This window comes from Solwaraspora sp. WMMA2101, assembly GCF_049179175.1.
In the GTDB taxonomy this organism is placed as follows: Bacteria; Actinomycetota; Actinomycetes; order Mycobacteriales; family Micromonosporaceae; genus Micromonospora_E.
In genome coordinates, this window is record NZ_JBMHMA010000006.1 from 461374 (window position 1) to 519044 (window position 57671).

Below are 57671 nucleotides of genomic sequence, written 5' to 3' on the forward strand. Positions count from 1 at the left end.
CGCCTTACCGCCGGGGCCGGCGCACAGGTCCAGCCACCGGGTGTCCTGGCCGGGCACGTCGGCGGCGGTCAACGCCGCTGCCACCAGCTGCGAGCCCTCGTCCTGTACGTGCGCCCGCCCCTGCCTGATCGCCGACAGGTCACCGGGCGCGCCGCCGGACAGGTAGACGGCGTACGGCGAGAAGGCCCCCGGCGCGCCAGCGACCTCGTCGGCCAGCGCGGCCGCCTCGGCCCGCCCCGGCCGGGCACACAGGTGCACCGGCGGTCGCTCGTTGTCCTCGATCAACAGCCGGGTCGTCTCCGCCAGGTCGTCGCCGAGCGCCTCGGCGAACGCCCGCACGATCCACTCCGGATGGTGGAAGGTGACCGCCAGGTGGCCGATCGGGTCGGTCTGCTCGTCGGGTGCCAGCTCCGTCAGCCAGGTGTCCAGGTCACGGCTGGAGATCTCCCGCAGTACGGCGTTGGCGAACCCGACCGCGCCCGTCGCCACGTTGTGCACCAGGTCCACCGTCGACGACACGGCGGCGTGCGCTGGCACCCGGGTGTGCAGCAGCTGGTACGCGCCGAGGCGCAGTGCGTCGCGGGCCGGCGGGTCGATCCGGTCCACGCCCCGGCCGGCCGCTCGGGCGATGATCAGATCCAGGGTGCCGACCATCCGCAGGGTGCCGTAGGTCAGCTCGGTGGCGAACGCCGCATCCCGGCCGTGGAGCTGCCGGTCCCGCAGGATCGTCGGCAGCACCAGGTTGGCGTACGCGTCGTCGCGGTGCACCGCCGCGACCGCCTCGTACGCCGCGTCCCGGGCCGGGTCGACGTGTCGGCGGCCGCGCCGCGCCCGGTCGGTGCCCACGCTCATTGGAAGAACTCGCCGGTGCTGATCCGGGCACCCCGGGCCCAGTCCGACGCCGACATGGCCTTCTTGCCAGCCGCCCGCACCTCACCCAGCGCGACCGGTACCGTCGCGGTGCCGGCCAGCAGGCGGTTGCGTTCGGCCAGCAACTCCCCCGGTTTCAGGGGCGGGCCGTCGGGCACCGGCCGGACCGGTCCGAGCTTGACCCGCTCGTCCCGCAACGTCGTCCAGGCACCGGGTGCCGGCGTGCAGGCCCGGACCCGGCGGTCCACCGCGAACGCCGGGTCGGTCCAGCGCAGCCGGGCGTCCTCCACCGACAGCTTCGGGGCGAGCGACACCCCGTCGGTCGGCTGCGTGTGCGCCCGCGCGGTCCCGGCGGCGATCCCGTCCAGCACCGCCACCAGCAGCTGGGCGCCGCTGTGCGCCAGCCGGTGCAGCAGGTCACCGGCGGTGTCGGTCGATCCGACCTGGTCGGTCACGGTGCCGAACACCGGCCCGGTGTCCAGGCCTTCCTCCAGCTGGAACACGCTCGCGCCGGTCACCTCGTCGCCGTGCAGCACCGCGTGCTGCACCGGCGCCGCCCCCCGCCAGGCGGGCAGCAGCGAGAAGTGCAGGTTGATCCAGCCGTACGCCGGGATCGCCAGCGCCACCGGCGGCACCAGCGCACCGTAGGCCACCACCGGCACGCAGTCCGGTGCCAACGCGGTCAGCCGGTCCAGGAACTCCGGCTCGCGGGGCCGTTGAGGTGTCAGCACCTCGATGCCCCGCTCGTCGGCCCAGGCACCGACCGGCGAGCGGACCAGCCGGCGGCCCCGGCCGGCCGGCGCGTCCGGCCGGGTCACCACGGCGACCAGGTCGTGTCCGCTGGCGGCGATGGCGTCCAACGCCGGTACGGCGACCTCGGGGGTGCCAGCGAAGACCAGCCGCATCCCGGTCACCTGCCCAGACCGAACGGGCTGGTGGCACCGCCGGGGCGGAACAGGCCGCCCGACGAACGGTGCGGGCTGACCTTGACGGTCGGCGGGGCGGCCTCGTCGTACCAGTCCGACTGGCGGATCGCCCGCATCGCCTCCTTACGGGTCGCCGGGTCGAGCCGGTCGAGGAACAGCACCCCGTCGAGGTGGTCGGTCTCGTGTTGTACGCAACGGGCCATCAGGCCGCTGCCGACGATCTGCACCGGGTCGCCGTACTCGTTGAAGCCCTTCGCCACGACGTTCTGTCGACGCTTGGTGTCGAAGTAGAGCCCCGGGATGGACAGGCAGCCTTCCGGGCCGTCCTGTTCCTCCTCGTCGGGAAAGTCCAGCACCGGATTCACCAGGTGGCCCAGCAGGTCGTCGACGTGGAACGTGAAGACCCGCAGCCCGACACCGAGCTGTGGCGCGGCGAGGCCGGCGCCGTTCTGATCGGTCATGCTGTCGGTCAGATCGGCGACGAGCCCGCGCAGCTCGGCGTCGAAGTCGACCACGGGCTCGGCCGCAGTGCGCAGCACCGGGTCGCCGAAGAGTCGGATGGGCTGGACGGTCACGCGGTCAGGCTCCTTGTCGTGGGCAGACGGTGTCCCCAGTCTACGGGCGTGCGCCGGTCATGGTGACGGGCGCGACGGTCGTCCATATGAAGCCGCGACGACGCTATTGACGAGATGGTGATGCAACCGTAGTACTCCGTCCCTGTTAGCGTTAACATTCCGGTTCCGCTCCAGGCTGGAGCCCGCTGCCAGCGCGCCCACCCCCGCACCGCGACCCCACCGCACCGCGACCCCACCGCACCGCGACCCACCGCACCGCGACCACAACCCCCTACCGACCCCGACCGGACGGACGCCCGCCCGCCATTGGCCCGGCGATCAGGAGGCAGCCCATGTACCTACCAACCGCACGACCCGGGCTGACCGGCAGCGCGCTGCTGGTCGGAGCACTCGTCGCCACCGCGGCCGTAGCCACCGGACCGAGCCTGGCCGACCCGCCACGACCGGAGCCGGAGTACACGATCACGGTCGATCCGGCCGCTGCCGGGGTGCCGATCAGCGACACCATGTACGGCGTCTTCTTCGAGGACATCAACTACGCCGCCGACGGCGGCCTCTACGCCGAACTGGTCCGTAACCGGTCCTTCGAGTTCCTACCAGTGGACAACCAGTCCTTCACCGGACTGACCGGCTGGGCCCCGGGCACCGAAGCCGGCGGGTCCGGCACCGCGACCCCGGTCGACGACGACGGCCGGCTCAACGATCGGAACCGCACCTACCTGCGGCTCGACCTGGACAACATCGCCGGCGGACGCTACGGGGTGACCAACTCCGGCTACAACAGCGGAATCGCCGTCGAGGCCGGCAAACGCTACGACTTCTCGGTCTGGGCCCGCACCGACTCCACCGGCAACCAGCTGACCGTCCGGCTGCTCGACGTCGACGGCCGCCGACTCGCCGAACCGCAGCGGTTGCGCGTCCACGGCGACGATTGGACCAGGTACACCGCCACGTTCACCGCCCACCGTACCTCCGACGTCGGCCGGCTCGCGGTGCTCGCCGGCGGCACCGGCACCGTGCGGCTGGACATGGTGTCGCTGTTTCCTCAGGAGACCTTCCGGGGCCGACCCAACGGTCTGCGCAAGGACCTGGCCCAGAAGATCGAGGCGCTGCGGCCGGGCTTCGTCCGCTTCCCCGGCGGCTGCCTGGTCAACACCGGCAGCATGGACGGCTACGACGCCGGGTCCGGCTGGGAGCGGGCCCGCTCGTACCAGTGGAAGGACACCGTCGGACCGGTGGAGACCCGGGCGACCAACGCCAACTTCTGGGGCTACAACCAGTCGTACGGACTGGGCTACTACGAGTACTTCCAGTTCGCCGAGGACATCGGCGCGATGCCGCTGCCGGTGGTACCGGCCCTGGTCACCGGCTGCGGCCAGAACCAGCCCACTGTCGACGAGCCCCTGCTGCAGCGGCACATCTCCGACACGCTGGATCTGATCGAGTTCGCCACCGGCCCGGCCGACTCCACTTGGGGCGGGCTGCGCGCCGACATGGGCCACCCGGAACCGTTCAACCTGACCCACGTCGCGGTCGGCAACGAGGAGAACCTGCCCGAGGCGTTCTTCGCCAACTTCCAGCGGTTCCGGGCCGCGATCGAGGCGCGGTACCCGCAGATCACGGTGATCAGCAACTCCGGACCGGACGACCAGGGTGCCACCTTCGACCGGCTGTGGCAGCTCAACCGGGCCGCCGGGGTGGAGATGGTCGACGAGCACTACTACAACAGCCCGGCCTGGTTCCTACAGAACAACGACCGCTACGACAGCTACGACCGCGCCGGGCCGAAGGTGTTCCTCGGCGAGTACGCCTCCCAGGACAACAAGCTCTACAACTCGCTGGCCGAGGCGGCCTTCATGACCGGGCTGGAGCGCAACGCCGACATCGTCGAGATGGCCTCGTACGCCCCGCTGCTGGCCAACATCGACCACGTCCGGTGGCGGCCGGACCTGATCTGGTTCGACAACGACGAATCCTGGGGCACGACCAGCTACCAGGTGCAGAAGCTGTTCATGACCAACGTCGGCGACCGTACGGTGCCCAGTGGGGCCACCGGGCCGGCCCTCGGCACCCAGCCGATCACCGGCCGGATCGGCCTGTCCACCTGGGCCACCTCGGCGACCTACGACGACGTGAAGGTCACCGCCCCGGACGGCACGGTGTTGTTCAGCGACGACTTCGCCACCGGGGCGGACCAGTGGACACCGGTCGCGAACCGGGGCAGCTGGTCGGTGGTCGACGAGGCGTACACCCAGAGCGACACGGCCGCCCAGGACACCATGGTCGCCGCCGCCGAGATCACCGCCGCCGACTACGACCTGTCGCTGACCGCCACGAAGAACGCCGGCGCGGAGGGCTTCCTGATCGGGTTCGGTGTCAAGGACGCCGGCAACTTCTACTGGTGGAACCTGGGTGGTTGGAACAACACCCAGGGCGCGGTGGAGAAGGCCACGAACGGGGCCAAGGAGACGCTGATCGCCAAGCCGAACCAGATCACCACCGGCACCACGTACGACATCACCGTCAAGGTACGGGGTGACAAGGTCACCCTGCTGCTGGACGGCGAGGTGTGGGGCGAATTCGTCGACGACCGGGTCACCCGCCCGTTCGCCCAGGTCGTCACCCGCGACGAGGCCACCGGCGACCTCCTGGTCAAGGTGGTCAACGCGCAGGACAAGGCGGCCGTGACCATGATCGACCTGGGCGACCTGCCGGTCCGGTCGACCGCTCAGATGACCGTGATCAGCGGCGACCCCGCTGAGCAGAACACCCGCTCGGCCGAACCGATCCAGCCGGTCACCACCCCGCTCACCGGCGTCGCGTCCCGCTTCACGCACACCTTCGAGCCGTACTCCGTGACCTTCATCCGCATCCGCACGAAGTGAGTGAGGTGGCTTCCTTGACGTACGACGTGAACCGACGCGCCCTGCTGCGCGGCGGCCTCGGTGTCGCCGCCGCCGGCCTGGTCGGTGGGTTGACCACCGGTATCGGGCGGCCGGACGCGGCCGCCGCCGCACCGACCGCCGGCAACACCACCGGCCCGGTCGGCGCACCCACCGACGCTCAGGTGTACGGCGTCCCGACGGTCGACCCGCTCGTCCACCAGCGGGCCGACCCGTTCGTCACCTACCCGGTCGCCGGCATGTACTACTTCACCGGCTCAGTGCCGGAGTACGACCGGATCGTGGTCCGCGGCGCGCCCACCATCGCCGGGCTGGCCACCGCCGCCGAGACGGTGATCTGGCGACGGCCGGCCAGCGGCCGGATGGGCGGCCACATCTGGGCGCCGGAGCTGCACCGCATCGACGGCAAGTGGTACGTCTACTTCGCCGCCGGCGACTCCGACAACGTGTTCCGGATCCGGATGTACGTGCTGGAGTCCCCGCTGGACGACCCCCGGGACCCGGCCGGCTGGCAGTTGCGGGGTCAGATCGTCACCGAGTGGGACAGTTTCGCCCTGGACGCCACCACGTTCCACCATCACGGGCATCAGTACCTGGTCTGGGCCCAGGGTGAGCCGGAGATCGCGGTCAACTCCAGCCTGTACATCGCCGAGCTGGCCGACCCGTGGACGCTGAAGACCAAGCCGGTGCGCATCGCCACCCCGACCCGCCCGTGGGAGGTGCAGGGCTACGCGGTCAACGAAGGCGCGGCGGTGATCGTCCGCAACGGACGGGTGTTCATGACCTTCTCGGCCAGCGCCACCGACTCCCGCTACTGCATGGGCCTGCTCACCGCCGACGCCGGCGCCGACCTGCTCGACCACCGCTCCTGGACGAAGACGCCCGACCCGGTCTTCGTCACCAACGAACAGACCGGCCGGTACGGCCCGGGACACAACTCGTTCACCGTCGCCGAGGACGGTAAGACGACGGTGCTGGTCTACCACGCCCGGGACTACCGGGACATCGTCGGCGACCCGCTGTACGACCCGAACCGGCACGCCCGGGTGCAGAAGCTCTACTGGGACGCCGACGGCAATCCGCTGTTCGGGATCCCGGTCGGCGAGGGCGGGCCGATCGTGCGGCTCTCGCCCGCCGACACCAGCCGTGCCGCCTTCGTGCGTCACGTCGGTGCGACCGTGCTGGTCGACACCGACGCCCAGCGGCTGGCCGACACCCAGTTCCGCATCGGTGCCGGGCTGGCCGGGGCGGACACGGTGTCGATCCAGTCGGTCGACCGGCCGGGACACTACCTGCGGGCGGTCAACGGCACCGTACGCCTCGACCCGGCCGCCGACGACGACGAGTTCGCCGCACAGGCGAGCTTCCACCGGATTCCCCGGGTGAACGGACGCATCTCGCTGCGCCTCGCCGGGGTCCCGTCGGCTTTCGTCCGCCACGAGAACGGGCAGCTGACCATCGGTCCCGCCGCCGGGGCACAGTCTGCCTTCCGGCTCAGCTGACCGGACCCGGGCCAGAGCAGGTCGAGCGGGGCCCGGGCTAGAGCAGGTCGAGCGGGTCGATCTGGATGCGTACCGGCTGACCGGTCCGGCGGGCGGTGCGGGTGCCGGCCGCCGTTCGCAGGTGTCGGGCCAGCTCGGCCGCCTGCGACCGGCGGACCCGGATCAGCATCCGTTCCTGGCCGTCGGCCGCCGGCACCGGACCGAGCAGTTCGGCACCGTCCGGCATCCGCAACGCGGCCAGCAGCTCGTCGACCGCCTCGGCCGGTCCGGTCACGCTGGCCATCCGGGCCGCTGGCGGGAAACCCAGCTCGCGCCGGTCGGCGAGCTCGCGGGCCGCGAACCACCCGGGGTCCCAGCGCAGTAGCGCCTGCACCGGAGCGAGCCCGCCGTCGGCGATCACCACCACCTGGCCGCCGTCGGTCGCCGGCCGGGCCAGCGCGGCGGCGGACAGCCAGCGGCGCAGCGTCTCCTCTCCGGCGCGCAGGTCGGCCCGGGTCAGCAACGCCCAGGTGTCCAGCAGCAGAACGGCACCGTAGCCGCCGGCGGCCACCGGCTCGGCCCCGGGGGTGGCGACCACCACCGCCGGGTCGGCCGGCACCAAGGTCAGCACCTCGTCACGGCCGGAGGTCCGCACCGTGGTGCCGGGGAACGCCCGACCCAGCTCCTCGGCGGTACGCCGGGCACCGGTGACCGCGGCCCGGAGTCGCCGCCCCTGGCAGTGCGGACAGGCGTAGCCGGCGGCCGGCCGGCCACACCAGCGGCACTGTGCGGTGGCGGTCGCCGCCGGCAGGGCCAGCGGGCCGGCGCAATGCGGACAGCGGGCCGGGGTCCGGCAGTCCGCGCAGGACACGGCCGGCAGGTAGCCGCGCCGGGGCACCTGCACCAGCACCGGTGTCCCGGCCTGCAACGCCGTACGGGCGGCGGCAAAGGCCAGGCTGGGCAGTCGGGCGGTGGCGGCACCGGCGTCCCGGGCTAGTTGGGCGTCGTCGCCGGCCGGGGTGACCCGGGGGGCACGTCGCCGAACCGTCGCCCGGGCGGCGACGATCTCCCGGGCCCAGCCGGTCTCGACGAGCTGTTGTGCCTCGCCGGACCGGGCGAAGCCGCCGAGCAGTGCCGCGACCCCGCCCAGTTGTGCCCGGGTGAGCAGGACCTCCCGGGCGTGCGGGTACGGAGCGCGGGGTTCGGCGTGCACGTCGTCGCCGTCGTCCCAGATGGCGACCAGGCCCAGATCGGCGACCGGAGCGAACATCGCCGCCCGGGTGCCGACTACTACTTTCACCAGACCTCGGCTCGCCGCGAGGAACGCCCGGTAGCGGCGGGCCGGGCCGAGCGCCGCCGTGAGCACCACGTGCCGGCCGGCGCCGAGCGCCGAGCGCAGGGCCGTGTCCAGCCGGTCGACGTCGCGTCCGTCCGGTAGCACCGCGACCGCGCCCCGGCCGGCCCGTACGGCGGCGGCGATCACCTCGGCGTACCGGGCCGGCCAGTCCTCGCCGGGCAGCGGGGCCCAGACGGCGCGGGCCGGTCGGCCGTCGGCGACGGCCCGCAGGAACGCCGGCCCGGACGGGTACGCCGCCCATCCGTCAGCGTCGCTCGACGCCGCGCCGGTCGGCACCGCACCGGACGACGCCGCGTCGGGCTCAGGCTGTTCGCAGTCGGCGGCACCGGACTCCGGTGCGCGGGGTTCCTGCTCGACCCGGGCGTGTCGCGGCGGCACCGCCAACCGCAACACGTCGGCCAGGTGTCCGGCGTACCGGTCGGCGACGGTCCGGGCCAGTCCGGCGATCTCCGCGCTGAGCACCCGCTCCGGCGAGATCAGTTTGTCGAGGAAGACGAGCTTGCCGTCGTGGCCTGAGGTGGCGGCCCGTTCCAGCACCCACCCGGCCACCAGTTGGCCAGCGAAGCGGACCCGGACCCGGGTACCCGGCTGAACGCCGTCGTCGAGTTCAGCCGGGACCAGGTAGTCGAACGGCCGGTCGAGGTGCGCAAGTGGCACGTCCACACAGATCCGCGCGACCGGCAGCCGGTCTGCCGGCTGCCGGTCGGTGCGCGCGCGGGTGGTCACCGCCTCATCCTGCCTGCCCGGCCGGGCAGGCGGCGGGCGGCCCGCCAACCGACGACGCCGCTGGGATCAGGCGCCAGCGGCGGACTTCAGATCCGCTGCCCGGTCCGTGCTCTCCCACGAGAACTCCGGCAACTCCCGACCGAAATGCCCGTACGCCGCCGTCGGTCGGTAGATCGGCCGCAGCAGGTCGAGATCCCGGATGATGGCCGCCGGCCGCAGATCGAACACCTCACCGATCGCCCGCTCGATCCGCTCCACCGGCACCGTCTCCGTACCGAACGTCTCCACGAACAGGCTCACCGGATGCGCCTTGCCGATCGCGTACGCCACCTGCGCCTCGCACCGCTCCGCCAACCCCGCCGCGACCACGTTCTTCGCCACCCACCGCATCGCGTACGCCGCCGAACGGTCCACCTTCGACGGGTCCTTGCCCGAGAACGCCCCACCACCGTGCCGGGCGTACCCACCGTACGTGTCCACAATGATCTTCCGACCGGTCAGACCCGCGTCGCCCATCGGACCACCGATCTCGAACCGACCCGTAGGGTTCACCAACAACCGGTAACCCTCCGTGTCCAGCCCGAGTCCCTCCAGCTCCGGCCCGATCACGTGCTCGCGTACGTCCGGCGTCAACAGCGACTCCAGCGAGATGTCCGCCGCGTGCTGGCTCGACACCACCACCGTGTCCAACCGCACCGGACGCCACCCGTCGTACTCCACGGTCACCTGCGTCTTGCCGTCCGGCCGCAGGTACGGCACCGTCCCGTCCTTGCGGACCGCCGACAACCGTCGCGCCAACCGGTGCGCCAACGCGATCGGCAACGGCATCAGCTCGGGCGTCTCCGCACACGCGAACCCGAACATCATGCCCTGGTCGCCCGCGCCCTGCGCGTCCAACGCGTCATCGGCCGACTCACCGACCCGCAACTCGATCGCCGTGTCCACCCCCTGCGCGATGTCCGGCGACTGCGCACCGATCGACACACTCACCCCGCACGACGCCCCGTCGAACCCCTTCTTCGACGAGTCGTACCCGATCCCCAGGATCGTCTCCCGCACGATCGCCGGAATATCGGCGTACGCCTGCGTGGTGACCTCCCCGGCCACATGCACCTGACCGGTGGTGATCAACGTCTCCACAGCGACCCGCGACCGCGGGTCCTGCGCCAGCAACGCATCAAGAATCCCGTCACTGATCTGGTCAGCGATCTTGTCCGGATGACCCTCCGTCACAGACTCGGAGGTGAAAAGGCGGCGTGACACGGTACTCCTTGATTCCGAAGTCATTGGTTCACGGCAGTCTAGTCACCAACGCCGGTGTCTGGCGCCTCGCTGAGCAACGTCACTGCGCCGAGGCCGGCGCCGCTGGCGGTGGACGGTCGGCCCCACCACCGGCGGGACGGGGCAGTCGGTCCCGGACGATGTCCCACACGTCGTCGGCGAGTCGGGCCTTGCTGCGCTCGTCGAGCACGGCGACCGTGCCGTCGGCATCGAGCACGGTCGCGGCGTTGGCGTCGGCACCGAAGACCCGGTCGACGCCGACCTGGTTGGCCACGATCAGGTCGGCGCGTTTGCGCACCAGTTTCGCCCGGGCGTTCGCCATCAGGTCACCCGTTTCGGCGGCGAACGCGACCAGCAGCTGCCCCGGCCGTTTCGCCGCGCCCAGTTCAGCGGCGATGTCCGGATTGGTGACGAGTTCGATTACCGGCGGACGACCGGAATCGCCCTTCTTAATCTTTTCGGGCGTGTAGGTGGCCGGCCGGAAGTCCGCCGGTGCGGCGGCCATCACCACGACGTCGGCGTACCGCGCGGCGGCGAGCGTCGCGACCCGCAGCTCCTCGGTGCTGCCCACCCGGATCAGCTCCACCCCGGCGGGATCAGGCAGCGTCACGTTCGCGGCGATCAACGTGACCTGGGCGCCCCGGGCGGCGGCGGTACGGGCGAACGCGTACCCCTGCTTGCCGGACGACCGGTTGCCGATGAACCGGACCGGGTCGAGTGGTTCGCGCGTCCCGCCGGCGGTCACCACCACCCGCCGCCCGGCCAGGTCGGCCGGCTGGGTGCCGGGGCGCTCCAGTACCTCGCGCAGGAGCTCGAAGATCTGCGCCGGTGCCGGCAGCCGGCCCTTGCCCGAGTCGGCCCCGGTGAGCCGGCCGACGGCCGGCTCGATGACCCGGACCCCCCGGGCCCGCAGCACCGCCACGTTGTGGACGGTCGCCGGGTGCTCCCACATCTCGGTGTGCATCGCCGGAGCGAGCACCACCGGGCAGCGGGCGGTCAGCAGAGTGCTGGTGAGCAGGTCGTCGGCGAGCCCGTGCGCGGCGCGGGCGATCAGGTCCGCAGTCGCCGGGGCGACCACGACCAGATCCGCCTGCTGCCCGAGGCGTACATGCGGCACCTCGTGGACGTCGCTCCAGACGTCGTCGGCGACCGGCTGCCCGGACAACGCCGACCAGGTCGGCGCACCGACGAAGCGCAACGCGGCCACGGTCGGCACCACCCGCACCTGGTGGCCCGACTCGGTCAGCAGGCGGAGCAGTTCGCAGGCCTTGTATGCGGCGATCCCGCCGCCGACGCCGAGAACGACCCGGGCCGGCCCACGGCCCGTTGGGGCGCCGTCAGGGCCCGCTGGGGCGCCGCTCAGGGCTGGTCGGTGGGCTCGGCGACGAGCAGGCCGGAGTTGATCTCCCGCATGGCGATGGAGAGCGGCTTCTCCTGCGGGGTGGTCTCGACCAGCGGGCCGACGTACTCCAGCAGGCCCTCGCCGAGCTGGCTGTAGTAGGCGTTGACCTGACGGGCACGCTTGGCGGCGAAGATCACCAGGGCGTACTTCGAGGAGGTCTTCTCCAGCAGCTCGTCGATGGGCGGGTTGGTGATGCCTTCCGGGCTGGCGATGGATCCCACGGATGCAACCTCTGTGTCGTCGAGTCAGGTGTGTCGCCGGGTCAGACCGTGCGCTGGATCAGACCGTACGCTCAGTCGGACCGTACGGGTGAGTCAGGCCGTGTGCTGTGGATGTACCGGCGTCAATAACGATGAACCGAGCAATCCTACCAGCTCGGCGGCGGCCCGCCCGACCTGGTCGTTGACCACGGTCACGTCGAACTCCTGCTCGGCGGCGAGTTCCTCGTCGGCATGCGCAAGCCGGCGACGGATCGTCTCCTCGTCGTCCGTGCCCCGCCCGACGAGCCGCCGTTTGAGCTCCTCGACACTGGGCGGAGCGAGGAACACCAACTGGGCCTCGGGCATCGCCTTACGGACCTGCCGGGCACCCTGCAGGTCGATCTTGAGCAGGACCGGCTCACCGGCGTGCAGCCGCTGCTCCACGGCGCTGCGCGGCGTGCCGTACAGGTTTCCGGCGAACTCGGCCCATTCGAGCAGCTGCCCGCTGGCGGCCATCCGCTCGAACTCGGGCCGGTCGACGAAGTAGTAGTGAACGCCGTCAACCTCGTAGTCCCGCATCGGGCGGGTGGTCACCGAGACGGACAGCCAGATCCAGGGCGAGCGCGCCCGGATCAGCTCGATCACGCTGTCCTTGCCGACCCCGGAGGGGCCGGAGAGGACCGTGAGCCGAGCTGCCGGGCGCGCGTCGTCATACATGGTCACTGCTTGTTTCTACACCCTGCCGCGAGTCAGTTCGCGGCGAACTCCCCGAGCAGGGCCTTGCGCTGCTGGTCGCCGAGGCCACGGAGGCGACGGCTGTCGGCGATCTTGAGCTTCTCCATGATCTGGGTCGCCCGGATCTTGCCGATGCCCGGCATCGCCTGCAGCACGGCGGAAACCTTCAGCTTGCCGACAACGTCGTCGGACTCCGCCCGGTCGAGCACGGCGGCGAGGGTGGTCTTGCCCTGCTTGAGCTGCTCCTTCAACTCAGCACGGGCCTTACGGATCTCCGCGGCCTTCTCCAGCGCGGCTGCACGCTGTTCGGGGGTCAGTGACGGGAGCGGCACCAGTTCTCCTCAGGTCCCTATCGCGACGGGCGGATCGCACCGCCGCATCTGTGAAACGTGGTGTGGCTGGGCCCCAAAGGGGCATGTGGTTCCCAGCGCCGGGAAAACTAGCGGTCAGCGACGTTTTCGGCAACGTGGGACCCCCTCGATCACTGCGTGGTGATGGATCGCTCACTCAGATCGCAGGGTCCAGGGCGGCCCGACACTTAGCAAGCGTATGTTCGGCCGAAGCCCGCAACGCCGCCACTTCCGGCCCGCTGCGCAGCACCTGTCGCGAGTACGAGGGCAGGACTGCGGAAAGCGCTTGCCCAAACACGGTGCGCAGGTCCTCGGGCCGACCACCCTGCTCACCGAGGCCCGGCGCGAGCAGCGGGCCATTGACGTTCGACAGTTCGTGACCGGTGTCGCCAACGGTCGCCCCGACCACCAGACCGAAACTGCCAATGGGCTGCGCACCCGCGTTGAGCTGCGAAATCTCATCGATCACCGTCTGCGCGACTGTGCGCCCATCGGACAGTCGTGCATGTTGCACCTGACGGCCTTCCGGATTCGAGGTCAACGCGAGCACGAAGACGCCACCGCCGTGTTCGGCAGCCGACTCGAACATCGGCGCCAACGCGCCGACCCCCAGAAACGGGCTGGCCGTGACCGCGTCGGCGGCCAACGGACTGGCCGGATCGAGATACGCCGAGGCATACGCGGCGGCCGTGGACCCGATGTCGCCCCGCTTCACATCGAGCAGGACGAGCACCCCGGCGTCGCGCAACTGTCGGATAGTTGACTCAAGCACGGCGATGCCGGCGGACCCGAAACGTTCGAAGAACGCCGACTGTGGCTTGGCCACCGCGACCACGTCACCGAGCGCGTCGACCACCGTCGCGGTGAACCGCGCGAGGCCGTCGACGTCGTCGGGCAGACCCCACTGGGCCAGTAGCTGCGGGTGCGGGTCGATGCCCACGCACAGCGGACCACGGACGGCCACCGCCCGGTGCAGCCGCTCGCCAAAGGTCTCCATCGGTTGCCTCCTTGTCCGGCGGTCCGGCACGCGGACCGGCGAAAGCCGGCCGGGGTCATCCTCGGCGCGGTACCGCTGCGGCCGCAGCCGCCATCGCACGGGCGATCCGCGCGACGTCGTCGTCGTCGGTCAGGTACGGCGGCATCGTGTAGATCAGGTCCCGGAAGGGCCGCAACCAGACTCCCTCGGCCACCGCCGCGTCGGTCGCCGCCGCCACGTCGACCGGACGGTCGAGCTGCACCACCCCGATGGCGCCGAGCACCCGTACGTCACGCACCCCGGGCAGCGCCGCGACCGGAGCCAGGCCCGCCCGCAGGCCGGCCTCGATCCGACGTACGGCGTGCTGCCAGTACGGCCCGGCCGCCGGCCCACCGGTGGCCGCCGGCGGACCGGTCACCGCGCCGCCGGGCCCGCAGGCCGCAGTGTCCGCAGCGACCGGAGCCCGCAGCAGGTCGATCGAGGCGTTGGCCACCGCGCAGGCCAACGGGTTGCCCATGAAGGTGGGTCCGTGCGCCAGCACCCCGTCGGCGGAGATACCGGCGGCCACCTCGGGCGTACACAGCGCGGCGGCCAGTGTCAGGTACCCACCGGTCAACGCCTTACCGACACAGAGCACGTCAGGGGTGACACCGGCATGCTCGGCGGCGAAGAACGCGCCGGTACGGCCGAAGCCGGTAGCGATCTCGTCGAAGATCAGCAGTACGTCGTGCGCCGTGGTCACCTCCCGCAGCGCCCGTAGATACCCCGGGTGGTGGAAGCGCATCCCGCCGGTGCCCTGCACCACCGGCTCGACGATCACCGCAGCGATCTCGTCGGCGTGCCGGGCGATCCCGTCGACCAGCTCGGCGAGATAGCCCTCGTCAGGGGCCGCGCCGAAGTCCGCCGGCGGGGCGGACACGAACACCTGAGCCGGCAGCACCCCCCGCCACAGGTGGTGCATCCCGCCCTCGGGGTCGCAGACGCTCATCGGATGGAAGGTGTCGCCGTGGTAGCCGCCCCGCCAGGTGGCCAGCCGTCGCTTACCGGGCCGCCCCCGGGCCAGCTGGTACTGCAGGCACATCTTGATCGCGACCTCGACGCTGACCGAGCCGGAGTCGCAGAGAAAGACGTGCTCCAGGCCGGACGGGGTGATCTGCGCCAGGGTGTGCGCGAGCCGGACCGCCGGCTCGTGGGTCAGGCCGCCGAACATCACGTGCGCCATCCGGCCCAGCTGGTCGGTGACGGCCGCGTCGAGCACCGGGTGCCGGTAGCCGTGCACGGCCGCCCACCACGACGACATCCCGTCGACCAGCTCCCGGCCGTCGGCCAGCCGCAACCGGACCCCGGCAGCGCTGTCCACCAGGTACGGTGCGACAGCCGGCGGCAGCGCGGCGTACGGGTGCCAGACGTGCCGGCGGTCGATGTCGAGCAGCTGCGCCGGCGGCCACCCACCGGCCACCGGCCGCTGTGCGCTCATCGCCCCCGTACCCGCCGCACGATCGCCCGGACCAGCGCCGGCCCCCGGTAGATGAACCCGGTGTAGAGCTGCACCAGGCTGGCCCCGGCGTCGAACATCCGGGCCGCGTCGTCCGGGTCGAGGACGCCGCCGACCCCGATGATCGGCAACGCGCCGTCGGTCTCCCGGTGGACGAAGGAGACCACCTCGCGGGCCCGGTCGGTCAGCGGACGGCCGGACAGCCCGCCGGCCTGCTGCGCCGCGCCGGTGTCAGCGGCGGCCAGGCCGGCGCGCGACAAGGTGGTGTTGGTGGCGACGACCCCCGCCGCTCCCCGGGCCAGGCAGACCTCCAGCAGTTCGGCGATGGCCGGCTCGGACAGGTCCGGTGCGATCTTGACCAGGATCGGACGCTCGCCCACCAGCATCGCCAGCAGTGTGTCGAGGTGTTCCCGGTCCTGCAGCTGCCGCAGCCCCGGGGTGTTCGGCGAGGAGACGTTGATCACAAAATACTGTCCGTAGCCGCTGAGCGCCTTGTACGACGCCAGATAGTCGTCCACCGCCTCCTCGATCGGGACGACCTTCGACTTGCCCAGCGAGATGCCCAGCGGCACCGGACGGTCGGCGTACGCCGGGTGGGCCCGGCCGAACCCGCGCCGCTGCTCCAGCCGGCCGAGGACGGCGAGCCGGTCGGCGAGCGCCTCGGCACCGGCGTTGTTGAAGCCCATCCGGTTGATCACCGCCTCACTGGCCGGCAACCGGAACAGCCGGGGACGGGGGTTGCCCGGCTGTGCCTGGGCGGTGACGGTGCCGACCTCGACGAAGCCGAAGCCGAGCGCCGGCCAGGCCGGCAGCGCCAGGCCGTCCTTGTCCATCCCGGCGGCCAGCCCGACCGGGTTGGGAAAGTCGACCCCGAAGACGGTACGCGGCGCGGCCACCGCGTACCGGGCGCGCAGTGCGGCCAGCGCCACCGGATGCCGCGACAGCGTGGCCAGCCGGTGCAGCGTCCACTCGTGGGCGGCCTCGGCGTCGCCGCCACCGAGACGGAACAACGCCGAACGGGCCAGCCGGTAGCCGCCCCCGCCGCTCACCGCCCCGCCTGCCCGGCGGCTGTCTCGGGCCGCAGCGCCGCGTGCAGCTGCTGCAACGGCCGGACCGACATGTCGCCGGCAATCAGCGCCTCGATGCCCATCACGGCGGCGGCCACGCCCGGCACGGTGGTGACACAGGGGGTGTCGGCACCGACCGCCGCGCTGCGGATCTCGTACCCGTCGGAGCGGGCACTGGCCCCGGAGCCCTGCGGCGTGTTGATCACCAGCGCGAACTCCCCGGCGGCGATCAACGACACCGCGTCGGGGCCGCCCGAACCGGGCTCCTCCCAGTGTTTGCGGGCCAACTCGCAGGAGATGCCGTGGCGGCGCAGCACCTCGGCGGTGCCGGCGGTGGCCACGATGTCGAACCCGAGGTCGGCCAGTCGCTTCACCGGGAAGATCATCGACCGTTTGTCGCGGTTGGCGACCGAGACGAAGATCTTGCCGCTGGTCGGCAACGACCCGTACGCCGCCGCCTGGGACTTGGCGAAGGCTTTGCCGTACGCCGGGTCGATGCCCATCACCTCGCCGGTGGACTTCATCTCCGGGCCGAGCAGCGAGTCGACGCCGTGCCCGGCGCGGGTGCGGAACCGCTTGAACGGCAGCACCGCCTCCTTGACCGCGATCGGCGCGTCCGGCGGCAGCGTACCGCCGTCGCCGGTGGCCGGCAGCAACCCTTCGGCCCGCAGTTGCGCCACGGTGGCCCCGAGCATGATCCGGGCCGCTGCCTTGGCCAGCGGCACCGCCGTCGCCTTGGAGACGAACGGTACGGTCCGCGAGGCGCGGGGGTTGGCCTCCAGCACGTACAGCACGTCGTCCTTGAGCGCGTACTGGACGTTGAGCAGACCGCGGACCCCGACGCCACGGGCGATCTGCTCGGTGTAGTGCCGGATGGTGGCCAGGTGCGGGGCGGCCAGGGTGATCGGCGGCAGCGCGCAGGACGAGTCGCCGGAGTGGATGCCGGCCTCCTCGATGTGTTCCATCACCCCGCCGAGGTAGACCTCGCCGGTGGCGTCGCAGAGCGCGTCCACGTCGATCTCGATGGCGTCGTCGAGGAACCGGTCGACAAGCACCGGGTGCTCCGGCGAGATGTCGGTGGCCCGGCCGATGTAGTCGCGCAGCGTCGCGTCGTCGTAGACGATCTCCATGCCGCGCCCGCCGAGTACGTACGACGGGCGGACCAGCACCGGGTAGCCGATCTCGTCGGCGATCGCCTTGGCCTGCTCGAACGACACGGCGGTGCCGTGCGCCGGGGCGCGCAGCCCGGCCCGGGCCAGCACCTGACCGAAGGCGCCACGCTCCTCGGCGAGGTGGATCGAGGCCGGCGGGGTGCCGACGATCGGCACGCCGGCGTCGGCGAGGCGCTGCGCCAGTCCGAGCGGGGTCTGGCCCCCCAGCTGGACGATCACGCCGACCACACCGGGGCCGCCGGAAGCCCTGCCGCTGGCGTCCTCAGCCTGCCAGACCTCCAGCACGTCCTCGAAGGTGAGTGGCTCGAAGTAGAGCCGGTCGGCGGTGTCGTAGTCGGTGGAGACCGTCTCCGGGTTGCAGTTGACCATGACGGTCTCGTAGTCGGCCAGCGCCATCACCGCGTGCACGCAGGAGTAGTCGAACTCGATGCCCTGCCCGATGCGGTTCGGCCCGGAGCCGAGGATCAGCACCTTCGGCCGGTCCGAGCCGGCGACCTCGGTCTCGGCGTCGTAGCTGGAGTAGTGGTACGGCGTACGGGCGGCGAACTCGGCGGCGCAGGTGTCTACGGTCTTGTAGACCGGGCGCAGCCCGAGCCGGTGCCGCAACGTGCGTACCCCGTCCTCGCCGGCCAGCTCCGGACGCAGCGCGGCCACCTGCCGGTCGGACAGCCCGGCCCGCTTGGCCCGGCGCAGCAGCGCGGCGTCGAGCACCGGCGCGGCCTCGATCTCGCCGCGCAGCGCGACCAGACCGGCGATCTCCTCGAGGAACCAGGGGTCGATGCCGCCGGAGGCGACGTGGACCTGATCGACGGTGGCACCCAGCCGCAGCGCCCGTTCGACGGTGTAGAGCCGGCCGTCGTGCGGGGTGGCCAGCTCGGCCAGGGTGGACTCGACGGTGGCGTCGGCCGGGTCGGGCGTCGTCCAGAAACCGGCGGCCTTCGTCTCCATCGAGCGCATCGCCTTGTTCAGCGCCTCGGTGAAGTTGCGGCCCAGGCTCATCGCCTCGCCGACCGACTTCATCGTGGTGGTCAGCTCCGGGTCGGCGCCGGGGAACTTCTCGAACGCGAACCGGGGGATCTTGACCACGACGTAGTCGAGGACCGGTTCGAACGCGGCCGGGGTCTGCTTGGTGATGTCGTTGGGGATATCGTCGAGGGTGTAGCCGATGGCCAGCTTCGCGGCGATCTTCGCGATCGGGAAGCCGGTCGCCTTGGAGGCCAGCGCCGACGACCGCGACACCCGGGGGTTCATCTCGATCACCACGAGCCGGCCGGTCTGCGGGTGTACGGCGAACTGGATGTTGCAGCCGCCGGTGTCGACGCCGACCTCGCGAAGTACGGCGATGCCCATGTCGCGCATCTGCTGGTACTCGCGGTCGGTGAGGGTCATCGCCGGGGCGACGGTGACGCTGTCGCCGGTGTGCACCCCCATCGGGTCGATGTTCTCGATGGAGCAGACCACGACCACGTTGTCGTTGCGGTCGCGCATCAGCTCCAGCTCGTACTCCTTCCAGCCGAGCACGCTCTCCTCGATGAGGACCTCGTGCACCGGCGAAGCCGCCAGTCCCGCGCCGGCGATACGCTCCAGGTCGTCCGGGGTGTGGGCCATGCCGGAGCCGAGCCCGCCCATGGTGAACGACGGCCGGATCACCACGGGCAGACCCAGCTCGGCGACGGTGTCGCGGACCTCGGCCATGCTGTGGCAGACCCGGCTGCGCGGGGTCTCGCCGCCGGCGGTCGCGACGATGTCCTTGAACAGCTGGCGGTCCTCGCCGCGGCGGATCGCGTCGATGTTCGCCCCGATCAGCTCCACGCCGTACTTGTCCAGCACGCCCGCTTCGTGCAGCGCGACCGCCGTGTTCAGCGCGGTCTGCCCACCCAGGGTGGGCAGCAGCGCGTCGGGGCGCTCGCGGGCGATGACCAGCTCGACGAACTCGGGCGTGATCGGCTCGACGTAGGTGGCGTCGGCGAACTCGGGGTCGGTCATGATGGTCGCCGGGTTGGAGTTGACCAGCGACACGCGCAGCCCTTCGGCGCGCAGCACCCGGCACGCCTGGGTGCCGGAGTAGTCGAACTCGCAGGCCTGGCCGATGATGATCGGCCCGGAGCCGATCACCATGACATGCTGCAGATCTGTCCGCTTAGGCATGCTTTCCCTCGATCAGCTCGACGAACCGGTCGAACAGGTAGTCCGCGTCGTGCGGGCCGGCCGCCGCTTCCGGGTGGTACTGGACGGTGAACGCCGGCACCTCGCGGGCCCGCAGCCCCTCGACCACGTCGTCGTTGAGGCACACGTGGCTCACCTCGACACCGCCGAAGTCGGTGTCGATCACCGTGTTCAGCGGGGCGTCCACGGCGAATCCGTGGTTGTGGCTGGTCACCTCGACCTTGCCGGTGGCCCGGTCCAGCACCGGCTGGTTGATGCCGCGGTGGCCGTAGCCGAGCTTGTAGGTGCCGAAGCCCAGCGCCCGGCCGAGGATCTGCGAGCCGAAACAGATGCCGAACAGCGGGATCCGGCGCCCCATCACCTGGCGGGCCAGCGCGACCGGATGGTCGGCGGTGGCCGGGTCACCCGGCCCGGGGGAGAAGAACACCGCGTCCGGGCCGGTCGCCAGGACCTGCTCCAGCGTCGAGGTCGCCGGCAGCACGTGGGTGGTCACCCCACGCTCGGCGAGCCGGCGCGGCACGTTGCGCTTGATGCCCAGGTCCAGCGCGGCGACCGTGTAGCGGTGCTCGCCCTGGGCGGTGACCGTGTACGGCTGGCCGGTCGTCACTTCGGCCGACAGGTCGGCGCCGACCATCTGCGGGCTCTGGCGGACCTTGGCGAGCAGTTCCTGCGGGTCGTCGGTCAGGCTGGACACGCCTACCCGCATCACCCCCCGGTCGCGCAGGTGGCGGGTCAGCGCCCGGGTGTCGACCCCGCAGATGCCGACCACGCCCTCGGCGGCGAGCCGCTGCTCCAGGTCGCCGGTGGCGCGCCAGTTGGACGGCCGGCGGGCCGGGTCGCGGACCACGTAGCCGGCCACCCAGATCCGGTCGGACTCGTCGTCGTCGGCGTTGACCCCGGTGTTGCCGATGTGCGGTGCGGTCTGCACCACCACCTGCCGGTGGTAGGACGGGTCGGTCAGCGTCTCCTGGTAGCCGGTCATCGCGGTGGTGAACACCGCCTCGCCGAAGGTCTCCCCGACCGCGCCGTAGCTCTCACCCGGGAAGACCCGGCCGTCCTCGAGCACCAGCAGCGCCGGTACCCGCCGCAGCGCGGCGGTGGCGTCGTCGTTCATCGCACGGCCTTTCCGTCGAGCACGGTCGCGTCGCCGTGCAGGAAGGTGGCGACCACCTGGCCGGGCAGCACCATCCGCGCGTACGGGGTGTTGCGGCTGCGGCTGGCCAGCTCCCCCGGGTCGACGGTCCGGCTGGCGGCCGGATCGACCAGGGTGAGGTTCGCCGGGGCGCCCGGCGCGGGGTCGTGCCCGTGCGCGGTCAGCCCGGCGATCCGGGCCGGGGCCCGGGACATCCGCTCGGCGATCAGCTCCCAGTCTGGTACACCGTCGGCGTCGTGCAGGGCGGTCGTGAGCAGCACCACGGACAGGGCGGTCTCCAACCCGAGCATGCCGGGTCGGGCGTACGCCCATTCGCACTCCTTGTCCTCGACGGCGTGCGGAGCGTGATCGGTGGCGACGATGTCGATGACGCCTTCGGCGAGCGCGGCCCGCAGCGCGGCGACGTCCTCGCCGGTGCGCAGCGGCGGGTTGACCTTGAACACCGGGTCGTAGCTGACCGGTGCCTCGTGGGTGAGCAGAAGGTGGTGCGGGGTGACCTCGGCGGTGATCCGCACGCCGCGCGCCTTGGCCTGCCGGACGATCTCCACGCTGCCGGCGGTGGACAGGTGGCAGACGTGCAGCCGGCTGCCGACGTGTTCGGCCAGCAGCGCGTCCCGGGCGATGATCGCCTCCTCGGCGACCGCCGGCCAGCCGGTCAGGCCGAGCCGGGTGGAGACCTCGCCCTCGTGCATCTGGGCGCCCTCGGTCAACCGGGGCTCCTCGGCGTGCTGGGCGATGACGCCGTCGAAGGCCTTGACGTACTCCAGGGCGCGGCGCATCAGCCGGGGATCGGCGACGCAGTGCCCGTCGTCGGAGAAGATCCGCACGGCGGCGGCGGAGTCGGCCATCGCGCCGAGTTCGGCGAGGCGTTCACCGGCCAGCCCGACGGTGACCGCGCCGATCGGCTGCACGTCGACCAGGCCGGCCTGCCGGCCGAGCCGCCAGACCTGCTCGACGACGCCGGCGGTGTCGGCGACCGGTGAGGTGTTCGCCATGGCGCAGACGGCGGTGTAGCCGCCGAGCGCGGCGGCCCGCGACCCGGTTTCGACCGTCTCGGCGTCCTCGCGGCCGGGCTCGCGCAGGTGGGTGTGCAGGTCGACCAGGCCGGGCAGGGCGACCAGGCCGTCGGCGTCGACCACCTGGGCGCCGGCGGCCGCCACGCCGGGGCCGACCTCGGCGACGACGCCGTCGCGCAGCAGCAGGTCGGTCCGCTCGCGGCCGAGGACGCGCACGCCCTTGATCAGGTACGCGCTCACAGCGAGATCCTTTCGTCGTACGCCTGAGGTCCGTGGTGCCCTCGGAGGTGCTGGTGCCTGCCGGGTGACCGGTGCGGTGACTGACGGTCGTGGCTCATGCGCCGCGACCACCCAGCAGCAGGTAGAGCACGGCCATCCGGACGCTTACCCCGTTGGCGACCTGTTCCACGATCGTCGACCGGGGCGAATCGGCCACGTCGGCGGATATCTCCATGCCCCGGTTCATCGGGCCGGGGTGCATCACGATGGCGTGGTCGGGCAGTCGGCGCAGCCGGGCGCCGTCGAGTCCGTAGCGGCGGGAGTACTCCCGGGCCGACGGGAAGTAGGAGTCGGCCATCCGTTCGTGCTGCACCCGCAGCATCATCACCACGTCGGCGGTGGGCAGCACGGTGTCCAGGTCGTAGCCGACGCCGACCCCGGAGGCGAGCGCGGTGGCGATGTCGACCGGGATCAGCGGCGGCGGCCCGACCAGGGTGACCTTGGCCCCGAGGGTGGTCAGCAGCAGCACGTTGGAGCGGGCGACCCGGCTGTGCAGCACGTCGCCGACGATCACCACGTGCAGGCCGGCGAGGCGACCCAGCCGGGCCCGGACGGTGTACGCGTCGAGCAGTGCCTGCGTGGGGTGCTCGTGAGTACCGTCACCGGCGTTGACGACCGAACCGTCGACCCAGTTGGCGAGCCGGTGCGGCGCCCCGGACGCCGGGTGGCGGATCACCACCGCGTCGGCCCCCATCGCCTGCAGGGTGAGCGCGGTGTCCTTGAGGCTCTCGCCCTTGGAGACGCTGGAGCCCTTGGCCGAGAAGTTGATCACGTCGGCCGAGAGCCGCTTGGCGGCGGCCTCGAACGAGATCCGGGTCCGGGTGGAGTCCTCGTAGAAGAGGTTGACCACGGTCCGTCCGCGCAGCGTCGGCAGTTTCTTGACCTCGCGGCCGGCCAGCGAGGCGAGTTCGACCGCGGTGTCCAGGATCCGGGTGGCGGTGGCGGCGTCCAGGTCGGCCCCGGACAGCAGGTGTCGGATCATCGGTGGCTCCCGTCCCGCGCCGGTGCCGGGTCCTGCGCCGTCGGACCCGGCGAGCTGAACAGCCGTACCTCGTCGGTGCCGTCGGTCTCGGCGAGCAGCACCTTGACGTTCTCGGTCAGCGCCGTCGGGATGTTCTTGCCGACGTAGTCGGCACGGATCGGCAGCTCGCGGTGCCCCCGGTCGACCAGGACCGCCAACTGGACCGAGCTGGGCCGGCCAAGGTCACTGATCGCGTCCAGGGCCGCGCGTACCGTCCGGCCCGAATAGAGGACGTCGTCGACCAGGATCACCCGTTGCCCGTCGATGCCGGCCGGCGGCAGATCGGTGGGGCCGACCGCCCGGGTCGCCTTGAGTCGCAGATCGTCCCGGTAAAGAGTGATATCCAGCACACCGACGGGGACGTCGACGCCCTCGAAGGTCCGGATCCGGTCGGCCAGGCGACGGGCGAGTGGAATGCCCCGGGTGGGAATTCCGAGCAGAACGGTGCGCTGCGCGCCGCTGGTCTTCTCCAGCACCTGATGGGCGATCCGGTCGACGGTTCGCGCAATGTCTGCGCTGGTCAGGATGCACTTTACGGACGGTGGCATCGTCGCCGGTGATTGGGTGGCCGATGGGTAGGCCACAGCGGACCTCCTTCCCCGCCTCACGGGACGGGTCGTTAAAGGACGTCGGGGGCACCGCCAGCCGGACCTCGGCTGGTCAGCGGTCACGCCGAACGTTACCAGCGTCCACCGACCGGCCGGATCAGGGGCGCTGAGTGTCGCATCAGTAAGACGAAATTCCGGGCAACTCGTTACGATCTTGCTCACTCATTACTATTCACCACTTGACCGCGCTTGCGAACCGCCGTACCGTCACGCTCCGTAGCGATCGCTGGGGAAAGCCCCGGGCAAAGCACTGGGAGAGTCCGTATGCCCTCTGAGTACGCCAAGTCGTTGGGCGCCCGCCTGCGCTCCATCCGTCAGCAGCAGGGGCTGTCCCTGCAGGGGGTGGAGGAGAAGTCGAACGGGCGTTGGAAGGCTGTCGTCGTCGGTTCCTACGAGCGTGGGGACCGGGCTGTCACCGTCTCCCGCCTGGCTGAACTGGCCGACTTCTACCGGGTTCCGGTGTCGGAACTGCTGCCCGACGGCAGCGGGGTACGCCACGAACCCACCAGCAAGATCGTCCTGGACCTGGAGCGGCTGTACGACGAGGTCGCTGACGACCTCGCCTACGTCGCCCGGTACGCCCGGGCGATCCAGCAGCAGCGTGGCGACTACAACGGTCGGGTGCTCTCCATCCGCGCCGACGACCTGCGCGCCCTGGCGATCGTGTACGACTCGTCGCCGTCCGGCCTGATCGAACGGCTGAACGAGCACGGCGTACTGGTCGCCGACCCCCGGGCGTTCTTCGCCTCCTGACGCCAGCCGGCGCACCAACCGGCGACGGGGTCCGATCCTGCGGGATCGGACCCCGTCGCCTACGGGACACAGGACGGCGGCGAGACACCAGCTCGCCAGTGTGGGCCCGGACAGCCGGAGACGGCCCGGCCGTCTAGTGCGGGGTGTACTCGGCGATCCGGTCCAGCAACCCGTTGAGGAACCGCGGCGAATCGTCGGTCGACATCTGCCGGGCCAGCTCCACCGCCTCGGTGATGGCCACCGGGTCGTCGATCTCGTCGACGTAGAGCAGCTCGAACACGGCGATGCGGGCCAGGTTGCGGTCAACCACCGGCATCCGTTCCAGCGTCCACCCCTCGGCATAGCTGCCGATCAGCTCGTCGATCCGGCTCCGGTGCCGGGAAACGCCCTCCACCAGACCGATCGCGTAGTCGAGGTGCTCCGGCCGCGGTGACAACCGGGCGACGTAACCGATCAGTACCTGCTCCGGCGGGATGTCCCGCAGGTCCGCCTCGTAGAGCACGTCGAGGGCCCGCTTACGCGCCTTGCGGCGCGCCGGCATCGAGGTCTTCGGACCCTCGGCCATCAGGCGCGGCCGAGGTAGCGGCCGTCGCGGGTGTCGACCTTGATCTTCTCACCGGTGGTGATGAACAGCGGCACCTGCACCGTCGCCCCGGTCTCCACCGTCGCCGGCTTGTTGCCCCCGGTCGACCGGTCCCCCTGCAGCCCCGGCTCGGTGTAGGTCACCTCGAGGATCACGCTGGTCGGCAGCTCGATGTAGAGCGGCACGCCCTCGTGGGTCGCCACGATCGCCTCGGCCTCGGGCAGCAGATAGTTCGCGGCCTCACCGACCGTGCCACCCACGACGGTGATCTGGTCGTAGGTCTCCAGATCCATGAAGACGTAGTCCTCGCCGTCGGCGTACAGGTACTGCATGGTCCGCTTGTCGACGGTCGCGGTGTCGACCTTGGTGCCCGCGTTGAAGGTCTTGTCGACGACCTTGCCGGAGAGCACGTTCTTCAAGGTGGTGCGCACGAAGGCGCCGCCCTTGCCGGGCTTGACGTGCTGGAATTCGACGACGGACCACAGCTCGCCGTCGAGGTTGAGAACCAGCCCGTTCTTCAGGTCGTTGGTGGTGGCCATTTCCTGCCTTGATCTTCAATTGGCGGACGGACCTGCCAAGTCTATCGGTCCGACGTCGTCGCCTCGGCCCGGCCTGCGGCGAGCTGGGCGATGTGCCGCAGCGCCAATCGGTAGCCGTCCACCCCGAGTCCGCAGATCACCCCGGTCGCCACCGCCGACACCACCGAGTGGTGCCGGAACTGCTCCCGGGCATGGATGTTGGAGATGTGCACCTCGATCAGCGGACCCCGCAGCATCGCGCAGGCGTCGCGGACCGCGTACGAATAGTGCGACCACGCACCCGGATTGAGCACCACCGCCGCCTCGGCGTCGGCCGCAGCGTGCAACCAGCCGAGCATCTCGTGCTCGGCGTCGGTCTGGCGCACCTCGACGTCGAGACCGACCTGCCGCCCGGTCTCGACGCACATCGTCACCAGGTCGGCGTAGCTGACCTCACCGTAGACGTCGACCTGACGGCTGCCCAGCCGGCCCAGGTTCGGCCCGTTCAACACGTACGCCTTCACGCGCCGGCCACCGACCGGTACGCCCGCGCCAACGCCTCGTCGTCCGGCCCGTCGAGGATCCCGGGGCGGGCCAGCCCGTCGAGGACCACCAGCCGCAGCCGGGCACCCCGCGCCTTCTTGTCCACCCGCATCGCGGCCAGCAGGTCCGGCCAGGCGTCGGCCCGGTACGTGGTCGGCAGCCCCAGCGCGGTGAGCACCGCCAGGTGCCGGTCGGCGACCTCGGCGTCGAGCCGGCCGACCTGCCGGGCCAGGGTCGCGGCGTACACCAGGCCGACCGACACGGCGTGCCCGTGCCGCCAGCGGTAGCCCTCGACCTTCTCGATCGCGTGCGCCAGCGTGTGTCCGTAGTTGAGGACCTCCCGCACCCCGGACTCCCGCAGGTCGCCGCCGACCACGTCGGCCTTGACCCGTACGGCGCGCTCGATCAGCTCCCGTACCGACGCGCTGGTGGCGTCGGTGGCGGCCGCCGGATCCCGCTCGATCAGGTCCAGGATCGCCGGGTCGGCGATGAACCCGCACTTGACCACCTCGGCCAACCCGGCCACCAGGTCGGTCAGCGGCAGGCTGGCCAGCAGGTTCAGGTCACAGATCACCCCGGCCGGCGGGTGGAAGGACCCGACCAGGTTCTTGCCGGCGGCCGTGTTGATCCCGGTCTTGCCGCCGACGGCGGCGTCGACCATGCCGAGCAGGCTGGTCGCGACCGGCACCCACCGGACCCCGCGCAGCCAACAGGCGGCGACGAAACCGGCCAGGTCGGTCACCGCGCCGCCGCCGACCCCGACCACCGCGTCGGTACGGGTGAAGCCGGCGTCGCCCAACATCGCCCAGGCCTGTGCCGCCACGTCGATCGACTTGCCGGCCTCGGCGTCGGGCACCTCGATCAGCAGTGGCTGCGCACCGGCGGCGGCACACGCAGCGGCGATCCGGTCGGCGTGCGCCTTCAGCGGCGGCGCGTGCAGCACCGCCACCCGGTGCGCGTCGGGCAGCAGCGTGGGCAGTGTGTCGAGCAGCCCCCGGCCGACCAGTACGTCGTACGGGCGGTCACCAGGCACCGGGATGCGGGTCGTGGCGTCCATCGGCGCCGAGCCTAGTCGCTGCCCGTCGTCGGTGGCCCGCAACAGCGTCGCGATCTCCTCGGCGACCTCCTGCGGGGTCCGGCCGTCGGTGGCCACCCGGTGGGTGGCTACCTGCTCGTACAGCGGCCGGCGCTGCTCCATCAGGTGTTTGAGGGTCGCCCGGGGGTTGAGCGCCAACAACGGGCGGCCGGCGCCGAGCCCGACCCGGCGGGCCGCGTCGGCCAGCTCGACGCTCAGGTAGACCACCGTATGGCCGGCCAGCAGCGCCCGGTTCGCCTCGGCCAGGACCGCACCGCCGCCCAGGGCCAGCACCCCGGCGCAGGTGCGCAGCGCGTCGCTTACGGCGGCCTGCTCCAACTCCCGGAAATGCGCCTCGCCGTCGTCGACGAAGATCTCCGGGATGGGTTTGCCGGCGGCGGCGACGATCTCCGTGTCGGTGTCGCGGAACTCGCAGCCCAGCAGCGCGGCCAACGCCTCACCGGTGCTGGTCTTGCCGGCCCCGGGCGCGCCGACCAGCACACACACCGGTGCCATCAGCGGATCACCAGATGGTCCAGGTAGCCGCCGAGGTTGCGGCGGATCTCGGCGACCGAGTCGCCGCCGAACTTCTCGGTCAGCGCCTCGGCGAGCACCAGCGCCACCATCGACTCGGCCACCACCGCCGCCGCCGGGACGGCACAGACGTCGGAACGCTGGTTGATCGCCGTCGCCGGCTCACCGGTGGTGACGTCCACTGTCGACAGCGCCCGGTTCAGCGACGAGATCGGCTTCATCGCCGCCCGTACCCGCAGTGGTTCACCGGTGCTGATCCCGCCCTCCAGGCCGCCGGCCCGGTCGGTCACCCGTCGGACCCCCGACGCGGTGGGGATGATCTCGTCGTGGGCGACCGAGCCACGTGAGCGGGCCTGCTGCCAGGCGTCACCGATCTCCACACCCTTGATCGCCTGGATCGACATCAGCGCGGTGGCGAGCCGGGCGTCCAGCTTGCGGTCCCACTGCACGTGGCTGCCCAGCCCCGGCGGTACGCCGTAGGCGAGCACCTCCACGATGCCGCCGAGGGTGTCGGCGTCGGACTTCGCCGCGTCGACCTCGGCGACCATGCGGGCGCTCGCCTCCGGGTCGAGGCAGCGCAGCGGGTCGGCGTCGACCCGTTCGGCGTCCTCCGGGCGTGGCTGCAGCCCCGGCTTGGCCGCGACCGACCCCAGCTCGACCACGTGCGAGACGATCTCGATGCCGAGTGCCTGGCGGCACAGCGCCCGGGCGACCGTACCGACCGCGACCCGGGCCGCGGTCTCCCGCGCGCTGGCCCGCTCCAGGATCGGCCGCGCGTCGGTGTGGCCGTACTTCTGCATCCCGGCCAGGTCGGCGTGCCCTGGCCGGGGCCGGGTCAGCGGGGCGTTGCGGGCCTGGCCGGCCAGCTCGTCCGGGTCGACCGGATCGGCCGCCATCACCGTGCGCCACTTCGGCCACTCCGAGTTGCCGACCCGGATCGCCACCGGGCTGCCCAGCGTCACCCCGTGCCGCAGACCGCCGATGATCTCGATCTCGTCCTGTTCGAAGGCCATCCGCGCACCCCGGCCGTAGCCGAGTCGGCGGCGGGCCAGCTCGCGGCCGATCTCGGCGCTGGTCACCTCGACGCCGGCGGGAACGCCTTCGAGGAGGGCCACCAGCGCGGGGCCATGGGATTCACCTGCAGTCAGCCAGCGCAACACGTCGGAAAGTGTGCCACGACCGGGCCGGCGGCCGGCACCGCGCGGCCCGGCCGTCCCGCCCTCCGGACACCACGGCGTGATGCGGCAGGCACCCGCCGCGGACACCACGAACGTGGCGCACCCATGAGACGGCGGCCGGCCCGACCTACCGTACGGTTGGTGGGATTCCGGGGGGTGGCCACCGTGCCGTACGACGTCCGCCGCCGACCGGCGGTGCTGCTCGTCCTGCTGGGCGCGGTCACCGCGGTCGGTCCGCTGTCGATCGACATGTACCTGCCGGCGTTTCCGGCGATCAGTGACGACCTCGGTGCGGCACCGGCCCGGGTGCAGCTGTCGCTGACCGCCTGTCTGATCGGCGTCGCCCTCGGCCAACTTGTCGGCGGTCCGCTCAGCGACCGGTGGGGCCGGCGTCGACCGGTGCTGGTGGGCACGGCCGGATACGTCGTGGTCAGCCTGGCCTGCGCGCTGGCGCCGACCGCCGAGGCGCTCGCCGGGCTGCGCCTGGCGCAGGGTTTCGCCGGTGGCATCGGGGTGGTGGTCGCCCGCGCCGTCGTGCGGGACCTCTACTCCGGTGCCGACGCGGTGCGGTTCTTCTCCCGGCTGTTGATCATCTTCGGGGTGGCGCCGATCGCCGCACCGGCGCTCGGCGCGGTGGTGCTGCGGTTCACCTCCTGGCGGGGCATCTTCGTCGCCCTGGCGGTGATCGCCGCGCTGCTCGCCGTCGTGCTCGCCCGGTGGCTGCCGGAAACCCTTCCGGTGCAGCGCCGCAACCCCGACGGGTTGGCCGGGACCGCCCGGGCGGTGCGGCTGCTGCTGACCGACCGGGCCTTCGTCGGCTACGCGCTGACCCAGGGCCTGGCCTTCGCCGGACTGTTCACCTACATCGCCGGGTCGCCGTACGTGCTGCAGGACGGGTTCGGGTTGTCCGCCGCCGCGTACAGCGTGGTGTTCGGGGTCAACGCGATCGGGTTGATCGGTCTCGGCCAGCTCAACGCCCGGCTGGTGGGCCGCCACGGGCCACGCCGGCTGTTCGTCGGCGCGCTGGTCGCCGGGCTGGCCGCCGCCGGGCTGCTGGTCGCCGGGGCCGGCACCGGCACGCTGGTGCTGGTGCTGGTGCCGCTGGCGGTGTATGTCGCCACCGTCGGGATGCTGATGCCCAACGGCACCGCGTTGGCGTTGGAGCACCACGCCCGGCACGCCGGGACCGCCGCCGCCCTGCTGGGTGCCACCGGCTCCGGGATCGGCGCGCTGGCCGCCCCGCTGGTCGGGCTGGCCGGCACCGGCGACGCGCTACCGATGGCGCTGATCATCTGCGGTGCGGCCGGGCTGTCACTGGTCGCCGTGCTGACGCTGACCGGGCGCGACCGTGGCTGACCGGGCGGCGTGCAGCGCCGCCCGCATCGCCGGCACCGGCGCGGCGACCCCGGTGAACTGTTCGAACTGGCCGATCGCCTGGGCGAGCAGCAGGTCGAGACCGGACACCACACGGCAGCCGGCGGCGGCCGCCGCCGTGGCAAGCGGGGTCGGCCAGGGGTCGTAGATGGCGTCGAAGCAGACCGTCGCAGGTGTCCAGCCCAGCAGGCCGGCGAGCGGGTCGGCGACGCCTTTGGGCACGGTCGACACCACCACGTCGACGGCCTCGGCCAGGGCGGCGTGGTCGTCCCAGCCGACACCGGTGACCGGGACCGCGAGGGCGTCGGCGACCGGGGCCAGATCGGCGATCGCGGCCGCGCGACGGGCCACCACCTGCACCTGACCGGCGCCGAGGGCGGCGGCGGCGGCCAGCGCGGCCCGCGCGGTACCGCCGGCACCGAGGACGGTGAACCGCGCCCCGGCACCGACTCCGGCCTCCCGCAGCACCGCGACCATCCCGCCGACGTCGGTGTTGTCGGCCGACCAGGTGCCGTCGGGTCGGCGTACCAGGGTGTTGGCCGCGCCGATCGCGGCCGCCACCGGCGTGGCCCGGTCGGCCACCGCGAGCGCCGCCTCCTTGAGCGGCATGGTGACCGACAGGCCGGCCCACTGCGGGCCCAGGCCGGCGATCAGGTCGGCCAGTTGCGACTCGGCGCACTCGATCGCGGTGTAGTGCCAGTCGGTCAGTCCGGCGGCCCGGTACCCGGCGTTGTGGATCACCGGGGAGAGCGAGTGGGCGATCGGCGTGCCGAGCACCGCGGCCCGGTGCCTGTCGACCGGACGGGCCCCGGTACGGGACCCGCCGGGCAGGTCAGAGGATGCCATTCCGTCGGGCGATCTCGATGTTCGCGTCATGTTCCTCGACGGTGGTGGCGAACGCCGAGCGGCCCTCCTTGTCGATGGCGACGAAGAAGACCCAGTCCTCGTCCGGCGGGTTGACCGACCCTTCGAGCGCGGCCCGGCCAGGGTTGTTGATCGGCGTGGGTGGCAGCCCGCTGTGGGCGTGGGTGCTGTACGGGTTGTTCGCGTCGTACAGCTCCTCCCGGGTCATGTCCTTGGACGCCTTGGTCGGCTTGCCGGTCAGCTCCCAGTAGTAGTTGACCGTCACGTCGAACTGCAGACAGCTGCAGGGGAAGGTCTCGCTGTAGACCCGGTTGTAGGCCACCCGGGCGACCTTGGCGAGGTCCTCGGCGATGCCCGCCTCGGCCTGGGCCAGCGACGCCACGATCAATGCCTCGTACGGGCTGATCCCGCCCCGCTCCGCCTGGACCTGTTCGGCGTACTCCATCTCGCCGGTGACGGTCAGGAACCGGTCGACCATCAGGGTGAGGATCTCCGGGGCGGTGACGTTCGGATCGAAGTCGTAGGTGTCGGGGAAGAGGAAGCCCTCCGCCGACGCGGTGACCTGCTCGCCGTCGGTCCGGGTGAGCCACCAGTCGGGCACGCCGAGGGCCAGGGGGTCCTGCGCGGCGGCGGCGAACTCCTCGGCCGGGATGTCGGTCGCTTCGGCCAGCGCCTGGTAGATCTGCTTGGCGGTGCGCCCCTCCGGGATGGTGACCCGGTTGGAAACCTTGTTCTCCAGGTCGAGCAGCAGACTCAGCGCGGTCGCCGCGCTCATCTCCAGACGCAGGTTGTAGAAGCCCGGTTGGATGTTCTGGCTGCGGGAGTTCGAGCGCGCCTCGTTGGTGAAGGCCTTGGTGCTCTTGATCACCCCGGCTTCGACCAGGGTGTTGCCGATGTCGGTGGCGGAGTCACCGGGACGGACCTGCACGACCACCTGGCCGGTGCCGCCGCCGTCGTAGTCGGGGGTGGCGAAGTAGTTCTGCAGCCGGTCGAAGCCGTACCAGACACCACCGCCGAGCACACCGAGCATCAGCAGGGTGACCAGCAGGGCCGCAGCGGTCTTGCCGCGCCCGCCGCCGCCCGAGGACTTGCGGCGCGCGCCACGACGGTGCCGGCCCTTGTCGGCCCGGTCCTCGAAAGCGAGGTCCAGTTCGTCGATCATCACATCCGCCTCCGCTGCGCGTCCAGCCAGCTCTGCAGGATCTCCACGGCGGCCGCCTGGTCGACCACCGCGCGCTGGCGCCGTCCTCGTACGCCCCGCTCCGACAGCCTACGGCTAGCGACCACCGTCGACATCCTTTCGTCGGTCATCAGGACCGGAATCGGCGAAATCGCCACGCTCAGTGAGCGGACGTACGCGCTGACGGCATCGGCCGCCGGGCCGTGACGACCGGCGAGGTTCACCGGCAGGCCGACGATAACCTCCCGTACCTCGTGTTCGCTGACCATCTGGACAATTCTGGCAATATCGGCTGGAACGGTAGTGTCTCCGGTACCGGCGGTCGACAGGTCGCGCTGCACCGTCAGCAACGGAGTGGCCAGGATGCCGTCCGGATCGCTGATCGCCAGCCCGACCCGGACCTGACCCACGTCCACCCCGAGCCGGCGCCCACGAACGAACCCGTACGGCGCCGACCCGCCCGTCTCCGCCCGGGTCACGGCGCCTCGGCGATCGCCTTCTCGACGGCGACCAGCAGACTCGCCGCCTCCGCCGCCGGCAGGCCACCGCCCTGGGCCAGGTCGGCGTTGCCGCCACCCCGGCCGTGCAGCGCGCCCTTGACCAGATCAGCGGCGGCCACACCACGCGCCTTGGCCGCCGCGTTCACCGCCACCACCAGCGACGCCTTGCCGTTGGAGCGGGCCACCACCGCGACCACCCCCGGCCGGGCCGGATCGATCTTGCCCCGGATCTCCTGAGCCAGCGTGCGCACGTCGTTGCCGCCCGCACCGTCGGGCGCCTCGGTGCCGACGTACGCCACCCCACGAAGGTCACGGGCCTGCGCCGCGAGCGCCGCCGCGCCGCCCAGCACCAGCTGCGCCCGCAGCTTCTCCAGCTCCTTCTCCGCGTCGCGCAGCTGGGTGACGGTCTGCTGCACCCGGTCGGCCACCTGCTCGGACGGCACCCGGTACAGCTCGGCGAGCCGGGCGACCAGCAGGTGCTCACGGGCCAGGAAGTTGAACGCGTCGATCCCGACCAGTGCCTCCACCCGGCGGACCCCGGACCCGATCGACGACTCGGACAGGATCTTGACCAGGCCCAGCTGACCGGAACGGGTGACGTGGGTGCCGCCGCACAGCTCCCGGGCGTAGTCGCCGACCTCGACCACCCGCACCTCGTCGCCGTACTTCTCACCGAACAGCGCCATCGCGCCGAGCCGCCGCGCCTCCTCCTGCGAGGTGATGAACGCGTTGACCTCCAGGTCACGCAGCAGCACCTCGTTGACCTGCTGCTCGATGTCGACAAGCACCGACGGCGGCACCGCGCCGGGGGTGTTGAAGTCGAACCGCAGCCGACCCGGCGCGTTCAGCGAACCCGCCTGAGTGGCCGACTCACCGAGGAAGTTGCGCATCGTCTGGTGCACCAGGTGGGTCGCGGTGTGCGACCGCGAGATCGCCCGGCGACGCGCGATGTCGATCTCGGCGTACCCGGTCTCCCCCGTGCGCACCTCGCCACGGACCACCCTCGCCTTGTGCACGACCAGCCCCGGAACCGGGGACTGGACGTCGAAGATCTCGACCTCGCCGGCACCCACGGTCAGCCGACCGGTGTCCGGCTGCTGACCACCGCCCTCGGCGTAGAACGGCGTACTGTCGAGCACCAACTCGATCACGTCGCCCTCGCCCGCGACCGGCAGCGACACACCGCCCGCGCCGAGCACCGCCCGCACCCGCGACTCCCGCGCGACCTCGGCGTACCCGGTGAAGTCCACCGCCCCACCGGCGTCGAGCACCCCCCGGTACGCCGACATGTCGACGTGCCCGGTCTTGCGCGCCTGCGCGTCCGCCTTGGCCCGCGCCCGCTGCTCGGACATCAACCGGCGGAACCCGTCGGAATCCACCGACAGCCCCTGCTCGGCGGCGATCTCCAAGGTCAGGTCGATCGGGAAACCGTAGGTGTCGTGCAGCTGGAACGCCTTGTCACCGGAGAGCTTCGCGCCGCCGGCCGTCTTCGTCTCGGAGATGGCCAGGTCCAGGATCGTCGTCCCGGAACGCAGCGTCGACAGGAACGCGTCCTCCTCGGCGTAGGCGTACGTCGAGATCCGCTCGAAGTCGGCCGCCAGCTCCGGATACGACGGCGCCATGCAGTCGCGGGCCACCGGAAGCAGCTCCGGCAACGCCCGGTCCTGCCAGCCGAGCAGCCGCACCGACCGGATCGCCCGCCGCATGATCCGGCGCAACACGTAGCCACGACCCTCGTTGCTCGGGGTCACCCCGTCGCCGATGAGCATCAGCGAGGTCCGCACGTGGTCGGCGATCACCCGCAGCCGTACGTCGTCGGGGTGCGACTCGCTCGCCGCCTGACCGGAGCCGGCACCGTACCGCTTGCCGGTCAGCTGGGCGGCCCGGTCCAGGATCGGGCGTACCTCGTCGATCTCGTAGAGGTTGTCCACCCCCTGCAGGATGGAGGCGATCCGCTCCAGGCCCATGCCGGTGTCGATGTTCTTCTTCGGCAGGTCCCCGACGATGTCGAAGACCTCCTTGCTCTGCACGTTGGTGATCTCGTACTGCATGAAGACCAGGTTCCAGAACTCCAGGAACCGGTCCTCGTCGACCTCCGGACCGCCGTCGGGCCCGTACGCCGGACCCCGGTCGTAGTACAGCTCCGAACACGGCCCCGCCGGGCCGGGGATGCCCATCGACCAGAAGTTGTCCTTGTTGCCCCGGCGCACGATCCGGTGCGCCGGCACCCCGGTCTGCCGCCAGATGTCGGCGGCCTCGTCGTCGTCGAGGTAGACCGTCACCCAGATCCGCTCCGGGTCCATGCCGAACCCGCCCTGCTCCACCGGCTTGGTCGACAGGTCCCAGGCGAGCGGGATCGCGCCCTGCTTGAAGTAGTCGCCGAACGAGAAGTTGCCGTTCATCTGGAAGAACGTGCCGTGCCGTGAGGTCTTGCCGACCTCGTCGATGTCCGGCGTCCGGATGCACTTCTGCACGCTCGTCGCCCGCTGGAACGGCGGGGTGCGCTGGCCGAGGAAGTACGGCACGAACTGCACCATGCCCGCGTTGATGAACAGCAGGTTCGGGTCATCGATCGCGGGCAGCGGAGCGGACGGCACCACGGCGTGGCCGTTGGCCTCGAAGTGCGCGAGGAACCGCCGCTTGATCTCCGCCGTTTTCACCGGACGTCCTCCTGGGGGAATATCTCGTCGTCGCCGATGCGTGGGTCGCCCCGCAGCTCGGCGAACTGGTCATCGAACGCCACGCCCTCGGCGAACGCGGCCTGGATCTGTTGCTCACGCTCGGCCATGCCGTCACGGACGTCTTCCACGAAGGTACGGACCGACTCCACCAGACCACCAGCGGATTCCGACAGCGACGAGGCGATCCCGGCAGGGGTGTACGACTGGGCGGTCCGGGTGAGTTTGCGCACCACCAGCGCACCGACAGCGAGGCCGACGCCGAGCCAGAGCAGGCGTTTCATGACAGCGTCCTCCCGGTCATCCGGCGTTGCGCCGGGCCGCCCGGCGTCGCTGCTTGAGTTCGGCGCGGACGTCGCGCTCGGCTTCGGCGTTGCGCCGGGCGGAGGCGGCCCGACGTACGCCGTACCCGAAGGCGGCCACCTTGACCAGCGGATTGGCCGCCGCGGCCGAGACCACAGTGGCCAGGTTGGCCACATTGGCGGTCACGTTCTGGGCGTGCGAAGTCATCGTGTCGATCTTGGCAAGCTGGATGTTCACGCCGTCGAGGGTCGTGTGCATCTGTCCGAGGGCGGTGTTCACGTTCTCGACCGAGGCGTTCACCTGGCCGAGCAGCGGCCCGGTCCGGTCGTTGAGGTCGTTGATCGCCCGGGTCGCCGCGTCCACCGTGTGCCGCAGTCGCAGAATCGGCACCGCCAGCACGAGCACGAGCATCAGGAACGCCCCGGCGGCCACCAGTGCCGCGATCTGTCCACCGTCCATGCCTGCCTGTCCTCCTCGTTCACCAACCACCTGCCACGCCGGCCGCGCACCCCGGCGCCAGCGTCGGTCGTCGTCGCTGCTCCGCCGCAGTACGCACCGGACGCGGCGCCACCGGTGCAGACCCTACCGTCCGTGACGGAGGTCCGCTCACGACGGTTCGACGTCCAGGTCCAGCAGCGGGTCGTCGGTATACACCGGGTCGGGATCCTCACCTGTCAACGACGGGTCGAGGCTCGGTTGCGGCTTCATCCGGTCGTCGTCGATGGCGTTGCGCACCTTGATCGACACCACGGATCCGCTGCAGTTGTCGGCCCCGCTGCCCGGCGGTTCAGCGGCCGGATCCCCCTCGGCGGCGTCACCGGCCGGCGGTTCGACCGTCGGCCGCTGCGCGAGCAGGTCCTCCGAGCAGGCCGGCGGCCGGACCCACAGATCCAACGTGAGTTCGTCACGGGTCCAGCAGGTGTACTGGCCGTCGACCGGCTGGGACGGGCAGAGCTCGACCTTCCACGGCAGCCAGCCCGCGTCGGTGAGCGCCGCCGTGTAGACCTGGGCGGTCTCCTCAGGGCCACGTTCGGAGGTCATGGTCCGCTCGCGGAACCGGCAGTCGATCAGGCACCACCGGCTGCCGCTGACGGCGTCGGTGCTCTCCAGCGCCGCCCAGCCGGGCACGTCGAGCCGGTCGAGAGAGTTGAACACCGGATCCCGGGTCGCCGCCCGGATCCCGAAGTAGAGCGGAAGCGCCGCCAGGACGACCACCGCGACCATGATCAGCGCCACCGCGCGGAGGCGCCGCTGCTGCCGGGTCGACTCGTCGTCGGCAACGCCGTCGGGCCCCGACGCACCGTCGTCCGGGCCGGCACCGGGCCGGACCGGGCCGCCGGCGGCGGACCGGATCGCGCCGGTGGCTCCTGCGGCGTCGCGGCCAGGGTCGTCCCGGCCTGGTCCGTCGGGCCCGGGACCGCCGTGCGGCGTGCCGGCTACCGGCCTGGGTACGGCGGCCACCGCTGCCCGCCCGCCACGGTCGGCGACGGGCCCGGGGGCGCGCAGGGCGGCCGGATCCCGGGGGCGGATCTCGGTCGGATCCTCCGGCGACGCCGACGGGCGTCCGGGTCTGCCGTGGAGCGGTGGTGCGCCTGCCGCCCCGGTCACCGGTCGCGGGCCGTCCGGCGCCGACCGGGGACCGGCCGGCCCGGGTGCGGGACGTTGACCACCGGGGCCCGGTCCCGGGCGCGGACCACCGTCCGGGACACCTCGGGCGGGGCCGGGGCCGACCGGCGGTCGGGGGCCGCCCGGTCCGGGCATCGGTGGTTGATCGGCGGGCCGGACCGGGGCGGCCGCAGCCGCCCGTGCCACCGGGGCGCTCGCCCCAGCGCCGGAGACCGGTCGAGGAGGGCCACCGGCACCCGAGACAGGACGCTGCGGGCCACCGGACACGGGCCGGGGCGGACCACCGGCACCCGAGACAGGACGCTGCGGGCCACCGGCACCCGGGCCTCCAGCGCCGGAGACCGGCCGAGGGGGGCCACCGGCGCCGGAGACGGGCCGTTGTGGGCCGTCGCCGGACGGCCGACCCGGGAACATGCCGCCGCCCGGGTGCTCCGGGTGGTCGAACCGCCCGGGAGCGGGCGGCCGTGGCTGGCCGTGCATCGGTGGCCGCCCGACGCCGGGCGGTGGCGCGTCGCGGTACCCGGCGGTCGGCGGATCGTCGTGCCCAGGCGGACGCACCCTGGCTGCGGCGCCGGCACTGGGCATGCCGACCCGGGCCGCCGGTGGGGGGCCGGCCGGCCGGGCGGCCGGGCGGCCGGGCGGCTCGGGCGAAGGGTCGTGCCGAGAGTCACGGCCGGGCGGCAGCGCGCCGCCGGGGCCGGGTACCACCGGCGCGGCCATACCACCGCGGCCCGGGCTGCGGCGCGGACCGCCAGGTGCCGGCGACACCGGCCCGGCGGAGGGTGACGTGCCGGGGCGACCCGCCGGTGGCGGACCGTCGCCGGCCGGCGACACCGGTCCGACCGGTGACCCTGGGCCAGGCGTCGGCGCGGCATCAGCCCGGTGTCGTTGGCCCGTAGGAAAACCCGGGCGGGGACCGGAGCGGTCCGACCAGGTGTCGGCCGGGTCGTCAGGCTCCGGGGCACGGCGTCGGCCGCCACGGGTCGGTGCGGGAGATGGTCCCCGGTCCGGCTCGCCGGAGCCCGGGCCGGGCCGCTCGCCCGTACCGAACCGGTCACCCGGGCCGGGCCGCTCGCCCGTACCGAACCGGTCACCCGGACCCGGCCGCTCGCCCGGACCCGGTGCCGGTCGGACGCCGGGCCGGCCTGGAGCGGGCGGGGCCGTTGCCGCCCGCGCGGACGGCAACGGCGGGGCGTTGCCGGACTGCGGAACCGGCACGCCGGGAGCGGACGGCTGCGGGGCAGGCCTGTTCGGGTCACGGCCCGGAGGCGGCGGTCCGGGCGGCCGGGGCGGCTCGGGCCGCCGGACATCTGCCGGTGCGGCCCCCCCGGCGGGCGGGGGCGGAGCGGGCCGCTGCGCGCGTGGCGGCGGGCCCTCGGGCGACGGGCGGTCGCCGCCACCGCCGGGCCCGATGTCGACCTGCTGTTCCTTGGCGGTACGCAGGTCGTCCAGCCAGCCGGTCTCCTCGCCGCTGACCTCTTCCTCGACCTGTGCCCGGCCCCACCGGCGGCCCTTGGCCTTGGCCTCACGACGCTCGTCGGGTGCATCCGGGCGGTCAGAACCGCGCGCTCTCACTGGTGTACCTCCCCGGCAGCCAGGCTGCCGCTGTCATCGGATGCGGTGGCGTTGTCGGACGCCGGGCCGGATGTCGCACGCACGATACGACGCAGCACCGGCATCCGCGCGGCGACGGCGCGCTCCGCACCATGCTCGGTCGGCCGGTAGTAGTCGACACCGGCGAGTTCGTCGGGTGGGTACTGCTGGGTGACCACGCCACGGTGATCGTCGTGCGGGTAACGGTAGCCGCGGCCGTGGCCGATCTGCCGGGCACCGGAGTAGTGGCTGTCGCGCAGGTGTGCCGGCACCGCCCCACCCTTGCCGGCCCGTACGTCGGCGATCGCGGCGGACAGCGCGGTGGTGGCCGAGTTGGACTTGGGAGCGGTGGCCAGGTGGATCACCGCCTGCGCGAGGTTGAGCTGTGCCTCCGGCAGGCCGACGTACTCGACGGCGTGGGCGGCGGCGGTCGCCACCGACAACGCACCCGGGTCCGCCATCCCGACGTCCTCGCTGGCGAAGATGACGATGCGCCGGGCGATGAAGCGGGCGTCCTCGCCCGCGACCAGCATCCGGGCCAGCCAGTGCAGTGCGGCGTCGACGTCGGAGCCACGCATGCTCTTGATGAACGCGCTGGTGACGTCGTAGTGCGCGTCGCCGTCGCGGTCGTAGCGGACCGCAGCGACGTCGATCGCCTGCTCGGCGGTGTCGAGGTCGATCTCGTCGACGTCGCGGGCGGTCGCCGCCGCAGCCGCAGCCTCCAGCGCGGTCAACGCCTTGCGGACGTCGCCGCCGGCGAGCCGGACGAGATGGTCCTCGGCCGGCGCCGACAACCGCAGCGCCCCGCCGAGCCCACGCGGGTCGGTCACCGCCCGGCGCAGCAGGTCGCGGACCGCGTCGTCGGTGAGCGGACGCAAGGTGAGCAGGACACACCGCGACAGTAACGGCGAGATGACCGAAAAGTGGGGATTCTCCGTGGTGGCGGCCAGCAGTGTCACCGTCCGGTCCTCCACCGCCGCCAGCAGCGAATCCTGCTGGGTCTTGCTGAAGCGGTGCACCTCGTCGATGAACAGGACGGTCGGCAGACCCCCGGTGCGCCGCTGCCGACGGGCCTCGTCGATCACGGCGCGGACATCGCGGACCCCGGCGGACAGCGCCGACATCGCGACGAACCGCCGGTCGGTGGCCCGGGCCACCAGGTGGGCGACGGTGGTCTTGCCGCAGCCCGGCGGGCCCCACAGGATGACCGACATCGGCGCCGCCCCGGTCACCAGTTGCCGCAGCGGGGCACCCGGCGCCAGCAGGTGACCCTGGCCGACCAGTTCGTCGATGCTGGCCGGGCGCATCCGTACCGGCAGCGGTGCCTGCGGGTCAGGGGCGGCGCCGCTGCTGCCGACCCCGCCTGACACCACGGCGCTTCCGGGGGGCGCCACGTCGGGCCGCCCCCCGGAAGCGGGGTAGGTGAAAAGGGCGTCGGACTCCATCACGAAGACAGTACCGGCCCGATCTCGGCTGCCGGAAACCCGCCGAGATCGGGCCCGGACACCGCCCGACGCGTAGGGAGCCGTCCCTGGTCACCGGCTACCTGTCGGCCCCGGTGGGTAGGTGGCGCGTCGGACCCGATGGGGATTGGCGGCGCGCGCCGAACGACGGCTCAGGTCAGCCCGTCCGCCGGTTCACCGCCGACGCCGGGACCAGCGGCGGTTCCCGATGCCGGCATGGAACAGCGCCAGGCAGAGCAGCCCGATCAGCACCAGCGTGTTCCAGTTGAACAGGTCCGGGGCACCCAGATCGGTGTTGAGCAGGTCGAGAAGCAGGGCGAAACCAAAGACGACTGCCGCGACGATGGCGAGCATGACATCCTCCTGGGGGGTTCAGTGGGTCGGCTCTGCCATACCCGGCAGACCCCTTGGCCAATCCAGGTAGGACCAGGTCGGCGCCGCCGGTCGGGTCACACCGACGCCCCCGCCGTCGGGGTCGGCACCGGGCGCGCCCCGGGATCCGGCACCGGGCGCGGGCGCCGGGCCACCAGGTACAGCGGCGCGGCCGCCGCCAGCACCGCCGCGCCGACCAGCATCGCCAGGCTGACCGAGGCAGCGCCGGCGACACCCAGCAGCACCACCCCGCCGAGGGCACCGGCCGGTTGGGCGACCATCGAGTTGAGTGACACCACGCTGGTCCGGTGCGGGCCGTCCACCTGCCGGTGCAGCAGACCCAGGTGCACCGGATTCGACGCGCCGTGGACGGCGTAGCAGGCCAGGTAGGCGGCGATCACCCCGACCGGCCCGGCGAGCAGCGCCATCGCGACCACGGTCGCCCCTTGCAGGATCCGGAACGCGGCGGCGGTCACCGGCGCGCCGAGCCGGCGGCTCAGCGCCGGCACCAGCGCGGCGCCACCGGCCGACGCCAACCAGGCCACCGCGCCGACCGGGCCGAGCAGCGCCGCCGCCCGGTCGGCATCGCCAGCTACCTCCGCCAGCCGTACCGGCATCAGCGTCTCGAAGGAGATCATGCCGAATCCCCAGAACAGCTCGACCGCGATCAGAGCGAGCAGGATCCGGGAACGCCGCAGCAGCCGCAGCGCGCCGAGCACCACGGCGGGCACCTGCCGGACCGACGCACCCAGCGTCGACGCCCCGGCCGCCGGGCGTACCTCGACCAGCAGCATTGCCAGGCCGAGCAGGCCGACGACCTGCAGCGCCCCGGCGACCACGACCGGTCCGGTCAACGCGCTGACCGGCCCGACCGGACCGATCGCCACCAGCACGCCGGAGGTCAGGGCCCCGGCGGCGATGGTCAGACCGGCGACCACGCCACCATGGCCCAGGCCGTCCTCGTACCGCGCGTCGGGGTCGGCGGCCAGCGTCGCGTCGACGTACCAGGACTCCAGCGGCCCGCTCTCCAACGCCCGGTAGACACCCTGCAGCAGCAGCGCGGCGACGAACACCCCGAACGAGTCGGCGATCACGAGCAGCGTCAGCGACGCCAGGTTCGCCAGAGCGGCACCGATCAGTACCGGCTTGCGGCCGATCGCATCGGCCAGGCCGCCGGTCGGCAACTCCAGCAGCAGTACGGCGAACCCCTGTGCGGCGACGACCAGGCCGATCTGCGGCAGGGCAAGCCCACGTTCGAGCATCAGCAGCACCGTGACCGGGATCAGCAGCCCGGTGGGCGCCCAGCGCAGACTGTGCAGGACCAGGTAACGCCGGTGGATCTGGCGTACGGTCAATCCTCCGGTCACCGTTCGTCTCCGACCGGCTCGTCCCCGGCCGTACCGTCCCGGTCACCGCCCTTGATGACCCGGGGGAAGGCGTACTTGTAGAGCAGCACCTGCTCGGGCACGCCGTCGCCGGGGCCGGGGTCGGTGCGGTAGCGCTCGACGACCTCGGCGATTTCGGCGTTGAGTCGACGCAACTGGTCGGCGGTGAGGGTCAACCGGGTGTCGGAGTAGTCGGCCGCCGCACGCCACTGCGGCGGGTAACCGTCCCGGGCGGTGTGCCACTCCTCGGCACGCTGGACGAACAGCTGAAGGAAATAACTGTTGAGCCAGTCGGCGGCCGCGCGGGCATCCGGGTCGGCGTCGAAGGCGGTGTTGTGCCAGGCGGTTTCCTGGTGCACCGCCCGCCACCAGCGTTCCCGGCCGGTGCCCCGGGCCGGCTCCTCGCGGACCAGCCCGGCGTCGGCGAGCTTGCGCAGGTGGTAACTGGTGGCGCCGGTGTTGGTGCCCAGCTCGTGGGCCAGGGTGGTGGCGGTCGCCGGGCCGTCCAGGCGCAGCGCGCCGAGCAGCCGCAGCCGCAGCGGGTGGGCCAGGGTGCGGACCTGGTCCCCGGTGAGCCAGACCGTCGAGAGTTGCTCGTCCATGAGATGCAGAATAGCTATGCAAAGGAAGTGTGCACAACATCTTTGCACACTTCCTTTGCAACCAGCGTCCTGCGCTCAAGACGCAGCTGGGCCCGGGCGCGTACCGCACCCGGGCCCAGCCCACTCATCCACTTGTCCGCAGGTCAGGACGGCTCCACCGGAGCGGCCACCCCGGCCGTACCGGCCGCCGGGGTCGGCGCGACACCGGCCGGCGGCTTCGGCTTCGCGTCCACCCCGGCCTCCGCCCGCTGCTGCGCGGTGATCGGCGTCGGCGCCTGGGTCAACGGGTCGAACCCGCCCCGGGTCTTCGGGAACGCGATCACCTCACGGATCGAGTCCACCCCGGCCAGCAGCATGCAGATCCGGTCCCAGCCGAACGCGATACCGCCGTGCGGCGGCGGGCCGTACTTGAACGCCTCCAGCAGGAAGCCGAACTTGTCCGACGCCTCCTGCTCGGTGATGCCCAGCAGGTCGAAGACCCGCCGCTGGACATCCCCCTGGTGGATACGGACCGAGCCACCGCCGATCTCATTGCCGTTGCAGACGATGTCGTACGCGTACGCCAGAGCCTCGCCAGGGGCACCATCGAAACGGTCCAGCCACTCGTCGGTCGGCGAGGTGAACGGGTGGTGCACCGCCGTCCAGCCGCCCTCCTCGGTCGGCTCGAACATCGGCGCGTCGATCACCCAGCAGAACGCCCACGCGCTCTCGTCGATCAGGTTGGCCCGCCGGGCGATCTCGATGCGGGCCGCGCCGAGCAACTCCTGCGCCTCCCGCCGGTTGGTCGAGGCAGCGAAGAAGATCGCGTCACCGGGCTTGGCGCCGACCGCGTCGGCCAGCCCACCCAGGTGCTCCGCCGACAGGTTCTTCGCCACCGGCCCACGCGGCTCACCGGTCTCGGCGTCCAGCACCACGTACGCCAGGCCCCGCGCGCCGCGCGCCTTGGCCCAGTCCTGCCAGCCGTCGAGCTCCTTACGGGTCTGCGCGGCACCGCCGGGCATCACCACCGCGCCGACGTAGCCGCCCGCGTCGATCGCCCCGGCGAACACCCGGAACGCCGTACCGCGCAGGAAGTCGGTCAGCTCGGTCAGCTCCACGCCGTAGCGCAGGTCCGGCTTGTCCGAGCCGTACCGGTCCATCGCCTCGTGCCAGGTGATCCGCGGCACCGGTCCGGTGATGTCGTGCCCGGCCAGCTCCCGCCAGAGCGCACCGACGATCGACTCACCCAGCTCGATCACGTCGTCCTGGGTGACGAACGACATCTCGATGTCCAGCTGGGTGAACTCCGGCTGCCGGTCGGCCCGGAAGTCCTCGTCGCGGTAGCAGCGGGCGATCTGGTAGTAGCGCTCCATGCCGGCGACCATTAGCAGCTGCTTGAACAGCTGCGGCGACTGCGGCAGGGCGTACCAGGTGCCGGGCTGCAGCCGCACCGGCACCAGGAAGTCGCGGGCACCTTCGGGCGTCGACCGGGTCAGCGTCGGCGTCTCGATCTCCACGAAGTCGCGGTCGTGCAGCACCGTACGGGCGATCTGGTTGGCCCGCGACCGCAGCCTCAGCGCCCCCGACGGCCCGCTGCGCCGCAGGTCCAGGTAGCGGTACCGCAGCCGGACGTCATCGCCGGCGTCGACCTGATCGTCGATCGGCAGCGGCAACGGCGCCGCCTCCGACAGTACGGTCAGCTCGGTCGCGGTCACCTCGATCTCGCCGGTGGCCAGCTCCGGGTTGTCGTTGCCCTCCGGGCGGCGGTCGACGGTGCCGGTCACCCGGACGCAGAACTCGTTGCGCAGCGCGTGCGCCAGCTGCATCTCCTCGCGGAACACCACCTGCACCACGCCGGAGGCGTCGCGCAGGTCGACGAAGATGACACCGCCGTGGTCGCGCCGGCGGGCCACCCAGCCGGCGAGCGTCACCGACGTGCCGGCGTGCGTCGGGCGCAGGCTGCCAGCGTCATGGGTACGAATCACGGCACGGAACTCCTCATCGCGGGTACGGACTGCACCCGCATTGTGTCAGCCCGGCCGATCCGCTTCGGCGTCGATCCCGGCCACGTCCGGCGTACGATCCACTCGAACCGCCATCCCCGGTGACCGGAGGGCGCATGCTGCTGCTGTCCTTCGCCGCCGTACTGCTACTGGCCGTACTGGTCTCGGCGCTGGCGCACCGCACCATCCTGTCGACCGCCGCGCTGTTCCTGATCGCCGGTTTCGTCCTCGGCCCGCAGACCACCGGTGTGCTCGACATCGAGCCCGACTCCCCCATCGTCGCCACCCTGGCCGAGCTGGCGCTGTTCGCGGTGCTGTTCAGCGACGGCATGCGGGTCGGCTGGCGCGATCTACGGTCTCGCTGGCGGCTGCCGACCCGGGCACTGGGCGTCGGATTGCCGCTCACCATGGCCGTCACCGCCGCGCTGGCCCACCTCGTCGTCGGCCTGGACTGGCCGGAGGCGCTGCTGATCGGCGCGGTCCTCGCCCCCACCGACCCGGTCTTCGCCGCCGCGCTGGTCGGCAACCAGAAGGTGCCGTACCGGCTGCGGCACCTGCTCAACGTGGAGTCCGGCGCCAACGACGGCCTGGCCCTGCCGTTCGTGATCCTCTTCCTGGCCGTCGCCAACGGCTCCACTGATCTGCACCTCGGCGAACTGGCCACCGAACTGGCCCTGGGTCTGGTGATCGGCGTCGCCGTACCGCTGGCGGCGATCATGCTGGAACGGCTGCGCTGGTTCGGCACCTCGGCGCAGTACGCCCCCCTCAACGGTGTCGCGATCGGCCTGCTGGTGCTCGCGCTGGGCCAGCTCACCCACGGCAACCTGTTCCTGGCGGCGTTCGCCGCCGGCAGCACCATCGCCACCTTCGGCCCCCGCCAGCGGGTCGCCTTCGAACACTTCGGCGAGAACGTCGCCGAGCTGTTGAAGCTGGCCGCCCTGCTGGTCTTCGGCGCGCTGATCTCGGTCGAGTTCCTCGGCGAGATCTCCTGGCCCGGCTGGGTGTTCGCGGTGCTGGCGATCGTCGTGGCGCGGCCGGTGGCGCTGGCGCTCGCCTTCTTCCGTTCCGGCATGCACGCCCGGGAGCAGGTCGCGGCCATGTGGTTCGGCCCGAAGGGGTTCGCCTCGGTGGTCTACGGCCTGCTGGTGCTCAACAGCGGCATCGACGCCGCCGACCTGGTCTTCCACCTGGTCGCGCTGACCATCGTGATCTCCATCCTGGCCCACTCGTCGACCGACGTCCTGGTCGCCAACGCCTTCGACGAGACCCGGCGTACCGCCCCCGACCCGGGCTCGGACAGGGACGGAAGCCATCCAAGCTGACCTTGGGTGGCTCCCGTCGCAGGTCCTCACCCCGGGATCTTCCACGCGTTCATCTCCAGGCTGACCTCCCCGTCAGGGGAGGCCCCGGTGATCTCCAACTGCACGACAAGCTGCGCCCGGCCCGAGTTGACGGCTGCGGCACGGCTCGTCCAGAGGCAGAGCACCACACCTTGCTGGACCGGCACCCGGGCCTCGGCACCGAGCGGAGCCATACGGATCTGTTCCGAGCAGTCGTGCGGAGTGAGCCCTGGCGCGTCCACCTGGCTGCCGCGTACGTCGCGGCCGAGAACCAGGTTGGCCGGCGCGTTACTGTAGCCGGCCCGCAACGTGATGTCCGCCTCGGACGACAGCACGTCGGCCCGCGGCTCGTCCAGGTCGGCGTGCATGCTGCTGTTGTTGCCGAACACCCGCAGCGTCAGCGGCTCCTGCGAGTAGTGGACCGTGTACCGGGTCTGCGCGTCGAGCGTCGGCTGCGCGGTCGGATTCGCCGACGGCACATCATCGGGTAGTCCAGTCGGCTCCGGCCCGTCCGGCGTCGCGGAGGCCTCGATCGTCGGCTCCGACCCGCCGTCACCGCCGTCGGGCGTCGCCATCGCGTCGACCCGGTCCGAAGCCCGCCAGGCGATCACGGTCGCGGTGGCGGCGAGCACGAACGCGGCCACCGCGAGCATCACAGACACTCCGACCAGCAGCCGCTGGAGCCTGCCGGTTGATCGCCGTGGCGATGCGGTACCAGCTGTCGCCGACGGACCATCTCCGGTTATTGACATCGGTTCCTCCATATGCGCATCGGCCAGGCACGGCCGACAATCACTCAGGGACCTCAGAAACCGTGTGCACGGTTCACGTCGACGCACTCGGAGAGGCCACCGATCCACTAGGTCGATCGAGTAAGGTAATGGTGGCATGCCGCCACAATCATTCTCCGCTACCCCGATGGACGAACCATGCCTGACAATGGACAATCTGCAGGTGAAGGCCGTGAGCGACCGCGTCGGTCGGTGCGGAAAATATCCGAACGGCTGGCGGTGGTCGGCCTGGTGGTCACCACGCTGGGGGTGATCGTCGCCGTGCTCGACTGGCGCTTCCCAGTCGGAGGCCAGGTGCCACCGGCGTCGACCACCCCCTCGGCGACGGTGCCGGCGGTCACGTCGCCAGACGCCCCTGCGGGTGGCTCACCGGCCGCGACCAGGATCGAATACCTTTCCGCGCTCCCGGCACACGCCGGCACCGCCAATCTCACGGAACTTCCGCGCGAACTACGGGAGACCGCCGAGTTTCAACGCGCCATCGTGATCAAGTGCCCGAGCAACCAGAGCAATGACAAGGTCAGCGAGGTCGCCTATCAACTCTTCGGCCGATTCGACACTTTCCAGGCGACCGTTCGGCCGCATTTCGACAGCCAACCGGATGCCCGGATGCACGTCGAGGTCCTGGTCGGCGAACGCGCCCGCGACGGCCGCCTGGTGTGGGACGTCGGCGGCGGACAGTACGAGGCGACCGCCGTGCAGCCCGGATCGCTCAACGCGGTCGTCGAGGGGATGCAGGAGCTCAAGATCCAGGTCCGGTGCGAACTGCCGGACGGGGTGGCGATCCTGGTCGACGCCGCCCTGTACGAGTGACGGTCGCCGCCTCACCTGCGCAGGTGGCGTCGCCGACCCAGTGAGTCGGATACGTGTACGTAACGTGATTGAAATGTCAGAATGCCAGCATCTGCCACGACCCAGGTCTCGATCGCTCATGGAGGTCCGGTTTTGTTTCTCACCCGGCACGAGCAGGAGCGACTGCTCATCCACGTCGCAGCCGACGTGGCCTGGAAGCGCCGTGAGAGGGGCATCCGGCTCAACCACCCGGAGGCGACCGCGGTGATCACCGCCTTCCTGTTGGAAGGTGCCCGGGACGGCCGCAGCGTGGCGGAGCTGATGGAGGCCGGGCGCACCGTGCTCGGTCGCGAGGACGTGCTCGACGGTGTGCCGGAGATGCTCCCCGAGGTGCAGGTGGAAGCCACCTTCCCCGACGGGACGAAGCTGGTGACCGTACACGAGCCGATCTCCTAGGAGCGAGATTGAGCGCACCACCCACGCCGTCGGGCACCGACGGCGGCACAGTCGTTCCCGGTGAACTCATCCCCGGCGACGGGCCGATCACCCTCAACTCCGGCCGACCGGTGCTGACCCTGGCCGTGGTCAACACCGGGGACCGGCCGGTGCAGGTCGGGTCGCACTACCACTTCGCCGAGGCCAACCCGGCGCTGGACTTCGACCGGGCCGCCGCCTGGGGGCACCGGTTGGCGGTGGCCGCCGGCACGTCGGTGCGCTTCGAGCCCGGGGTGGACCGCGAGGTCGACCTGGTGCCGTTGGGCGGTCGGCGGATCGTCGCCGGGCTGCGCGGCGAGTGCGCCGGCCCGGTCGACGAACGGCGACCCGGCACTACGGCAGGCGGCACCGCAGGCGACAGCGACGGCGACGAGGCGGGAGACGCGGCGTGAGCACCCTGGACCGACGGCGGTACGCCGCCCTGCTCGGACCGACCGCCGGTGACCGGATCCGGCTGGCCGACACCAACCTGCTGATCGAGATCGAAGAGGACCGGTGCACCCCACCCGGCGCCGACGGCACCCCGGCGTACGGCGACGAGGTGGTCTTCGGCGGCGGCAAGGTGATCCGCGAGTCGATGGGCCAGTCCCTGGCGACCCGGGCCGACGGCGCTCCGGACACGGTGATCACCGGAGTGGTGGTGCTGGACCACTGGGGGATCGTCAAGGCCGACGTCGGCATCCGCGACGGCCGGATCGTCGCGCTCGGCAAGGCCGGCAACCCGGACACGATGGACGGCGTGCACCCGGACCTGGTCATCGGGCCGGGCACCGAGATCATCGCCGGCAACGGCAAGATCCTCACCGCCGGGGCGATCGACAGTCACGTACACCTGATCTGCCCGCAGATCCTGGAGACCGCGCTGGCCAGCGGGATCACCACGATCATGGGCGGCGGCACCGGGCCGGCCGAGGGCACCAAGGCCACCACGGTCACCCCCGGTCCGTGGCACCTGGGCATGATGCTCGCCGCGCTCGACCCCTGGCCGGTCAACGTGCTGCTGCTCGGCAAGGGCAACACGGTCAGCGAGGCGTCGCTGTGGGAGCAGCTGCGCGGCGGGGCCGGCGGCTTCAAACTGCACGAGGACTGGGGCACCACCCCGGCGGCGATCGACGCCTGCCTGCGGGTCGCCGACGCCTCCGGGGTGCAGGTGGCGATCCACACCGACACGCTCAACGAGGCCGGTTACGTGGAGTCGACCCTCGGTTCGATCGCCGGCCGGTCGATCCACGCCTACCACACCGAGGGGGCCGGCGGCGGGCACGCACCGGACATCATGCGGGTGGCGGCCGAGCCGAACGTGCTGCCGTCGTCGACCAACCCGACCCGCCCGCACACCGTCAACACCCTCGACGAGCACCTCGACATGCTGATGGTCTGCCACCATCTGAACCCGAGCGTGCCGGAGGACCTGGCGTTCGCCGAGAGCCGGATCCGGCCGTCCACGATGGCCGGTGAGGACATCCTGCACGACCTCGGCGCGATCTCGATGATCGGCTCGGACTCGCAGGCGATGGGCCGGGTCGGCGAGGTCATCCTGCGTACCTGGCAGACCGCGCACGTGATGAAGGCCCGCCGGGGCGCGCTGCCCGGCGACGGCGCTGCCGACAACATCCGGGCCAGGCGGTACGTCGCCAAGTACACGATCTGCCCGGCGGTGGCGCACGGCATCGACGGCGAGGTCGGCTCGGTGGAGCCCGGCAAGCTGGCCGACCTGGTGCTGTGGGATCCGGTCTTCTTCGGCGTCCGGCCGCACCTGGTGATCAAGGGCGGCATGATCGCCTGGGCGCAGATGGGCGACGCGAACGCCTCCATCCCGACCCCGCAGCCGATGCTGCCGAGGCCCATGTTCGGCGCGTACGGCACCGTGCCGGCCGCCACCAGCCTGGCGTTCGTCGCGCCGGCTGCGATCGACGCGCTGCTCGGTGACCGGCTCGGGATCCGTCGCCGGCTCGCCCCGGTCGCCGACACCCGGCGGCGGGGCAAGGCCGACATGCCGCTGAACGACGCCACCCCCCGGATCGAGATCGACGCGGACACGTTCACGGTACGCATCGACGGGGAGACGATCGAGCCGGCTCCGGCGGTGGAGCTGCCGATGGCGCAGCGCTACTTCCTGTTCTGACCGCCGGCGATGATGACGATGTGTCACGCCCGGACCCGCCGATGAGCGGGCTCGCCACGCTGCTGGTGCTGGCCGATGGCCGGTTGCCGGCCGGCGGGCATGCCCACTCCAGCGGGCTGGAGGCGGCCGTCGTCGCCGGCCGGGTCCGTGACCTGGCCGGCGTGGCGGCGTACCTGACCGGCCGGCTCACCACCGGTGGGCGTACCGCCGCCGCGTTCGCGGCCGCGGCTGCAACAGCCGCGACCGACGACGGGGCCGGCCCTGGCCGGCTGGACGCGCTCGACGACGGTATCGACGCCCGCACCCCGTCGCCCGCGCTGCGCCGCGCGTCGCGGGCACAGGGCCGGGCGTTGCTGCGCGCCGGACGGGGCATCTGGGCGCTGCCGGCGGGCGGCCCCCGGGACCGCCACCAGCCGGTCGCGCTCGGCGTGGTCGCCGCCGCCGCCGGCCTCGGCCCGGCCGATGCGGCGCTGGCCGCCGCATACACCGCCGTCACCGGACCGGCCAGCGCCGCCGTGCGGCTGCTCGGCCTCGACCCGTACGCGGTGCACGGCCTGCTGGCCCGGCTCGCGCCGGACATCGACGCGGTCGCCGCCGGGGCGGCCGCCCTGGCCGACCGGCCGGTCGACGACCTGCCCGCCGGCTCGGCCCCGATCCCGGAGGTCGACGCCGAACACCACGCCACCTGGGAGGTGCGTCTCTTTGCGTCCTGAACCACACACCCACGTCCACGGCGGGTCCGCCGAACCGCACGCGCACACCGACGGGGAGGTACCGCACACCCACCCCGATCCGGGGGTCGACCCGCACCCGCCCCGGCTGCCGGACGGCTCCCCCGCGCTGCGGATCGGCATCGGCGGGCCGGTCGGCTCCGGCAAGACCGCGCTGGTCGCCGCGCTGTGCCGGGCGCTCGCCGACGAGTTGCGGCTGGCCGTGGTCACCAACGACATCTACACCACCGAGGACGCCGACTTCCTGCTGCGCAACGGCGTCCTGCCGGCGGAGCGGGTCCGGGCGGTGGAGACCGGCTGCTGCCCGCACACCGCGATCCGCGACGACATCTCCGCCAACCTTGACGCCATCGAGGACCTGTCCGACCAGTTGGGCACCCTCGATCTGGTGCTGGTGGAAAGTGGCGGGGACAACCTGACCGCCACGTTCAGCCGGGGCCTGGTCGACCAGCAGATCTTCGTGGTCGACGTGGCCGGCGGTGACAAGGTGCCGCGTAAGGGCGGGCCCGGGGTGAGCACCGCCGACCTGCTGGTGATCAACAAGACGGACCTGGCGCCGCTGGTCAACGCCGACCTGTCGGTGATGCAACGCGACGCCGCCGCCCGCCGGGGCGAGCTGCCGACGGTGTTCCTGTCGCTGGTGCAGGACCGGACGGCGACGCCGGTGGCCGAATGGATCCGGGGGCTGCTGCGGGCCCGCGCCCAGACCCCGGCGGAGGTCGCCGGCTGATGCGGGCCCACGCCCGGCTGGTCGCCGAGGTCGACGCCGCCGGGCGGACCCGGCTGGTCTGCCTGCGCGGCGAGCCGCCGCTGGTGCTGCGCCGTACCGGCCCGGCAGCGGCCGCCGGCGACGAGGTCCAGGTGCATCTGGTCGGCGCGGCGGCCGGCCCGCTCGGCGGCGACGACCTGCGGCTGGACGTCGACGTCGGGCCGGGGGCGCGGGTGTGTCTGCGTACTGTCGCAGCGTCGCTGGCGTTGCCCGGACCCGACGGCCGCCGGTCGAGGCTGCAGATGCTGGTCCGGGTTGCGACCGGCGGCGAGCTGCGCTGGCTGCCGGAGCCGTTGATCGCCGCCGCCGGCTGCCACCACCTGTCCCGGTCGGTGGTGGAGCTGGCCGACGGCGCGGCCGTGGTGTGGCGGGAGGAGCTGGTCTGCGGGCGCGACGGTGAGCCGTCCGGCGACGCCCGGATCGACACCACCGTCCGGTACGCGGGCCGCACGGTGCTGCGTACCGACCTGGCGGTGGGGCCGCGCGCCGACGGCTGGGCCGGGCCGGCGGTGCTCGCCGGGGCGAAGGCGACCGGTTCGGTGCTGGTGGTCCGGCCGGAGTGGGCAGCCGGCGGGCCCCCGGCGGCCGGCCCGCTCGGCCCCGGCGCGGCCCGGCTGCCGCTGGCCGGCGGGCCGGCGGTGCTGGTCACCACGACCGGCCCGACCGCCCGCGGCGTCCGCACCGAACTCGACCGGGCCGAACCCGACCGGGCCGAACCCGACCGGGCCGGGGCTCAGCCGCCGACGTAGGCCGCGAGGTGCTCACCGGTCAGCGTCGAACGGGCCGCGACCAGGTCGGCCGGTGTGCCCTCGAAGACGATCCGACCACCGTCGTGACCGGCACCCGGCCCCAGATCGATGATCCAGTCGGCGTGTGCCATGACCGCCTGGTGGTGCTCGATGACGATCACCGACTTGCCGGCGTCGACCAGCCGGTCGAGCAGGCCGAGCAACTGCTCGACGTCGGCCAGGTGCAGGCCGGTGGTCGGCTCGTCGAGAACGTAGACGCCGCCCTTCTCCGCCATGTGGGTGGCCAGTTTCAGCCGCTGCCGCTCGCCGCCGGACAGGGTGGTGAGCGGCTGGCCGAGGGTGAGGTAGCCGAGCCCGACGTCGGCGAGCCGACGCAGGACGGCGTGCGCGGCCGGGGTGCGGGCGTCGCCGGACGCGAAGAACTCCTCGGCCTCGGCCACCGACATCGCCAGCACCTCGCTGATGTCCCGGCCGCCGAGCTGGTACTCCAGCACCGCCGCCTGGAACCGCCGGCCCTGGCAGTCCTCGCAGACGGTGGCGACGCCGGCCATCATCGCCAGGTCGGTGTAGATGACCCCGGCACCGTTGCAGGTCGGGCAGGCGCCCTCGGAGTTGGCGCTGAACAGCGCCGGCTTGACCCCGTTGGCCTTCGCGAACGCCTTGCGGATCGGGTCGAGCAGCCCGGTGTATGTCGCCGGGTTGCTGCGCCGAGAGCCTCGGATACCGGTCTGGTCGATCGACACCGCCCCCGCGTCGGCCGGGATCGACCCGTGCAGCAGCGAACTCTTGCCGGAGCCGGCGACCCCGGTCACCACGACCAGCACACCGAGCGGGATGTCGACGTCGACGTCGCGCAGATTGTTGGCGTTCGCGCCACGGATCTCCAGCGCGCCGGTGGGCTCGCGGACCGACTTCTTCAGGTTGGCCCGGTCGTCGAGGTGGCGGCCGGTGACGGTGACGCTGGCCCGCAGCCCGTCCACGGTGCCTTCGAACATCACCTCGCCGCCGGCGGTGCCGGCACCGGGGCCGAGGTCGACGACGTGGTCGGCGATCGCGATCGTCTCCGGCTTGTGCTCGACGACCAGCACCGTATTGCCCTTGTCCCGCAGCCGCAGCAGCAGGTTGTTCATCCGGGCGATGTCGTGCGGGTGCAGCCCGATGGTCGGCTCGTCGAAGACGTAGGTGACGTCGGTCAACGACGACCCGAGATGCCGGATCATCTTGGTGCGCTGCGCCTCACCGCCGGACAGGGTGCCCGCCGGGCGGTCCAGCGAGAGGTAGCCGAGGCCGATCTCCACGAACGAGTCGAGGGTGTGCCGCAGCGCGGTCAGCAGCGGTGCGACCGACGGCTCGGCCAGCGCCTGGACCCACTCGGCGAGGTCACTGATCTGCATCGCGCACGCGTCGGCGATGTTGATCCCGTTGATCTTCGACGACCGGGCCGCCTCGTTCAGCCGGGTGCCGGCGCAGTCCGGGCAGGTGGTGAAGGTGATCGCCCGCTGCACGAACGCCCGGATGTGCGGCTGCATCGCGTCGACGTCCTTGGCCAGGAACGACTTCTGGATCCGCGGGATCAGACCCTCGTACGTCACGTTGACGTTGTCGACCTTGATCCGGGTCGGCTCCTTGTACAGCAGGTCGTGCAGCTGCGACTTGGTGAACCTGCGGATCGGCTTGTCCGGGTCGAAGAAACCGCAGCCGCTGAAGATTCGCCCGTACCAGCCGTCGACGCTGTAGCCGGGGATGGTCAGCGCGCCCTCGTTGAGCGACTTGCTGTCGTCGTACAGCGCGGTCAGGTCGAAGTCGGTGACCGACCCCCGACCCTCGCAGCGCGGGCACATGCCGCCCAGCCGGGTGAAGGTCTGCTTCGTGGTCTTGCTGGCGCCGCGTTCGACGGTTATCGCCCCGCTGGCCCGCACCGACGCCAGGTTGAAGGAGAACGCGTTGGGCGGGCCGACGTACGGCTGCCCGAGCCGGCTGAACAGGATCCGCAGCATCGCGTTGGCGTCGGTGGCAGTGCCGACCGTGGACCGCGGATCGCCGCCCATCCGCTCCTGGTCGACGATGATCGCCGTGGTCAGCCCGTCGAGCACGTCGACCTCGGGCCGGGCCAGCGTCGGCATGAACCCCTGTACGAATGCGCTGTACGTCTCGTTGATCAGGCGCTGCGACTCGGCGGCGACCGTGCCGAACACCAGCGAACTCTTGCCCGAGCCGGAGACCCCGGTGAACACCGTCAGCCGGCGTTTCGGGATCTCGACGCTGACGTCCTTGAGGTTGTTGACCCGCGCGCCGTGCACCCGGATCAGGTCGTGACTGTCGGCGGGGTGCGGGGTGGACGGCCGCTCCCCCGAGGCGGTGGCCCTGCTCATCGAGAATCCCTACCTATCGAGTCTGCTGGATGCGGATCAGGTTGCCGGCGGGGTCACGCACGGCACAGTCGCGGACCCCGTACGGCTGCTCGGTCGGCTCCTGGACGATGTCCGCGTCGCCGGCCTGCAGCCGCTCGAAGACCCCGTCGAGGTCGCTGGTGGCCAACAGGATGCCGGCGTAGGTGCCCTTGGCCATCATCTCGGTGATGGTACGGCGCTCGTCGTCGGTGATGCCGGGGTCGACACCCGGCGGGTGCAGCACGATCGCGGTGCCGGGCTGGTCGACCGGGCCGACGGTGAGCCAGCGCATCCCGTCGTAGCCGACGTCCAGGCGCAGTTCGAAGCCGAGCAGGTCACGCCAGAAGGCCAACGCGGCGTCGGCGTCGTCATGCGGCAGGAAGCTGGAGTGAATCGTGATGTCCATGGCGGTCACGCTAGTTGCGCCGCCGGGGCCCGTGCTTCTCGATTCCTGATCGGTCTGGTGACCTGTTTTGCCAGGCAGGCGGGCATCTCCGGGCGTGCGGAGCCGGCCCGGCGCCGGTAGACGCTGGGCGGGACGCCGACCAGTTCGGTGAACCGGGTGCTGAAGGTGCCCAGCGACGCGCAGCCGACCGCGAAACAGACGTCGGTGATGCTCAGGTCACCCCGGCGCAGCAGCGCCATCGCGCGTTCGATGCGCCGGGTCATCAGGTACGCGTACGGCGACTCGCCGTAGGCGCGCCGAAACTCGCGGCTGAGGTGCCCGGCCGACATGTGCACGCCACGGGCCAGGGCCTCGACGTCGAGTGGCCGGGCGTACTCCCGGTCGATCCGGTCGCGCACCCGGCGCAGCCGCGCCAGGTCGCCCAGGTGCTGCTCCTGCCTCGCACTGCCGGTCACCCGGGCGATGCTGCCACACCCCGTCGGCACTTCCCGCCCGGCGCGGCCCAACCTACGGTGCGGCGGGAGCGTAGCGTGCGTTCGGCATGTGAACGACACGTAGGAAGGCGGGCAGGCGCCACGGCCGCGGCCCTCCGACGACGACGTCGCGACGCAGAGCGGCGACGGCGGTGCCGGTCCGACCGAACAGCATCAGGTTGAACCGGGCCGGACGGAACCGCAGCCGGACGTCGACCGGGTCGTCCGGTGGGGCGAGCCGGATCCGTCCGTCACCGAGCACGACGGTCGCGGTCGGGGTGTACGCAGAACGGAACTGCACCGCGATCGGCCGTTTCGGCATTGCCCGCGAGGTGTCCAGCAGGACGCCGTAGTCGTGGTGCAGCATCCCGAGAAAGAACTGGTCGAAGTACAGCGACGCGTAGTCGTCGGGCATCGACCAGGGGCGGCGCAACACCCGGGCGATGTCCCAGCCGTGCACCAGCAGCTCGTTGACCAGGTGTGCCACCATGCCGGCGATCGGCACCCGCGCGTCGCCCAGCCACTGGACGGTCCTTTCCGGCGGCAGCTGGGCGGTCGCCGCGAGAATCGCGTCGGTCGCCTCGCCGAGCAGTTCGGCGAGGCGAGCCGGGTCGCGTTCGGTGAAGTGCCGCAGCACATGGTCGTTGACGTCGGCGACGGTGTCGACGTTCGCGGCGGACAGGGCCGCGCGGATGTCGGGGATCTGCAGCGGCGGCTCGTCACCCTCGACGAGGGTGACGTACAGCATCGCGATGCTCACCACGTGCGCGGCGGTGTCCGACACCGTCCAGTCGCGGGTCGCCATCGCCTTCGGCTGACTGTCGACTGTCAGCAGTGATTGGAATCGGTCGGTGAGGACACTCAACGCCGTACGGGCCAGGGTCCAGCGGTCAACGGGCACAACGAAACTCATCCGGTGATCGTGGCACCGGCTGCGTCGACAGTGTTCCTTGACGTTGCGCGTTTCATGCGCGATTTCCGATGAGCCGACCCTGGCCGGGGTCGCGCCTGGCGACGACACGGGCGAGGGTGCGCAGCATGGTACGGACGAAGCGGTCGAAGACACGGTCGGGCAGAATCCGCCGGGCCGCCAGGATCACCCTGGCGGCCCGGCCGACGGGGTAGCGGGTCCGTGGCCGGCGGGCGCGCACCGCTCTGGCGACGGCGTCGGCGACCACCGAGGGCGGCGACGCCGGGCCGTCCTCGACCGCGAGGATGGCCGCGCCAAGTGCCGCCTGGTCGGCGTACGGGCCGCGACCCGAGGTGTCGAGGAGATGCTGGCCGGCGATGGCGGGCCACTCGGTGGCGATCGCACCGGGCTGGATGACGACCACGTCGATGCCGAGTGGGGCGAGCTCCATCCGCATCGAGTCGCTGAGTCCTTCGACGGCGAACTTGGTGGCGTGGTACCAGCCGCCGAGCGGCTCGTGGATCTTCCCACCGATTGACGAGATGTTGACGATGCGTCCACTGCCCTGCCGGCGCATCTGCGGCAGCACGAGTTGCGTCAGCCGGGCCAGGCCGAACACGTTGACGTCGAACTGGCGGCGGGCCTCGTCCAAGGGCACGTCCTCGACCGCGCCGAACGAACCGTACCCGGCGTTGTTGACCAGCACGTCGACCCGCCCGGATTCGGCCAGTACCTGTTTGACGAGGTCGACCAGCGCGGCGTCGTCGGTGATGTCGGCCCGCACGGGCCGGATGCCGACGTCGGCCAACGGGGTGATCCGGTCGAGCCGGCGGGC

Annotated in this window: 53 protein-coding genes and 1 pseudogene (2 of these 54 only partly in view); 12 read left to right on the forward strand and 42 right to left on the reverse strand. The window is 72.0% G+C overall.

The genetic code is table 11. From position 1 onward, the window contains the following. The 3 genes in view from ACN28F_RS02600 to def are tightly spaced (at most 5 nt apart) and all read right to left on the reverse strand, a layout consistent with a single transcriptional unit that may run on beyond the window. Nucleotides 1-852, reverse strand: the 5' portion of a protein-coding gene (locus ACN28F_RS02600) for an RsmB/NOP family class I SAM-dependent RNA methyltransferase (RefSeq protein WP_421356945.1). Its footprint begins 552 nt before the window's first position; the window shows 852 of its 1404 coding nt (coding positions 1-852); the start codon lies at nt 850-852; the stop codon falls past the left edge of the window. Continuing rightward, entirely contained in the window at nt 849-1775 is a 927-nt protein-coding gene (gene fmt / locus ACN28F_RS02605) for a methionyl-tRNA formyltransferase (protein ID WP_289206536.1), read from the reverse strand. The genes ACN28F_RS02600 and fmt overlap by 4 nt, the downstream gene beginning before the upstream one ends. A gap of 5 nt (nt 1776-1780) precedes the next feature. Next, complete coding sequence (gene def / locus ACN28F_RS02610; protein ID WP_289206537.1) at nt 1781-2371, reverse strand: peptide deformylase; 591 nt, start codon at nt 2369-2371, stop codon at nt 1781-1783. A gap of 332 nt (nt 2372-2703) precedes the next feature. On the opposite strand from def, the gene ACN28F_RS02615 reads away from it, so the two are divergent. Both ACN28F_RS02615 and ACN28F_RS02620 read left to right on the forward strand, forming a co-directional pair. Continuing rightward, nucleotides 2704-5256: an alpha-L-arabinofuranosidase C-terminal domain-containing protein gene (locus ACN28F_RS02615; RefSeq protein ID WP_289206538.1), complete on the forward strand. Its 2553-nt coding sequence runs from the start codon at nt 2704-2706 to the stop codon at nt 5254-5256. A gap of 5 nt (nt 5257-5261) precedes the next feature. Continuing rightward, nucleotides 5262-6776, forward strand: coding sequence for a family 43 glycosylhydrolase (locus ACN28F_RS02620; protein WP_289206539.1), 1515 nt, complete (start codon nt 5262-5264; stop codon nt 6774-6776). 37 nt (nt 6777-6813) lie between these two features. Here the strand turns inward: ACN28F_RS02620 and ACN28F_RS02625 are convergent, their stop codons facing one another. The 14 genes from ACN28F_RS02625 to pyrR all read right to left on the reverse strand — a co-directional run bounded on the left by ACN28F_RS02625 (nt 6814) and on the right by pyrR (nt 23735). Further along, entirely contained in the window at nt 6814-8775 is a 1962-nt protein-coding gene (locus ACN28F_RS02625; protein WP_289210996.1) for a primosomal protein N', read from the reverse strand. A gap of 129 nt (nt 8776-8904) precedes the next feature. Then, nucleotides 8905-10101 carry a methionine adenosyltransferase gene (gene metK, locus ACN28F_RS02630; protein ID WP_289206540.1) on the reverse strand — a complete coding sequence of 399 codons (1197 nt, stop codon included), beginning with the start codon at nt 10099-10101 and terminating at the stop codon, nt 8905-8907. A 79-nt stretch (nt 10102-10180) separates the two neighbouring features. After that, nucleotides 10181-11482 (reverse strand): bifunctional phosphopantothenoylcysteine decarboxylase/phosphopantothenate--cysteine ligase CoaBC, encoded by a 1302-nt coding sequence (gene coaBC, locus ACN28F_RS02635; protein ID WP_289210997.1) that lies wholly within the window; start codon nt 11480-11482, stop codon nt 10181-10183. Beyond that, nucleotides 11479-11742: a DNA-directed RNA polymerase subunit omega gene (rpoZ, locus tag ACN28F_RS02640; RefSeq protein WP_282227731.1), complete on the reverse strand. Its 264-nt coding sequence runs from the start codon at nt 11740-11742 to the stop codon at nt 11479-11481. The genes coaBC and rpoZ overlap by 4 nt, the downstream gene beginning before the upstream one ends. Before the next feature lie 93 nt (nt 11743-11835). Further along, on the reverse strand, nt 11836-12438 hold the full coding sequence (gene gmk / locus ACN28F_RS02645) for a guanylate kinase (protein WP_289206541.1): 603 nt from the start codon (nt 12436-12438) through the stop codon (nt 11836-11838). A gap of 32 nt (nt 12439-12470) precedes the next feature. Next, nucleotides 12471-12788 carry an integration host factor, actinobacterial type gene (mihF, locus tag ACN28F_RS02650; protein WP_123601181.1) on the reverse strand — a complete coding sequence of 106 codons (318 nt, stop codon included), beginning with the start codon at nt 12786-12788 and terminating at the stop codon, nt 12471-12473. A 175-nt stretch (nt 12789-12963) separates the two neighbouring features. After that, nucleotides 12964-13803: an orotidine-5'-phosphate decarboxylase gene (pyrF, locus tag ACN28F_RS02655; RefSeq protein WP_289206542.1), complete on the reverse strand. Its 840-nt coding sequence runs from the start codon at nt 13801-13803 to the stop codon at nt 12964-12966. Nucleotides 13804-13858: 55 nt separating this feature from the next. Continuing rightward, nucleotides 13859-15259, reverse strand: a complete 1401-nt coding sequence (gene bioA, locus ACN28F_RS02660) for an adenosylmethionine--8-amino-7-oxononanoate transaminase (protein ID WP_289206543.1) — start codon at nt 15257-15259, stop codon at nt 13859-13861. Continuing rightward, on the reverse strand, nt 15256-16326 hold the full coding sequence (locus tag ACN28F_RS02665) for a quinone-dependent dihydroorotate dehydrogenase (protein ID WP_289206544.1): 1071 nt from the start codon (nt 16324-16326) through the stop codon (nt 15256-15258). The genes bioA and ACN28F_RS02665 overlap by 4 nt, the downstream gene beginning before the upstream one ends. Then, nucleotides 16323-19664, reverse strand: a complete 3342-nt coding sequence (gene carB / locus ACN28F_RS02670) for a carbamoyl-phosphate synthase large subunit (RefSeq protein ID WP_421356946.1) — start codon at nt 19662-19664, stop codon at nt 16323-16325. Before carB ends, ACN28F_RS02665 begins: the two co-directional genes overlap by 4 nt. Continuing rightward, nucleotides 19657-20772 carry a glutamine-hydrolyzing carbamoyl-phosphate synthase small subunit gene (gene carA, locus ACN28F_RS02675; RefSeq protein WP_289210998.1) on the reverse strand — a complete coding sequence of 372 codons (1116 nt, stop codon included), beginning with the start codon at nt 20770-20772 and terminating at the stop codon, nt 19657-19659. The genes carB and carA overlap by 8 nt, the downstream gene beginning before the upstream one ends. Before the next feature lie 20 nt (nt 20773-20792). Next, a complete protein-coding gene (locus ACN28F_RS02680) occupies nt 20793-22091 on the reverse strand; it encodes a dihydroorotase (RefSeq protein ID WP_289206546.1) in 1299 nt (432 codons plus the stop codon). Between the two features lie 94 nt (nt 22092-22185). Then, nucleotides 22186-23112: an aspartate carbamoyltransferase catalytic subunit gene (locus ACN28F_RS02685; RefSeq protein ID WP_289206547.1), complete on the reverse strand. Its 927-nt coding sequence runs from the start codon at nt 23110-23112 to the stop codon at nt 22186-22188. Next, the gene (gene pyrR, locus ACN28F_RS02690) at nt 23109-23735 is read right to left on the reverse strand and encodes a bifunctional pyr operon transcriptional regulator/uracil phosphoribosyltransferase PyrR (protein WP_421356947.1); all 627 of its coding nucleotides are present in this window, start codon (nt 23733-23735) and stop codon (nt 23109-23111) included. Before pyrR ends, ACN28F_RS02685 begins: the two co-directional genes overlap by 4 nt. A 288-nt stretch (nt 23736-24023) precedes the next feature. Here pyrR and ACN28F_RS02695 point away from each other — a divergent pair, with 288 nt between their 5' ends. After that, nucleotides 24024-24512 (forward strand): transcriptional regulator, encoded by a 489-nt coding sequence (locus ACN28F_RS02695; protein ID WP_282227742.1) that lies wholly within the window; start codon nt 24024-24026, stop codon nt 24510-24512. 133 nt (nt 24513-24645) lie between these two features. Here ACN28F_RS02695 and nusB read toward each other — a convergent pair whose 3' ends face one another. The 6 genes and pseudogenes from nusB to aroC form a co-directional block, all read right to left on the reverse strand. Beyond that, nucleotides 24646-25053 (reverse strand): transcription antitermination factor NusB, encoded by a 408-nt coding sequence (gene nusB / locus ACN28F_RS02700; RefSeq protein WP_289210999.1) that lies wholly within the window; start codon nt 25051-25053, stop codon nt 24646-24648. A gap of 23 nt (nt 25054-25076) precedes the next feature. Next, nucleotides 25077-25634, reverse strand: coding sequence for an elongation factor P (efp, locus tag ACN28F_RS02705; protein ID WP_289206549.1), 558 nt, complete (start codon nt 25632-25634; stop codon nt 25077-25079). A gap of 41 nt (nt 25635-25675) precedes the next feature. Next, nucleotides 25676-26137 carry a type II 3-dehydroquinate dehydratase gene (gene aroQ, locus ACN28F_RS02710; protein ID WP_289206550.1) on the reverse strand — a complete coding sequence of 154 codons (462 nt, stop codon included), beginning with the start codon at nt 26135-26137 and terminating at the stop codon, nt 25676-25678. Next, nucleotides 26134-27213, reverse strand: a complete 1080-nt coding sequence (aroB, locus tag ACN28F_RS02715) for a 3-dehydroquinate synthase (RefSeq protein WP_289211000.1) — start codon at nt 27211-27213, stop codon at nt 26134-26136. The genes aroQ and aroB overlap by 4 nt, the downstream gene beginning before the upstream one ends. A gap of 39 nt (nt 27214-27252) precedes the next feature. Continuing rightward, nucleotides 27253-27747 (reverse strand): annotated as a pseudogene (locus tag ACN28F_RS02720) (shikimate kinase); the annotation flags it as partial. Beyond that, entirely contained in the window at nt 27747-28925 is a 1179-nt protein-coding gene (aroC, locus tag ACN28F_RS02725) for a chorismate synthase (RefSeq protein WP_289206551.1), read from the reverse strand. The pseudogene ACN28F_RS02720 and the gene aroC, both read right to left, overlap by 1 nt. A 159-nt stretch (nt 28926-29084) precedes the next feature. On the opposite strand from aroC, the gene ACN28F_RS02730 reads away from it, so the two are divergent. Beyond that, nucleotides 29085-30299: a multidrug effflux MFS transporter gene (locus ACN28F_RS02730; protein ID WP_421356948.1), complete on the forward strand. Its 1215-nt coding sequence runs from the start codon at nt 29085-29087 to the stop codon at nt 30297-30299. Here ACN28F_RS02730 and ACN28F_RS02735 read toward each other — a convergent pair. The 13 genes from ACN28F_RS02735 to aspS form a co-directional block, all read right to left on the reverse strand. Further along, on the reverse strand, nt 30255-31163 hold the full coding sequence (locus ACN28F_RS02735) for a shikimate dehydrogenase (protein ID WP_289206553.1): 909 nt from the start codon (nt 31161-31163) through the stop codon (nt 30255-30257). The genes ACN28F_RS02730 and ACN28F_RS02735 overlap by 45 nt on opposite strands. Next, nucleotides 31150-32343 (reverse strand): endolytic transglycosylase MltG, encoded by a 1194-nt coding sequence (gene mltG, locus ACN28F_RS02740; protein ID WP_289206554.1) that lies wholly within the window; start codon nt 32341-32343, stop codon nt 31150-31152. The genes ACN28F_RS02735 and mltG overlap by 14 nt, the downstream gene beginning before the upstream one ends. Continuing rightward, on the reverse strand, nt 32343-32840 hold the full coding sequence (gene ruvX / locus ACN28F_RS02745; protein ID WP_421356949.1) for a Holliday junction resolvase RuvX: 498 nt from the start codon (nt 32838-32840) through the stop codon (nt 32343-32345). Before ruvX ends, mltG begins: the two co-directional genes overlap by 1 nt. Next, nucleotides 32837-35521, reverse strand: a complete 2685-nt coding sequence (gene alaS / locus ACN28F_RS02750) for an alanine--tRNA ligase (protein WP_289206556.1) — start codon at nt 35519-35521, stop codon at nt 32837-32839. The genes ruvX and alaS overlap by 4 nt, the downstream gene beginning before the upstream one ends. Then, on the reverse strand, nt 35518-35823 hold the full coding sequence (locus tag ACN28F_RS02755) for a hypothetical protein (protein WP_282227751.1): 306 nt from the start codon (nt 35821-35823) through the stop codon (nt 35518-35520). Before ACN28F_RS02755 ends, alaS begins: the two co-directional genes overlap by 4 nt. A gap of 16 nt (nt 35824-35839) precedes the next feature. Continuing rightward, nucleotides 35840-36301 carry a DUF948 domain-containing protein gene (locus ACN28F_RS02760; protein ID WP_282227752.1) on the reverse strand — a complete coding sequence of 154 codons (462 nt, stop codon included), beginning with the start codon at nt 36299-36301 and terminating at the stop codon, nt 35840-35842. 147 nt (nt 36302-36448) lie between these two features. Further along, complete coding sequence (locus ACN28F_RS02765; protein WP_421361232.1) at nt 36449-37195, reverse strand: hypothetical protein; 747 nt, start codon at nt 37193-37195, stop codon at nt 36449-36451. Between the two features lie 251 nt (nt 37196-37446). Next, on the reverse strand, nt 37447-37827 hold the full coding sequence (locus ACN28F_RS02770; protein WP_289206557.1) for a hypothetical protein: 381 nt from the start codon (nt 37825-37827) through the stop codon (nt 37447-37449). Nucleotides 37828-39039: 1212 nt separating this feature from the next. Beyond that, nucleotides 39040-40506 carry a replication-associated recombination protein A gene (locus tag ACN28F_RS02775; protein WP_289206558.1) on the reverse strand — a complete coding sequence of 489 codons (1467 nt, stop codon included), beginning with the start codon at nt 40504-40506 and terminating at the stop codon, nt 39040-39042. A gap of 192 nt (nt 40507-40698) precedes the next feature. Beyond that, complete coding sequence (locus ACN28F_RS02780; RefSeq protein WP_289206559.1) at nt 40699-40878, reverse strand: hypothetical protein; 180 nt, start codon at nt 40876-40878, stop codon at nt 40699-40701. A gap of 95 nt (nt 40879-40973) precedes the next feature. Further along, nucleotides 40974-42263 (reverse strand): MFS transporter, encoded by a 1290-nt coding sequence (locus tag ACN28F_RS02785; protein ID WP_289206560.1) that lies wholly within the window; start codon nt 42261-42263, stop codon nt 40974-40976. Then, complete coding sequence (locus ACN28F_RS02790; protein ID WP_289206561.1) at nt 42260-42883, reverse strand: winged helix-turn-helix domain-containing protein; 624 nt, start codon at nt 42881-42883, stop codon at nt 42260-42262. The genes ACN28F_RS02785 and ACN28F_RS02790 overlap by 4 nt, the downstream gene beginning before the upstream one ends. Before the next feature lie 143 nt (nt 42884-43026). Further along, complete coding sequence (gene aspS / locus ACN28F_RS02795) at nt 43027-44847, reverse strand: aspartate--tRNA ligase (protein WP_289206562.1); 1821 nt, start codon at nt 44845-44847, stop codon at nt 43027-43029. A 134-nt stretch (nt 44848-44981) separates the two neighbouring features. Here aspS and ACN28F_RS02800 point away from each other — a divergent pair, with 134 nt between their 5' ends. Continuing rightward, nucleotides 44982-46187, forward strand: a complete 1206-nt coding sequence (locus ACN28F_RS02800; RefSeq protein ID WP_421356950.1) for a cation:proton antiporter — start codon at nt 44982-44984, stop codon at nt 46185-46187. 26 nt (nt 46188-46213) lie between these two features. Here the strand turns inward: ACN28F_RS02800 and ACN28F_RS02805 are convergent, their stop codons facing one another. Continuing rightward, nucleotides 46214-46858: a hypothetical protein gene (locus tag ACN28F_RS02805; RefSeq protein ID WP_421356951.1), complete on the reverse strand. Its 645-nt coding sequence runs from the start codon at nt 46856-46858 to the stop codon at nt 46214-46216. Between the two features lie 276 nt (nt 46859-47134). Between ACN28F_RS02805 and ACN28F_RS02810 the strand changes: the two genes are divergently transcribed. The 7 genes from ACN28F_RS02810 (at nt 47135) to ACN28F_RS02840 (ending at nt 52657) form a co-directional block, all read left to right on the forward strand. After that, complete coding sequence (locus ACN28F_RS02810) at nt 47135-47809, forward strand: hypothetical protein (protein WP_421356952.1); 675 nt, start codon at nt 47135-47137, stop codon at nt 47807-47809. 132 nt (nt 47810-47941) lie between these two features. Continuing rightward, nucleotides 47942-48244, forward strand: coding sequence for an urease subunit gamma (locus ACN28F_RS02815; RefSeq protein ID WP_123601150.1), 303 nt, complete (start codon nt 47942-47944; stop codon nt 48242-48244). An 8-nt stretch (nt 48245-48252) separates the two neighbouring features. Continuing rightward, nucleotides 48253-48675 (forward strand): urease subunit beta, encoded by a 423-nt coding sequence (locus ACN28F_RS02820; protein WP_289206566.1) that lies wholly within the window; start codon nt 48253-48255, stop codon nt 48673-48675. Beyond that, nucleotides 48672-50408, forward strand: a complete 1737-nt coding sequence (locus tag ACN28F_RS02825; protein ID WP_289206567.1) for an urease subunit alpha — start codon at nt 48672-48674, stop codon at nt 50406-50408. The genes ACN28F_RS02820 and ACN28F_RS02825 overlap by 4 nt, the downstream gene beginning before the upstream one ends. A 20-nt stretch (nt 50409-50428) precedes the next feature. Next, nucleotides 50429-51121, forward strand: coding sequence for an urease accessory protein UreF (locus ACN28F_RS02830; RefSeq protein WP_289206568.1), 693 nt, complete (start codon nt 50429-50431; stop codon nt 51119-51121). Beyond that, nucleotides 51111-51869, forward strand: a complete 759-nt coding sequence (ureG, locus tag ACN28F_RS02835) for an urease accessory protein UreG (RefSeq protein ID WP_289212720.1) — start codon at nt 51111-51113, stop codon at nt 51867-51869. Before ACN28F_RS02830 ends, ureG begins: the two co-directional genes overlap by 11 nt. Continuing rightward, entirely contained in the window at nt 51869-52657 is a 789-nt protein-coding gene (locus ACN28F_RS02840; RefSeq protein WP_289212719.1) for an urease accessory protein UreD, read from the forward strand. Before ureG ends, ACN28F_RS02840 begins: the two co-directional genes overlap by 1 nt. On the opposite strand, the gene ACN28F_RS02845 is transcribed toward ACN28F_RS02840, so the two are convergent. The 5 genes in view from ACN28F_RS02845 to ACN28F_RS02865 are tightly spaced (at most 52 nt apart) and all read right to left on the reverse strand, a layout consistent with a single transcriptional unit that may run on beyond the window. Beyond that, on the reverse strand, nt 52642-55029 hold the full coding sequence (locus tag ACN28F_RS02845; protein WP_281554520.1) for an excinuclease ABC subunit UvrA: 2388 nt from the start codon (nt 55027-55029) through the stop codon (nt 52642-52644). The two genes, ACN28F_RS02840 and ACN28F_RS02845, sit on opposite strands and share 16 nt — an antisense overlap. 13 nt (nt 55030-55042) lie before the next feature. Next, on the reverse strand, nt 55043-55453 hold the full coding sequence (locus ACN28F_RS02850; protein ID WP_289206572.1) for a VOC family protein: 411 nt from the start codon (nt 55451-55453) through the stop codon (nt 55043-55045). 5 nt (nt 55454-55458) lie between these two features. Then, nucleotides 55459-55908, reverse strand: coding sequence for a helix-turn-helix transcriptional regulator (locus tag ACN28F_RS02855; RefSeq protein ID WP_289206573.1), 450 nt, complete (start codon nt 55906-55908; stop codon nt 55459-55461). Between the two features lie 52 nt (nt 55909-55960). After that, the gene (locus ACN28F_RS02860) at nt 55961-56839 is read right to left on the reverse strand and encodes a maleylpyruvate isomerase N-terminal domain-containing protein (RefSeq protein ID WP_281554517.1); all 879 of its coding nucleotides are present in this window, start codon (nt 56837-56839) and stop codon (nt 55961-55963) included. A gap of 52 nt (nt 56840-56891) precedes the next feature. Next, nucleotides 56892-57671, reverse strand: the 3' portion of a protein-coding gene (locus tag ACN28F_RS02865) for an oxidoreductase (protein WP_281554516.1). Its footprint extends 99 nt past the window's final position; the window shows 780 of its 879 coding nt (coding positions 100-879); its start codon lies beyond the right edge, outside the window — the gene reads right to left on this strand; its stop codon occupies nt 56892-56894.

What these genes read in the sequence shown, in the direction of transcription:
- fmt (WP_289206536.1), bottom strand. Translation starts at nt 1,775, where the DNA reads ATGCGGCTGGTCTTCGCTGGCACCCCCGAGGTCGCCGTACCGGCGTTG.
- ACN28F_RS02615 (WP_289206538.1), top strand. Translation starts at nt 2,704, where the DNA reads ATGTACCTACCAACCGCACGACCCGGGCTGACCGGCAGCGCGCTGCTG.
- gmk (WP_289206541.1), bottom strand. Translation starts at nt 12,438, where the DNA reads ATGTATGACGACGCGCGCCCGGCAGCTCGGCTCACGGTCCTCTCCGGC.
- pyrF (WP_289206542.1), bottom strand. Translation starts at nt 13,803, where the DNA reads ATGGAGACCTTTGGCGAGCGGCTGCACCGGGCGGTGGCCGTCCGTGGT.
- bioA (WP_289206543.1), bottom strand. Translation starts at nt 15,259, where the DNA reads ATGAGCGCACAGCGGCCGGTGGCCGGTGGGTGGCCGCCGGCGCAGCTG.
- carB (WP_421356946.1), bottom strand. Translation starts at nt 19,664, where the DNA reads ATGCCTAAGCGGACAGATCTGCAGCATGTCATGGTGATCGGCTCCGGG.
- ACN28F_RS02685 (WP_289206547.1), bottom strand. Translation starts at nt 23,112, where the DNA reads ATGATCCGACACCTGCTGTCCGGGGCCGACCTGGACGCCGCCACCGCC.
- ACN28F_RS02695 (WP_282227742.1), top strand. Translation starts at nt 24,024, where the DNA reads ATGCCCTCTGAGTACGCCAAGTCGTTGGGCGCCCGCCTGCGCTCCATC.
- nusB (WP_289210999.1), bottom strand. Translation starts at nt 25,053, where the DNA reads ATGCCGGCGCGCCGCAAGGCGCGTAAGCGGGCCCTCGACGTGCTCTAC.
- efp (WP_289206549.1), bottom strand. Translation starts at nt 25,634, where the DNA reads ATGGCCACCACCAACGACCTGAAGAACGGGCTGGTTCTCAACCTCGAC.
- aroB (WP_289211000.1), bottom strand. Translation starts at nt 27,213, where the DNA reads ATGGACGCCACGACCCGCATCCCGGTGCCTGGTGACCGCCCGTACGAC.
- ACN28F_RS02735 (WP_289206553.1), bottom strand. Translation starts at nt 31,163, where the DNA reads ATGGCATCCTCTGACCTGCCCGGCGGGTCCCGTACCGGGGCCCGTCCG.
- mltG (WP_289206554.1), bottom strand. Translation starts at nt 32,343, where the DNA reads ATGATCGACGAACTGGACCTCGCTTTCGAGGACCGGGCCGACAAGGGC.
- ACN28F_RS02755 (WP_282227751.1), bottom strand. Translation starts at nt 35,823, where the DNA reads ATGAAACGCCTGCTCTGGCTCGGCGTCGGCCTCGCTGTCGGTGCGCTG.
- ACN28F_RS02760 (WP_282227752.1), bottom strand. Translation starts at nt 36,301, where the DNA reads ATGGACGGTGGACAGATCGCGGCACTGGTGGCCGCCGGGGCGTTCCTG.
- ACN28F_RS02775 (WP_289206558.1), bottom strand. Translation starts at nt 40,506, where the DNA reads ATGGAGTCCGACGCCCTTTTCACCTACCCCGCTTCCGGGGGGCGGCCC.
- ACN28F_RS02780 (WP_289206559.1), bottom strand. Translation starts at nt 40,878, where the DNA reads ATGCTCGCCATCGTCGCGGCAGTCGTCTTTGGTTTCGCCCTGCTTCTC.
- ACN28F_RS02790 (WP_289206561.1), bottom strand. Translation starts at nt 42,883, where the DNA reads ATGGACGAGCAACTCTCGACGGTCTGGCTCACCGGGGACCAGGTCCGC.
- ACN28F_RS02800 (WP_421356950.1), top strand. Translation starts at nt 44,982, where the DNA reads ATGCTGCTGCTGTCCTTCGCCGCCGTACTGCTACTGGCCGTACTGGTC.
- ACN28F_RS02805 (WP_421356951.1), bottom strand. Translation starts at nt 46,858, where the DNA reads ATGCTCGCGGTGGCCGCGTTCGTGCTCGCCGCCACCGCGACCGTGATC.
- ACN28F_RS02810 (WP_421356952.1), top strand. Translation starts at nt 47,135, where the DNA reads ATGCCTGACAATGGACAATCTGCAGGTGAAGGCCGTGAGCGACCGCGT.
- ACN28F_RS02840 (WP_289212719.1), top strand. Translation starts at nt 51,869, where the DNA reads ATGCGGGCCCACGCCCGGCTGGTCGCCGAGGTCGACGCCGCCGGGCGG.
- ACN28F_RS02845 (WP_281554520.1), bottom strand. Translation starts at nt 55,029, where the DNA reads ATGAGCAGGGCCACCGCCTCGGGGGAGCGGCCGTCCACCCCGCACCCC.
- ACN28F_RS02850 (WP_289206572.1), bottom strand. Translation starts at nt 55,453, where the DNA reads ATGGACATCACGATTCACTCCAGCTTCCTGCCGCATGACGACGCCGAC.
- ACN28F_RS02860 (WP_281554517.1), bottom strand. Translation starts at nt 56,839, where the DNA reads ATGAGTTTCGTTGTGCCCGTTGACCGCTGGACCCTGGCCCGTACGGCG.